The 56276-nt window shown below is 36.8% G+C and carries 56 protein-coding genes; 39 read left to right on the forward strand and 17 right to left on the reverse strand.

Annotated features, from left to right (window positions below; genetic code table 11):
- Positions 1 to 204: hypothetical protein (locus HF876_RS18765; protein ID WP_205964096.1), on the reverse strand; the 204-nt coding region annotated here is incomplete at its 3' end.
- Between the two features lie 71 nt (positions 205 to 275).
- Here HF876_RS18765 and rlmD point away from each other — a divergent pair.
- On the forward strand, positions 276 to 1637 hold the full coding sequence (rlmD, locus tag HF876_RS12480) for a 23S rRNA (uracil(1939)-C(5))-methyltransferase RlmD (protein ID WP_169360388.1): 1362 nt from the start codon (positions 276 to 278) through the stop codon (positions 1635 to 1637).
- A 91-nt stretch (positions 1638 to 1728) separates the two neighbouring features.
- Here the strand turns inward: rlmD and HF876_RS12485 are convergent, their stop codons facing one another.
- Together HF876_RS12485 and HF876_RS12490 are read right to left on the reverse strand one after the other, a co-directional pair.
- Positions 1729 to 2697, reverse strand: coding sequence for an NAD(P)-dependent alcohol dehydrogenase (locus tag HF876_RS12485; RefSeq protein WP_169360389.1), 969 nt, complete (start codon positions 2695 to 2697; stop codon positions 1729 to 1731).
- A gap of 220 nt (positions 2698 to 2917) precedes the next feature.
- Positions 2918 to 3505 (reverse strand): Crp/Fnr family transcriptional regulator, encoded by a 588-nt coding sequence (locus HF876_RS12490; RefSeq protein ID WP_169360390.1) that lies wholly within the window; start codon positions 3503 to 3505, stop codon positions 2918 to 2920.
- 290 nt (positions 3506 to 3795) lie between these two features.
- On the opposite strand from HF876_RS12490, the gene HF876_RS12495 reads away from it, so the two are divergent.
- Entirely contained in the window at positions 3796 to 4533 is a 738-nt protein-coding gene (locus HF876_RS12495; protein ID WP_169360391.1) for an SDR family oxidoreductase, read from the forward strand.
- On the opposite strand, the gene HF876_RS12500 is transcribed toward HF876_RS12495, so the two are convergent.
- On the reverse strand, positions 4471 to 5121 hold the full coding sequence (locus HF876_RS12500; RefSeq protein ID WP_169360392.1) for a DUF4386 domain-containing protein: 651 nt from the start codon (positions 5119 to 5121) through the stop codon (positions 4471 to 4473). The genes HF876_RS12495 and HF876_RS12500 overlap by 63 nt on opposite strands.
- An 82-nt stretch (positions 5122 to 5203) precedes the next feature.
- On the opposite strand from HF876_RS12500, the gene HF876_RS12505 reads away from it, so the two are divergent.
- The 12 genes from HF876_RS12505 to HF876_RS12560 all read left to right on the forward strand — a co-directional run bounded on the left by HF876_RS12505 (position 5204) and on the right by HF876_RS12560 (position 20861).
- Positions 5204 to 6073: a helix-turn-helix transcriptional regulator gene (locus HF876_RS12505; RefSeq protein ID WP_169360393.1), complete on the forward strand. Its 870-nt coding sequence runs from the start codon at positions 5204 to 5206 to the stop codon at positions 6071 to 6073.
- 437 nt (positions 6074 to 6510) lie between these two features.
- A complete protein-coding gene (locus HF876_RS12510; RefSeq protein WP_169360394.1) occupies positions 6511 to 7347 on the forward strand; it encodes a hypothetical protein in 837 nt (278 codons plus the stop codon).
- 16 nt (positions 7348 to 7363) lie between these two features.
- The gene (locus HF876_RS12515) at positions 7364 to 7585 is read left to right on the forward strand and encodes a GNAT family N-acetyltransferase (RefSeq protein ID WP_169360395.1); all 222 of its coding nucleotides are present in this window, start codon (positions 7364 to 7366) and stop codon (positions 7583 to 7585) included.
- A 298-nt stretch (positions 7586 to 7883) separates the two neighbouring features.
- A complete protein-coding gene (locus HF876_RS12520) occupies positions 7884 to 8987 on the forward strand; it encodes a TolB family protein (RefSeq protein ID WP_169360396.1) in 1104 nt (367 codons plus the stop codon).
- 274 nt (positions 8988 to 9261) lie between these two features.
- Positions 9262 to 10113 (forward strand): DegV family protein, encoded by an 852-nt coding sequence (locus HF876_RS12525; RefSeq protein WP_169360397.1) that lies wholly within the window; start codon positions 9262 to 9264, stop codon positions 10111 to 10113.
- A 397-nt stretch (positions 10114 to 10510) separates the two neighbouring features.
- Positions 10511 to 12439, forward strand: a complete 1929-nt coding sequence (locus HF876_RS12530; RefSeq protein WP_169360398.1) for a sigma-70 family RNA polymerase sigma factor — start codon at positions 10511 to 10513, stop codon at positions 12437 to 12439.
- Between the two features lie 321 nt (positions 12440 to 12760).
- Positions 12761 to 13750: a TAXI family TRAP transporter solute-binding subunit gene (locus HF876_RS12535; RefSeq protein ID WP_169360399.1), complete on the forward strand. Its 990-nt coding sequence runs from the start codon at positions 12761 to 12763 to the stop codon at positions 13748 to 13750.
- Positions 13740 to 14207, forward strand: a complete 468-nt coding sequence (locus HF876_RS12540; RefSeq protein WP_169360400.1) for a DUF1850 domain-containing protein — start codon at positions 13740 to 13742, stop codon at positions 14205 to 14207. Before HF876_RS12535 ends, HF876_RS12540 begins: the two co-directional genes overlap by 11 nt.
- A complete protein-coding gene (locus HF876_RS12545) occupies positions 14204 to 16219 on the forward strand; it encodes a TRAP transporter permease (RefSeq protein ID WP_169360401.1) in 2016 nt (671 codons plus the stop codon). Before HF876_RS12540 ends, HF876_RS12545 begins: the two co-directional genes overlap by 4 nt.
- Positions 16220 to 16448: 229 nt before the next feature.
- Positions 16449 to 16826 (forward strand): SET domain-containing protein, encoded by a 378-nt coding sequence (locus tag HF876_RS12550; protein WP_169360402.1) that lies wholly within the window; start codon positions 16449 to 16451, stop codon positions 16824 to 16826.
- A 121-nt stretch (positions 16827 to 16947) separates the two neighbouring features.
- Complete coding sequence (locus HF876_RS12555) at positions 16948 to 18300, forward strand: SMI1/KNR4 family protein (RefSeq protein ID WP_169360403.1); 1353 nt, start codon at positions 16948 to 16950, stop codon at positions 18298 to 18300.
- Between the two features lie 182 nt (positions 18301 to 18482).
- The gene (locus HF876_RS12560) at positions 18483 to 20861 is read left to right on the forward strand and encodes a polyprenyl synthetase family protein (protein WP_169360404.1); all 2379 of its coding nucleotides are present in this window, start codon (positions 18483 to 18485) and stop codon (positions 20859 to 20861) included.
- 102 nt (positions 20862 to 20963) lie between these two features.
- Here the strand turns inward: HF876_RS12560 and HF876_RS12565 are convergent, their stop codons facing one another.
- Positions 20964 to 21521, reverse strand: a complete 558-nt coding sequence (locus HF876_RS12565; protein WP_169360405.1) for an STM3941 family protein — start codon at positions 21519 to 21521, stop codon at positions 20964 to 20966.
- A 156-nt stretch (positions 21522 to 21677) separates the two neighbouring features.
- Here HF876_RS12565 and HF876_RS12570 point away from each other — a divergent pair, with 156 nt between their 5' ends.
- The 6 genes from HF876_RS12570 (at position 21678) to HF876_RS12595 (ending at position 26058) form a co-directional block, all read left to right on the forward strand.
- A complete protein-coding gene (locus tag HF876_RS12570; RefSeq protein ID WP_169360406.1) occupies positions 21678 to 22367 on the forward strand; it encodes a hypothetical protein in 690 nt (229 codons plus the stop codon).
- Positions 22368 to 22468: 101 nt separating this feature from the next.
- Entirely contained in the window at positions 22469 to 23254 is a 786-nt protein-coding gene (locus HF876_RS12575) for an SDR family oxidoreductase (protein WP_169360407.1), read from the forward strand.
- 146 nt (positions 23255 to 23400) lie between these two features.
- A complete protein-coding gene (locus HF876_RS12580) occupies positions 23401 to 23931 on the forward strand; it encodes an SF0329 family protein (protein WP_169360408.1) in 531 nt (176 codons plus the stop codon).
- 151 nt (positions 23932 to 24082) lie between these two features.
- Complete coding sequence (locus HF876_RS12585) at positions 24083 to 24622, forward strand: nucleoside/nucleotide kinase family protein (RefSeq protein ID WP_169360409.1); 540 nt, start codon at positions 24083 to 24085, stop codon at positions 24620 to 24622.
- 191 nt (positions 24623 to 24813) lie between these two features.
- Entirely contained in the window at positions 24814 to 25494 is a 681-nt protein-coding gene (locus HF876_RS12590; protein WP_240949755.1) for a YwaF family protein, read from the forward strand.
- 96 nt (positions 25495 to 25590) lie between these two features.
- Positions 25591 to 26058, forward strand: coding sequence for a hypothetical protein (locus tag HF876_RS12595; RefSeq protein WP_169360410.1), 468 nt, complete (start codon positions 25591 to 25593; stop codon positions 26056 to 26058).
- Between the two features lie 86 nt (positions 26059 to 26144).
- On the opposite strand, the gene HF876_RS12600 is transcribed toward HF876_RS12595, so the two are convergent.
- A complete protein-coding gene (locus tag HF876_RS12600) occupies positions 26145 to 27107 on the reverse strand; it encodes an alpha/beta fold hydrolase (protein WP_240949756.1) in 963 nt (320 codons plus the stop codon).
- 206 nt (positions 27108 to 27313) lie between these two features.
- On the opposite strand from HF876_RS12600, the gene HF876_RS12605 reads away from it, so the two are divergent.
- Genes HF876_RS12605 through rbsB form a run of 6 tightly spaced genes read left to right on the forward strand, consistent with a single transcriptional unit; the run spans position 27314 to position 32945 of the window.
- A complete protein-coding gene (locus HF876_RS12605) occupies positions 27314 to 28297 on the forward strand; it encodes a LacI family DNA-binding transcriptional regulator (protein WP_169360412.1) in 984 nt (327 codons plus the stop codon).
- Positions 28294 to 29178: a ribokinase gene (gene rbsK, locus HF876_RS12610; RefSeq protein WP_169360413.1), complete on the forward strand. Its 885-nt coding sequence runs from the start codon at positions 28294 to 28296 to the stop codon at positions 29176 to 29178. Before HF876_RS12605 ends, rbsK begins: the two co-directional genes overlap by 4 nt.
- Positions 29175 to 29564 (forward strand): D-ribose pyranase, encoded by a 390-nt coding sequence (rbsD, locus tag HF876_RS12615; protein WP_169360414.1) that lies wholly within the window; start codon positions 29175 to 29177, stop codon positions 29562 to 29564. The genes rbsK and rbsD overlap by 4 nt, the downstream gene beginning before the upstream one ends.
- A 14-nt stretch (positions 29565 to 29578) precedes the next feature.
- A complete protein-coding gene (locus HF876_RS12620) occupies positions 29579 to 31075 on the forward strand; it encodes a sugar ABC transporter ATP-binding protein (RefSeq protein ID WP_169360415.1) in 1497 nt (498 codons plus the stop codon).
- Positions 31062 to 32003 carry a ribose ABC transporter permease gene (gene rbsC / locus HF876_RS12625; RefSeq protein WP_169360416.1) on the forward strand — a complete coding sequence of 314 codons (942 nt, stop codon included), beginning with the start codon at positions 31062 to 31064 and terminating at the stop codon, positions 32001 to 32003. Before HF876_RS12620 ends, rbsC begins: the two co-directional genes overlap by 14 nt.
- 15 nt (positions 32004 to 32018) lie before the next feature.
- Positions 32019 to 32945 (forward strand): ribose ABC transporter substrate-binding protein RbsB, encoded by a 927-nt coding sequence (gene rbsB, locus HF876_RS12630; protein ID WP_169360417.1) that lies wholly within the window; start codon positions 32019 to 32021, stop codon positions 32943 to 32945.
- Between the two features lie 100 nt (positions 32946 to 33045).
- Here rbsB and HF876_RS12635 read toward each other — a convergent pair whose 3' ends face one another.
- From HF876_RS12635 to HF876_RS12645, 3 genes are all read right to left on the reverse strand, one after another.
- Positions 33046 to 33306, reverse strand: coding sequence for a hypothetical protein (locus tag HF876_RS12635; RefSeq protein WP_169360418.1), 261 nt, complete (start codon positions 33304 to 33306; stop codon positions 33046 to 33048).
- 142 nt (positions 33307 to 33448) lie between these two features.
- Positions 33449 to 33643 carry a hypothetical protein gene (locus tag HF876_RS12640; protein WP_169360419.1) on the reverse strand — a complete coding sequence of 65 codons (195 nt, stop codon included), beginning with the start codon at positions 33641 to 33643 and terminating at the stop codon, positions 33449 to 33451.
- Between the two features lie 85 nt (positions 33644 to 33728).
- Entirely contained in the window at positions 33729 to 34172 is a 444-nt protein-coding gene (locus HF876_RS12645; RefSeq protein ID WP_169360420.1) for an NUDIX domain-containing protein, read from the reverse strand.
- 326 nt (positions 34173 to 34498) lie between these two features.
- On the opposite strand from HF876_RS12645, the gene HF876_RS12650 reads away from it, so the two are divergent.
- Both HF876_RS12650 and HF876_RS12655 read left to right on the forward strand, forming a co-directional pair.
- The gene (locus HF876_RS12650) at positions 34499 to 37303 is read left to right on the forward strand and encodes a CHASE3 domain-containing protein (RefSeq protein WP_169360421.1); all 2805 of its coding nucleotides are present in this window, start codon (positions 34499 to 34501) and stop codon (positions 37301 to 37303) included.
- A 12-nt stretch (positions 37304 to 37315) separates the two neighbouring features.
- Positions 37316 to 38173 carry a CheR family methyltransferase gene (locus tag HF876_RS12655; protein WP_169360422.1) on the forward strand — a complete coding sequence of 286 codons (858 nt, stop codon included), beginning with the start codon at positions 37316 to 37318 and terminating at the stop codon, positions 38171 to 38173.
- Between the two features lie 149 nt (positions 38174 to 38322).
- On the opposite strand, the gene HF876_RS12660 is transcribed toward HF876_RS12655, so the two are convergent.
- Positions 38323 to 39459 (reverse strand): SpoIIE family protein phosphatase, encoded by a 1137-nt coding sequence (locus tag HF876_RS12660; protein ID WP_169360423.1) that lies wholly within the window; start codon positions 39457 to 39459, stop codon positions 38323 to 38325.
- A gap of 652 nt (positions 39460 to 40111) precedes the next feature.
- Here HF876_RS12660 and HF876_RS12665 point away from each other — a divergent pair.
- On the forward strand, positions 40112 to 40588 hold the full coding sequence (locus HF876_RS12665) for an NUDIX hydrolase (RefSeq protein ID WP_169360424.1): 477 nt from the start codon (positions 40112 to 40114) through the stop codon (positions 40586 to 40588).
- Positions 40589 to 40662: 74 nt separating this feature from the next.
- Complete coding sequence (locus HF876_RS12670; RefSeq protein ID WP_144541288.1) at positions 40663 to 40815, forward strand: DUF1540 domain-containing protein; 153 nt, start codon at positions 40663 to 40665, stop codon at positions 40813 to 40815.
- A 102-nt stretch (positions 40816 to 40917) separates the two neighbouring features.
- Here the strand turns inward: HF876_RS12670 and HF876_RS12675 are convergent, their stop codons facing one another.
- Entirely contained in the window at positions 40918 to 42372 is a 1455-nt protein-coding gene (locus tag HF876_RS12675) for a phospholipase D family protein (RefSeq protein ID WP_169360425.1), read from the reverse strand.
- Positions 42373 to 42574: 202 nt separating this feature from the next.
- Here HF876_RS12675 and HF876_RS12680 point away from each other — a divergent pair, with 202 nt between their 5' ends.
- The 5 genes from HF876_RS12680 to HF876_RS12700 are packed head-to-tail and all read left to right on the forward strand — an operon-like array spanning position 42575 to position 47184.
- The gene (locus HF876_RS12680) at positions 42575 to 43552 is read left to right on the forward strand and encodes an ABC transporter substrate-binding protein (protein ID WP_169360439.1); all 978 of its coding nucleotides are present in this window, start codon (positions 42575 to 42577) and stop codon (positions 43550 to 43552) included.
- A gap of 18 nt (positions 43553 to 43570) precedes the next feature.
- Complete coding sequence (locus HF876_RS12685; protein WP_169360426.1) at positions 43571 to 44578, forward strand: FecCD family ABC transporter permease; 1008 nt, start codon at positions 43571 to 43573, stop codon at positions 44576 to 44578.
- Entirely contained in the window at positions 44571 to 45602 is a 1032-nt protein-coding gene (locus HF876_RS12690) for a FecCD family ABC transporter permease (RefSeq protein WP_481900291.1), read from the forward strand. The genes HF876_RS12685 and HF876_RS12690 overlap by 8 nt, the downstream gene beginning before the upstream one ends.
- A 10-nt stretch (positions 45603 to 45612) precedes the next feature.
- On the forward strand, positions 45613 to 46410 hold the full coding sequence (locus tag HF876_RS12695) for an ABC transporter ATP-binding protein (protein WP_169360427.1): 798 nt from the start codon (positions 45613 to 45615) through the stop codon (positions 46408 to 46410).
- 3 nt (positions 46411 to 46413) lie between these two features.
- Complete coding sequence (locus tag HF876_RS12700) at positions 46414 to 47184, forward strand: alpha/beta hydrolase (RefSeq protein ID WP_169360428.1); 771 nt, start codon at positions 46414 to 46416, stop codon at positions 47182 to 47184.
- A 455-nt stretch (positions 47185 to 47639) separates the two neighbouring features.
- On the opposite strand, the gene HF876_RS12705 is transcribed toward HF876_RS12700, so the two are convergent.
- Entirely contained in the window at positions 47640 to 47957 is a 318-nt protein-coding gene (locus tag HF876_RS12705; RefSeq protein WP_169360429.1) for a hypothetical protein, read from the reverse strand.
- Between the two features lie 55 nt (positions 47958 to 48012).
- Positions 48013 to 48465 (reverse strand): hypothetical protein, encoded by a 453-nt coding sequence (locus tag HF876_RS12710; RefSeq protein ID WP_169360430.1) that lies wholly within the window; start codon positions 48463 to 48465, stop codon positions 48013 to 48015.
- Between the two features lie 403 nt (positions 48466 to 48868).
- On the opposite strand from HF876_RS12710, the gene HF876_RS12715 reads away from it, so the two are divergent.
- Positions 48869 to 50062, forward strand: coding sequence for a CaiB/BaiF CoA transferase family protein (locus tag HF876_RS12715; protein ID WP_169360431.1), 1194 nt, complete (start codon positions 48869 to 48871; stop codon positions 50060 to 50062).
- 50 nt (positions 50063 to 50112) lie between these two features.
- The gene (locus HF876_RS12720) at positions 50113 to 51702 is read left to right on the forward strand and encodes a long-chain-fatty-acid--CoA ligase (protein ID WP_169360432.1); all 1590 of its coding nucleotides are present in this window, start codon (positions 50113 to 50115) and stop codon (positions 51700 to 51702) included.
- 259 nt (positions 51703 to 51961) lie between these two features.
- On the opposite strand, the gene HF876_RS12725 is transcribed toward HF876_RS12720, so the two are convergent.
- The 3 genes from HF876_RS12725 to HF876_RS12735 form a co-directional block, all read right to left on the reverse strand.
- Positions 51962 to 52258 (reverse strand): phospholipase, encoded by a 297-nt coding sequence (locus HF876_RS12725; protein ID WP_169360433.1) that lies wholly within the window; start codon positions 52256 to 52258, stop codon positions 51962 to 51964.
- Between the two features lie 144 nt (positions 52259 to 52402).
- Positions 52403 to 52786, reverse strand: a complete 384-nt coding sequence (locus HF876_RS12730; protein ID WP_169360434.1) for a hypothetical protein — start codon at positions 52784 to 52786, stop codon at positions 52403 to 52405.
- 171 nt (positions 52787 to 52957) lie between these two features.
- Positions 52958 to 53470, reverse strand: a complete 513-nt coding sequence (locus HF876_RS12735) for a helix-turn-helix domain-containing protein (protein ID WP_169360435.1) — start codon at positions 53468 to 53470, stop codon at positions 52958 to 52960.
- A 164-nt stretch (positions 53471 to 53634) separates the two neighbouring features.
- Between HF876_RS12735 and HF876_RS12740 the strand changes: the two genes are divergently transcribed.
- Together HF876_RS12740 and HF876_RS12745 are read left to right on the forward strand one after the other, a co-directional pair.
- Positions 53635 to 54972 carry an MFS transporter gene (locus tag HF876_RS12740; protein WP_169360436.1) on the forward strand — a complete coding sequence of 446 codons (1338 nt, stop codon included), beginning with the start codon at positions 53635 to 53637 and terminating at the stop codon, positions 54970 to 54972.
- A 74-nt stretch (positions 54973 to 55046) separates the two neighbouring features.
- On the forward strand, positions 55047 to 56030 hold the full coding sequence (locus HF876_RS12745) for an ornithine cyclodeaminase family protein (RefSeq protein WP_169360437.1): 984 nt from the start codon (positions 55047 to 55049) through the stop codon (positions 56028 to 56030).
- A 38-nt stretch (positions 56031 to 56068) separates the two neighbouring features.
- On the opposite strand, the gene HF876_RS18770 is transcribed toward HF876_RS12745, so the two are convergent.
- Positions 56069 to 56276, reverse strand: a 208-nt coding sequence (locus tag HF876_RS18770; RefSeq protein ID WP_205964097.1) for a hypothetical protein, incomplete at its 5' end; no start/stop codon positions are given.

Below are 56276 nucleotides of genomic sequence, written 5' to 3' on the forward strand. Positions count from 1 at the left end.
TTTTCCCATTTGTCTGTCGGGGCAGTGACAGGCGATTCCGCTTTTCTTGATGTCTAGCTTCATCGCCTTGCCCCTCGAGGTCAAATGGATAAAAGCTCCGGTGGCTGAGGAGCTGCCTCCTCGCTTTTCCCCATTTGCCTGTCGGGGCAGTGCAGGCGATTCCGCTTTTCTTGTTTCTAAAATTAGTTGGAAATTTATATACATAAGCTACCTAATACTATTGGACGCCGTTATTTGATATAATAATATCCATTACACAAGAACGGAGATTTAACGTGAACACACCAGTAAATAAGAATGATCAGTTAACAGTTTATATAGAGGATTTGACACATGATGGGTCAGGAGTAGCAAAGGTCGATGGCTACCCACTGTTTATCCACGGGGGTCTTCCTGATGAAAAAGCCGAGGTACGTGTTGTAAAAACATTAAAAAACTATGGCTTTGCTAAATTACTTCATATTGTAGAGCCTTCTCCTTTCCGTGTGGAAGCACCATGTCCAGTATTTTATGAGTGTGGTGGCTGTCAGCTTCAGCACATTAATTATGAAGGTCAGTTGAAATGGAAGGAAAATATGGTTCGAAATGTCATGCAAAGACTAGGTAAGATTGATGCACCAGTACTACCGGTAAAAGGAATGAACAATCCTTGGGAATATCGCAATAAATCCCAAATTCCATTTGGCTTAGTCGATGGAAAGGTGATTGCAGGGTTCTACCAGGCAAAATCTCACCGTATTGCAGACACACCGACTTGTCTAATTCAATCCGATGAAGCAGACCGATTGATGAGAGCATTCAAAGAGAAGGCATTAGAGCTAGACTTGATTCCTTACAATGAGGATACGAAGAAAGGTCAGCTTCGCCACTTAGTAGTACGTAAAGGACGAGCTACCGGCGAGGTAATGGTTGTCCTAGTGACGAAGCATCCTAAGCTTTCCAAAAAGGAAGCGATTATTGAGCTAATTAGAGAGGTAGAGCCAAAGGTGACCTCCATTATGCAAAATATAAACTCCAAAAATACAAATGTGATCTTTGGGGATCAAACTAACCTATTGTGGGGGAAACCAACGATTGAGGATCTAATCGGAGATGTACGCTTCGAAATTTCCGCTAGGTCCTTCTATCAGGTGAATCCAGAGCAGACAGAAGTGTTATACCAGCAGGCGCTTGATTATGCACAGCTTGCAGGTGACGAGACAGTTATCGATGCCTATTGTGGAATTGGTACGATTTCTTTGTTCCTTGCACAAAAAGCGAAGCAAGTACTTGGTGTGGAGATTGTTCCCCAAGCAATTGAGGATGCAAAAAGAAACGCCGAGCTAAACGACTTTACGAACACGTACTTTGAAGCAGGCCCAGCAGAGGAAGTCATCCCACGCTGGTACAAGGAAGGGAAAACAGCAGATGTATTAGTTGTGGACCCTCCAAGAAAAGGCTGCGACGAGGCACTACTAACAACGATTATTGAACAACGCCCAAAACGTGTGGTATACGTTTCCTGTAATCCAGCAACCTTAGCGCGTGATCTTCGCATCTTAGAGGACGGCGGCTATAAGACACAGGAGATTCAGCCAGTGGACATGTTCCCGCAGACGACACACTGTGAAGTTGTTACTTGGTTGGAGTTAGTGTAATAGTGAATTAAAAAGCAGACGGGTTAGAGGTGTTGGTATCGCACTTCTAAGTTCCGTCTGCTTTTTATTTATGGATGAAGCAAGGCACTTATTATAAAGTGATCACCACTTTACCTTGAGCGTGACCTTCCTGGAAATATTTGAATGCCTCCGTTATTTCACTTAACTTAAACCGTTTATCAATTATAGGTTTTACTTTTCCACTTTGAAGTAACTCTTTTACATCATTTAAGTCATTTTGATTTGCTCTCTGTAATAGGCTACTCATTTTCCTGCTTCCAGTCATTGAAATAAAAGGCCCAAGAATTAACGTTTGATAAAGCTGAGACTCAGAACCTCCTACGTGAACAAATTTCCCATTTGGTTTTAGAACCTTTTTATAAGCTGAAAGGGAATTAGACCCATTGACGCCGAGAACTAAATCATAGGATTCCTTATGTTGTGCGAAATCCTCTTTTGTATAATCGATGATATGATCTGCTCCTATAGAACGCAATATTTCAACGTTTCGTGAACTGCATACGCCAGTTACTTCAGCACCGAATGATTTAGCGATTTGTACCGCAAAAGTACCGACACCTCCAGATGCGCCATAAATTAATACTTTATGCCCCGATTTAATTTCACCTTTATCACGTAGTCCTTGTAAGGCAGTTACAGCTGCCATAGGAGTCGCAGCTGCTTCTTCAAAGGAAATATTGTTGGGTTTATGCGCTAAAGCATGTTCTGGTGCAGTTACATATTCAGCAAAACCACCCCAGCCACAAGTAGAGAGGTCACCAAATACTTCATCACCTACGTTAAATCGCTTTACGTTTTCCCCAACAGCTTCAACTGTACCAGCTATGTCACCTCCTGGAATAGAGTATTTTGGTTTCGTTAGTCCGAACGCAAATCGGGCTAAGAAGGGTTTGCCCTTCAAAAGAACTAAGTTGCCAAAATTTAAAGATGCTGAATGAACCTTTACCAATACTTGGTTCTCAGTAGGGAAAGGTTTTTTAATCTCTTTTAATACAAGCACATCGGGCGAACCATATTGATCACAAACTATCGCCTTCATAAAAATCTCCTCCAAATGTTAATATCTTTGATTAATTTTAATAATAACAAGAGGATAAAAACCGTTCATTGACTTAAGTTAATTTCTAGATACTTTATAAATTTTTTATTTGTAAACACAAAAGGTAAGGGTGATATATAGTTCAATGATATTTGGTAAGTCAGTCTTCGGTGCTTAGTTGCTACTTTGAAGGAGGATAATTGGTGGGATGGAATTTTTTTTATAATGTATTTTTTTTAATACGTTTTTTTATTCTACTTAACGATTCAGGAGTAATTCCAAGATAACTAGCTAATTGATGTTGTGGTACACGTTCAATTAACTCGGGGCGTTTCCTTAAAATGGATTCGTATCGTTCCTCTGGAGAAGAACCAATAAATTCACCGAATTGATCTTGTATTTCACCAACGTTTATTTCCATCATTTTACGGATCATTATTTCAAGTTGTGGGTATTTGTTTAACATCGTATTTTCAGAATCAATATCACCAACAACTAATCTGCAATCTTCAACACAAACTAATGAATACTTTGATAAGTCACCTTGAGTCTTTTCGTTGATAATTGGAATAGCTTGTTCTTCAATAAAAAAATTTGATGTTACTTCTTTACCTGATTCATCTATAAAAAACTGCCTAACACACCCTATTAATACGAAATAACATTTAATAGCAGAAAGTTCTCCTTGTCTAAGAAGATATTGTCCTTTTTTATATTCATCAATTCGTAAACTTTCTGAGATTGCCCGCTGTTCATCTTCGCTGATTAAAGTAAAGTCAGACATATATTTTAATAGTATATCCATCATGTATTCCTCCTTTCTAATGAAGGTAATTTAAATGTATATAATCATTTCAATACCTTTATCCATTTCACCTTTTTTAGATAGAAACAATCGAAATAGCATCTCTTTTACTATTTTTAGTAAAGAAAGAATTTATAATAAAGCATATAAAAATTAGTCTAATAACATTCCAAAATAAATATTTAGGCATACTAAAAAGGGCTAAGTTCTATGATTGTAGGACCTTAGAATAAAGTAACCAACTTTTGAATATTACAATAGGAAGATAATCCATCTGAATGGGAGTGTTGTACTTGAGAATCCTTGTAACTGGTTCAACCGGAAAATTAGGGGCGGCTTTGTTAAAGCAATTAAAAGATTTAGACTATCAAGTAAAAATAACTTCGAGAAGAAAACCAGAAGGAGAAGCCTTCCCATGGGTTTATAGCGATTTATTATCAGGTGAAGGTTTAGAAGAAGCGGTAAAAGATGTGGACGTCATTATTCACGCAGCAACTAGTCCGATAAAAAATTCTAAAAGCATTGAGGTTGCTGGGTTAGAAAAATTATTAAGCAAGCTGAATCATATACACCTGTTTATTTATCCATCAATTGTAGGAATTGAGGAAATCCCCTTCCAATATTATAGACTTAAATACGAAGCAGAAGAATTATTAAAAAATAGTTCTGTACCCTATACAATTGCTCGTGCAACGCAGTTTCATAGCTTTGTTGAGGATTTACTCTTATCAACACCTCTCTTTAAAAGATATATAATCCCTGGAAAGGTTAAATTTCAAAGCATCGATGTTAATGAATTTGCTAGACATTTAATCGATTTAGTTAATAAAGGTCCACAAGGGAAATTAGATGATTTCTGTGGACCAGATATAATGACATTAAGAGAAATGGCGGAGTTAAAAATTAAGGTGAACAATGAAACGAATGATGTTTTAAGCATTCCTCTCCCAGGGAAATTATACAATTCATTAATTGAAGGGAAAAATACAAATCCTCTGCAAAAGAAAGGGCAGGGCGATAAGTCCCTTTAGAGTAGAGAATGGGCCAATGATATCAAACATATTGAGCAATCCAGCAAGGAATACCATAACAGCCGTCAACATTCCAAATAGCGCTAGCGGTTTTGGCACGATTTCCGTTTTATATAATAAATAACTGTACAAGAGTGTATTCAAGCCGAGCATTAAATTCGGCCCTAATATAGAAGTCCAAGCATGAAATGATTGAAGAATGCTCCCTATTTGATGATATGCTCCTTCATTAACGAATTGTCCAGCTCCATAATCAGAACTAAGACTTAGCAAACCTAATATACTCACCACGCCAATCGCTATAAAAACAGCCTCCATAAATCGAAAACAAAGATATGCTAATGCCGAATGTTCATTCCATAGTCGTACATACGGAAATAACATAACAGCGGTTCCAACTGCAGCTATAATGAGCAAAATGTCATTCATAACACCAACCAAAACGGCTGTTTTCGAACCATTCACCACAGCCATATACCAATCTCCTGATAGTAACGGCTGATATAATAGTACAGCAATAACAGCACTGACTGCGGCCACGATATAAAATAAACCAATTAATATTCCATTCATTCTATCCTTTTTCATTACATTTACCTCCTTAAAAATGATTAATCTTATCAGCAATTTTTTTGTCGGAATACCCTAAAAATGAAGGGGAGGAACCCTTATGGATCATTATAAAATTATTGAAAACTCTTTAACTTTCATTGAAGAACATATTGAGGAACCGTTGTCAGTGGAGTCTGTATCTACATACTTCAACATGTCGAAATTTTATTTTCATAGACTTTTTTCCGCAATTATGGGTTGTTCCTTGAACCAATACATATTGTCAAGACGATTAAATTACGCGGTTAAATTAATACAAGAAGACCGATTATCATTGACGGAAATTGCCTATCAGTTAAACTTCGGATCACAATCTTCGTTCACTCGTGCTTTTAAACGTCAATTTCAACTAGCTCCTAGCTCACTAAAAGAAAAGGATACCGTCATATCTCCAGAACCTATACCTTTAGTCGTTAAACGCCCTTTAAAAAACATTAATGGTGATGTAGTAACCGATTTTACATTAACGGAATTTGATGCTATCAGATTGACGGGAATCGCATTTGAAGTTGATTTGGCATGTGAAGATTACAAAGCAAAGATTCACGCTCATTCGAAAATGCTCTTAGAAACAATAGGTGAGACCATATCTGGACCTTGTTTTATGGTCTATTCAAACTGCCATCCAAATTCAACCCGTTTCAATGCTCTATTTGGCATTCCTTATGATATACAAATAGATAAACCGTTCTATTTCAACGTAGAAGTGCCACAAATATTTTGTGCTAAGTTCCAATACTCTGGTGACCTTCTTGAGGTAGGGGATGTGTTTAAAACCGACTTCGCAAGATTTTTAAAAATTTCAAAGCAAGAAAGAGAACAATCAGATATTGAACTAATTCAAGTTTTTAGAGGCGTTCATCATCTTGATTCGGACTATCATATATTTACTCCTATTAAAAAGCTGCCGATTGATTCAAATTATTAATTTGGATTGATGATAATCACAATTTATATGATTCTGTTTGAATTGGCCAAATCCATTGATCTAAATTTATCACTGCAGTACTGTTTCCACTATCCATATCTTGCTGTAAAAACAATTATTTTACTTCATGAACGACTCCAGATATTGTGAAGAAACGATTAGATAGCTATTGTTAGGGGATAATGTTAGCATCCTTTGTTGAACTTTTCTGAGTAAAAAACATAGAACTACTCCACACATGTGAGAAATTATATTGATATACTATACTAGCTAGGTAGTTAATAAAATCGTCTTTGACCATCCGATATGGCATTGCTTATGAGTGGCCCAAACCAATAAGAAAACAGACAATGTAAAATTTGTTCTAGATAAAATATAGAGAAAAATTCAAGCCTGTTAAAATTATCTTTAAACAAGGTTTATTAAAAGGAGAAAACATGCAAACGATTAAAAAATACTTTGGCGAATTTAATATGACATGGCCAAAAGTTATCATTTTAGCTGTTATTACAGCATTATATACTGCATTGATCAATCAGGTTTCATTTTTACAAGACACCTCCTTTCAGGACATAGCCGTTTATCCTGACTGGTGGTTTCTATTTGCTATATTTATCATTGTTAACTGCAAAAAGTGGTGGGAAGCCTCACTTAAATGTTTCGTGTTCTTCCTTGTCAGCCAGCCCCTCATTTATTTGATTGAGGTTCCGTTTTATGCATACGGTTGGGACATATTCCGTTATTATGATTATTGGTTTAAAATTACCGTCCTGACCTTACCTGGTGCTGCAATAGCATTCCAACTTAAAAAGAAGAACTGGATCAGCGTTTTAGTTTTGTCTGTGGCTACTGGGTATCTTTCTTGGGCAAGCGTGCACTATTTCAGAGCTGCACAGGCCAATTTCCCGAATCATCTGTTAAGCGCCGTATTCTGCCTTGCTCTGGCAGTTTTTTTTGTTTTTATTTTGCTGGATAAGAAGAAGCATTGCATCACTGCCCTTGCTATTATAGCTGCCGTTTTTATTGCAGTTTTTGCCTTCACCAAAATAGATGACACTATGGAAATGTACCTTGACGAGGGAAAATGGACCTTCTCGGCTGAGGATAAATCAGTTGTGACTGTGGAGATTGTAGAAGGGAACCATGTGACGATGTCAGCAATACACGATGGCACTACTTTTATCCGCTTTGAAAACACTGCCGGTGTCGAAAGAAACTATCTTGTTACTGTAAGCGGTGTCAGCATATGGATTGATGCGATTGACGAAGATTGAGCTTTTACTTCATTGAATGGGGAAACTAATCCTAAAATTAGCCTTCGAAGTACTTGGTTTAGAGCGAGTGTATGTTGGATACGAGGTTAAGAATAGTGCTTCTGGAAAAGTATTTAGTCGTTTAGGCATGACATGTGAAGGAATCCTTTGTAAAGGTGAAATGAAAAAAGGAGAACTAGTAGATAGTGTATATCATTCGATAATATTAAAAGACGAGTATCTAAACATCGAAAAATGAGAATAGGACAGGTAGTACATGGTAAAGAATAATTTTAGTATTACTATTTGTTAATACGAAAAGAACATCCAAAAGATGACCCCGACAGTTGAAGGGTCGTCTTTTTTGGTTTAGAGAAAAGTTGGGCGGAGAATGTAAAATTGACACTTCTTATTAATTACCATATAATATCAAAAATGTTGCTAAAATGGCAGTTTACAGCAAGTTTGTTTATTGTGTAAAGTTACATTATTTTAATGAGTCATTTGTAGATAGTGAATGGTTGTTGCATAGAATAATAGTTAAGGGGATGATTCAAATGAAAAAATTAATACTTTGCACTATCACGCTCTTACTAGTCTTATTAACTCTTTATGCTTGCAGTGACGAACGGGAGGAAAACAAAACAGACATAGAAAAGCCAGGGGAAGGTATTATCGTTAGTGAAAACGAAAGCAACGAAAACGAAGTTGATCCAATTTCCATTGGAAAAATTGAAAATTATGAGGGAATGGAAATTACCGACTGGATCGATGAGCATACTGTTGTTCTTGCAAAAGAAAACCAGGAATTTGAAAAAATGAGTTTGTTAGAAAATGCAGAGTTCTATCCTAGAAGTATATACGTGTACAATTTGGATACTAAAGAATTTAAAACAATTAAAGCTCAAAAAGATATGTTTCTCGGTGGGGCAACTTTGTCTCCGGATAAAAATCACCTCTTATATTATGAAAACTCTATTGGAGATATCGCCTATTATATGATGAGTTTAGGGGAAGGGGAGAAAACGCTTGTTACCGAGGATATTATTGGTAGTGTCTATACCGCTGAGTGGACTGACGAGAACCACGTAATCGGTGCTTCCTATGCGGGTGGTGCAGTTATGGCTGATACGGAGGGGAATGTAACTCCGATTGCCGAGCTTCAGGAGGAGCAGTTGTTTAATGTTCATAAAATGCAAGAAAAAATCTACTATATAACAACAGAAAACCCTTCCTTTCAAGTATATAAGATGGATTGGAACACCAAAGAAAAAAAGAAACTTCCATTGGAAAATGCAGAAAGAATCACACTATCTCCGGATGGAAAGCAATTACTTGTTACGCAGACAACAGGGAATACGAAAAGGTTAATAATAGCAGATACCGATGGAAATATACAAAGTATAATTGCAGAAGGTTCTGATGTGACAGGTGCTTCCTGGTCTCCGAATCAGCAAATGATTGTATATCAGTCAAGCTCTATCATAAACGGTGAAGAAAAAAGTGGATTACACCTATATGAAGTAACATCTGATGAATCCATACAAATTGTTCAAGACATTGGAAATGTGAAAACCAAATGGAGTCCTTCAGGCAAAAAAATTTCCGTTGTTGAATTGGATGAAAAAATTTATAACAGCAGTATCATTTCTATTGATTAGTGCAGTTTTTACTTTAATAGAATAAAAGCTTATGATACAAAAAAGCAGATCGTCTAGAAGTGCTAAAATGCATATCTAGACGATCTGCTTTTATCTTTATGAACAAAAGGGTACAGGTTAGTATCATAGATGAATTTTAGACAAAATAGATTGAAATATTGTCTAAAATCTTCTGATTATTTAACTGTATAATTTACCCTTTTAGTGTATATTTAGGTTAAGTGGAAATTAATAAGTACGCTGTAAGGACTACTTTAGTTGAAAGGAATGTATTATGAGAAAAATTATCTTATCGACAGAAAGTGGAGCGGATCTACCGGAGGACCTGGTGGAAAAATATCAAATTCAAGTGGTACCGATGCATGTCGTCATGGATGGGAAAGATTATTTGGATGGGGAGCTGCCTGTAGAGGATGTCTTCGATTATCATAGTCGCACAAAAAAAATTCCATCTACAACAGCAACGAATGTACATGAGTATCAAGAGTTGTTTACAAAAATTAGAACAAACTTTCCTGAGAGTATCATTATTCATATTGGATATACGTCAAAAGCATCAGCGTCCTTTCAAAGTGCACTAATTGCAGCAGAGGATTTTGAAAACCTTTACCTGGTCGATACGTTAAATGTCACAGGTGGTCTAGGCGCAGTTGTGTTGTATGCGGCCGCCTTACTGGAGGAAGAACCTAACATAGATCATGTTAGCCTCATAGAAAAAATAGAAACCGTGGTTCCAAAAACAAAGCTGGCTTTCATCCCAGGTAGTTTAGACTTTCTAAGATCAGGTGGACGGGTAAGTAACATGGCTTACATTGGAGGGTCTTTGCTAAAAATTAAGCCATGCATTGAATTAAAAGAAGGAAAGCTTGTTTCAACTAGAAAATACCGTGGGAATATGAGTAAAGTGGCGGAAAAGCTCATAGAAGATTATTTGAACCAATACGATATTGATCGACAGCAGCTATACCTGATTTACTCTATCGGACTCGATGAAAGTATTAAGAGTCGAATAGATAAAATAGCCAAGGAAGCAGACTTTAAAAATATAACATGGATGCAGGCCGGCGCCATGATTTCTACCCATGCTGGACCTGGAGGATTTGGAATTGCAGGGATTGAAAATTAGAAAGCATAGAATAGATTTTTTCGAATTCCTTTAGTATTTCACGATTTACACTTAGCTATATTTGGTTTTTACCATTATCATGAACGAATCCTTTTTAAAGGGGTTCGTTTTTTTTTAGCTTTGTTAAAGTTATTGGTTGGTCTTGACTATCATTACTTTTTTATAGGGACTGTAAATATAAACAAAGGAACTTTTTAATGGCTATTAAGAACGTAAATAGATGATGAAATTGAGTTGGGTTGTTGCACCATAAACCAACCCTCCTTTAACATGGCTTTTTTTTATTAATATCTCATAGTCCTTAAGATAATATAGAATGAAATATTTATGAAAAATTATTTAAGTGAAACCTTTAGCTTAAAATATTACTCTAAATATACAGAGGGAGGAAGAAAAGATGGACCAACTTATAAAGGAAGCAATAAATGGTGATTCTGAAGCCTTTGCACAATTGTTAAAACTAGAAAGACCTCGTCTACTAGCGAAGGCGTATACATATACAGGAAATAGAGAAGATGCGGAGGATTTGGTACAAGAAACGTTTATTAAAGCATTTCATTCGCTTCACCAGCTTAATCAACCGAATTACTTCTCCACATGGCTCTTTAAAATTCTTATTCATGAGAGTTATGCCTATTTAAGTAAGCGTAAGCGAACTTTAGCAATTGAAGTGAAGAAGATGGAACAAGAAAAGGTTACAAATTCAGAGTACTCTTCCTTTGAAGCTTTGTATGAAGCATTAGCTACTTTGAAATATGAGTACCGAACGGCTATTGTTTTATATTATTTCTATCATTTTTCCATCGCAGAGATTAGTAGTATGCTCGTTAAACCGGTTAATACTATAAAGATTCATTTATATCGTGGGAGGCATTTATTAAAACAAAAGCTACAACAGTCAAGCCATCTGCCATACAAAAAAGAGGGGTTGGAAAAATTGTTAAAAGAAGAGCTATCAAAATTAGCGATTACCTTTGTAGATATTCCGCAACATTTAGATTTACAAATAGAAGATTATCAAGAGGATAGAGCTTATTACTTATGGACTGGGGAGGAGATGGAAGAAGGCGTGGGTGTAACGTTGGATGTAAACGGCAAATTATTAGCCTTGGCGATTAATCCAACAAAGAGAGCTGCTAGAGTGACTATACAGGAACAACAGCTAATGGCAGAACAATTTTTAATAGCACAGTATAAAGAAGCGTTAAATTATTTATCGCTTTTGGAAGTAACAGAAAAGGAAGACCGAACAGCATTTGTATTCGCACAATATGTTCATGGTTATCCTTTGCAAAAGCACCAAAGCTTCATTGAGGTAAGCCATAACGGAGAAATTATCACATTCTATTATAAGGGATATACAACGACACCCCCTGACTACCCATCTAATATAATCAAAAAGAGTAATATTATAAATCGGTATGTTAAATTAGGAGATTGGCAATTAAAGCTTTGTTATCTTTCTGAGGACATGTATGACATTGAGAAAGCAGGTATATACCAAATATATGAAAATAATTCTTTGCTACATACATTCAATGCCAGTACTGGTGACGTGGATTTTCCAGAAGAGAAGGATCAAGACGACAACCAAATAGTTCCTTTCCCAAATATGCAACCAGGTAAAAAACAAACTACCATAAGAAGAATTATTGGTATTCCTGATACAATGAACCTTCAACGGAAATTGGAAAAAGGTAATGATATATGGGAAGTCTGGCAAGATGAAGCTAGTGAGAAATTTCAAGATACATCCTTAGATTCGTATTTACATAATATGACAGAAAATACTGTGAAGTTCAAATATGATAAAGAAACAAAGGAGCTTAAGGAATTTGTTTGGTTTAAGGAGCGTACAGGTGCCTTACAACTTGACTATGAACAATGTAAGCAAATTGCTTGTCAATTTATCGTTACTTATTTTGAATCATTTATTCCTTACTTATCTTACAAACTGAAAGAACCTTCGTTTAATGAAGCAAACCGAGCAATCTTCGAATTCCCTATTCATAATGGAAACGGAATGAGAATCGAAGCAGAGCAGATTTCCATAATAGTAAATAGAACAACGGGATTAATAGAAGCATGTACAACCCCTCTGGTAACAATAGAAGAGTTAAAAGACTTTATTAAAAAGCCTGTTATAACAACTAACTTGCTACATAAATCTTTTGACCAGATAGATGCTTGTCTTAAATGGACAGTCCATTATGATTCGGACCAGCCATATGAGACCCTTCAATATAAACTACGTAGTAAAGAAAAGAAGCAAGTAATTGCGGGTATTGAGGCGACTACAGGAAGACTAATTTGCTATAAAAGGTAGCTGTAAATACATTATAAAAATGAAAAGGGCTTAGAAGTAGAATTATACTTCTAGCCCTTTGCTGCTTTTCTAATATTTTTTAGTCAAAATTGTAGGCAGTCAGCTCAGAAAGCAGTTGTTTAGGATTAGAATATTACTCTAAATAAGCAACAATAGGATATCTTTATTTTCTCACTTCAATTCCGCCAATTTTCGTGGAGCTTTACAATATCAGGTGCATAGAACTTAAGGTTTAATAATTGTATATTTAGATTTGTCAGTAAAAAGCTTTATTTCGCAATTTTTGTAATATATAATTATCTTATAAGGGGGAGTTAATAAATGATTTCTAAGAAAAAACTATCGTTTTTTTCAAGTTTGTTATTTGCTGGGGTTCTTTTAGCAGGGTGTGGGGATGACACAGAAAATGGTGGTAGTGCAGGGGAAAGTTCATCAGAGGATGGATTGTCTACTAACATCGTAACAATCGCAACTGGCGGAGCATCAGGTCCGTATAATATTATTGGTACAACATTGGCTGACATCTATACACAGGAGTATGATGTCAATTCTCGTACTCAAACGACAGGGTCTTCTGTAGAAAACTTAAATTTAATGGCACAAGGGAAAATAGAAATGGCCTATGTTATGAGTGATGCTTTATCACAGGCAATCAATGGTGAAGTTAGCTTTAAAGAGCCAATTGAAGGCGTTTCCACAATGGCTACACTGTATCCCAACGTCGTACAAATTATAGCTAAAGCAGATGCTGGGATTGCAACAATTGAAGACTTAAAAGGGAAGCGTGTAGCAGTAGGGGATCAAAACTCTGGTGTAGAGGTAAATGCACGTACTCTCTTAAATGGTCATGGCATTACGTATGATGATATTAAAGTAGATTACCTAGGCTATGCCGAAGCGGCAGATGGTTTAAATGCAGGTACAATTGACGCTGCGTTTTTAACAAGTGGTATTCCAAACGCCTCTGTTATGGAATTAGCTGAAACGACTGATATTGTTTTAGTGACAGTTAGTCCAGAAAAAGTAGAAGAAATTGCAAAAGAACATCCATATTTCATCTCTTATGAAATCGCTGCCAATGTATATAGCAATACAGAGCCTGTATTTACAGCTGCCGTACCGAATGCATTAGTTGTAAAAAGTGATTTAAGTGAAGATGATGTATATAAATTAACAAAAACTTTTTTTGAAAGTTTACCTAAGCTAGTAAACTCTCACCAAGCTGCTGGAGATATATCACTTGAAGGTGCACAAGAAGGTATAATCGGTGATCTTCACCCAGGAGCAAAACGTTATTACGATGAGCAATAAAAAATTGTTCGGGAGTATAGGGATTTTACTTATACTCCTGGCAATTTTTTTCATTCGTTTTCCTGTTTTAGTGTTTGAATTTTCCGACCGAATTGTATATGCCAAGACTACACAATTCGATTTAGGGTGGATTCATTCTGTAGAAAAAGAAGAATGGATAGAGCACTACGAAATAAATCAAGAACAATTACTATTAGAGAGCACGAAGTTTAAAACCTTTGGTGCAGGAGTTCCCTCTATTGCTGAAGACGTAGAGTTAGTGGACGGCTATGTAAAGATGAAAATCAATCAACCTTACAAAGAGTTAAATCTCACTATTTCAGAACATGTGGATAGTACGATTTATCTTGATGACAAGGAAATTAAAATCTATGACTATGGTGAGACGTATGACACAGTCTTAATTTCAGTTAAGAAAATCTTCATATGGCAGTACTTAGGAGGGGAATTTTTATGAGTGTAACTAGCACAAAGCAACCTATCGTAGAAGAAATATCAAATGAAGAAATACAGAAGGTGCTTGAAAAATATGATAGTGATGCGAAAGTCAGGAAATTTAATAACAAGAGCATCGTATTTATAATCAGCTTTATGGGTGTTATGTTTTCTTTACTACATATATATGCGACTTTTAATCCAATACCAACATTAATTATGCGAAGTATCCATTTAATGTTTGCATTAGGATTAGTATTTTTAATTTATCCGACATTCAAGAATCAAGATCGCACTAAAATTCCTATTTATGATTGGGTTTTCTTTGCACTGAGCCTATCGTCATTTATTTATCTGTTCGTAGAGTACGACAATATTATGACAACACGCGGCGGAATACCAAATACAATGGATATTGCGATGTCAATTTTAACCGTCTTACTAGTGCTAGAAGGTGCTAGACGAGTGACAGGTTTAATATTACCGATATTAGCACTCATATTTTTAGCCTATCCCTTCTTTAGTCACGCGGAGTTTTTACCGCGTATTATGATGACACGTGAGTTTGACTTTGGGGATATTTTTGGTCAGATTTATACAAAAACAGAGGGGCTATTTTCTACCGCAATTGGTGCATCTGTACAATATATCTTCTTGTTTATTTTATTTGGCGCGTTCCTCGGAAAGTCAGGGATGGGACAGTTTTTCAATGATTTGTCGCTAGCACTTGCGGGTCATCGACAAGGTGGTCCAGCAAAAGTGGCAGTTATTTCAAGTGCATTCATGGGAAGTATTAACGGTTCTGCCGTAGCAAATGTAGTAGGAACTGGTGCATTTACAATTCCCCTGATGAAAAAGATCGGTTACGAGAAAAACTTTGCGGGTGCAGTTGAGGCTAGCTCGTCCATCGGTGGACAGATTTTACCTCCAGTAATGGGCGCGAGTGCGTTTATCATGGCTGAAACAACAGGTATATCGTACGGTACAATCGCATTAGCTGCAGCTATTCCTGCACTATTATTCTTTTTAGGCTCTTTAGCACAGGTTCACTTTCGAGCTGGGCGTTCAAACTTAAAGGGTATTCCAAAGCCGGACCTTCCACGTATGAAAGAGGTATTAAAAGAAGGCGGTCATTTAATGATTCCGCTCGTAGCCTTAGTGTGGATGCTTGGTTCAGGCGTTCCTGTAGCAAATACAGCATTTTACACAATTTTAATAACGATTGCGGTATCTTGGTTAAGAAAAAGTACGCGTATGGGCATAAAGGATATTATTACTGCTCTTGAAGAAGGTACACGACAGGCGCTTTCCACAATTGTAGCATGTGGTGTTGTAGGGATTATCATAGCTGTAGTGAACTTAACAAGCTTTGGTTCAACATTAACAGCGGCGATTACTCAATTAGGTGCAGGTTCATTATTCATAACGTTATTCTTAACAATGATTGCATCAATTATTTTAGGGATGGGATTACCATCTATTCCAGCATATATTATTACGGCAACAATGGCAGCTCCAGCTTTGGCTGAATTTGGCTTACCAATATTAGTAGCGCATTTATTTGTTTTCTACTATGGTATTTTCGCAAACATTACACCACCTGTTGCATTAGCTTCATTTGCAGCTGCTGGATTGTCTGGCGGGAACGCAATGCGCACTAGCTTTATTTCTGTACGGCTAGCGATTGCAGGCTTTATCGTACCGTTCCTCTTTGCTTATCAGCCAGCACTATTAATGGTTGATACATCAAATCTTGCAGCAAATGCAGTAGACTTCCCGATGGCCTCTATCGGCACAATTATGCTAGTATCCTTTACAGCTATTGTTGGCATATTAGGTCTAAGTGCTGCTATGGAAGGATATTTTACTACGAATTTAAATGTTATAGAACGTCTCATTTTAGGTGCAGCCTCATTAGGCATGATTATTCCAGAGACATATTCAACGGTAATTGGGACAATTATTGTAGCGGGAATATTCATTATAAATTACTTTAGAAATAAGAAAGAGGCTAACACTGTCATAGTAAATTAAAGATAGGCTAGGTTAAAGGTAAAAGTTGATTTTAAATAAACATCAAAATGAGCTAGGATATTTTCTCCTGGCTCATTTTACTTTGATATTGTATAAAAAGAAATGATGAAATTGATTCATGGATTGGCTTACAATTAATCCCGATTATTTAATTGACTAATATAAGAGCCAGATACGGTTTTTAATGTTATCCTTAATAAGTAAATTTTAACGTGAATAGGAGAACTACATGATTGAAGTAAAAAAGTCTGAAGTAAGTGATGGCGAATTTAACAGAGGATTATTTGCAACTAAAGATATTAAAAAAGGTGAGCTTTTACATGAAGCCCCGGTCATTTCTTATCCAAACGAGCAACATAAGTATATAGAAAAAACTACACTAGGTGATTATGCCTTTGAATACGGTATTGGAAGATCTGCTATCCTGCTTGGCTATGGAATGCTTTTTAATCATTCATACGAGCCAAATGCTACCTACGAGATTAATTTTAAAAACGAGACATTCGATTTTTATGCGTATACAGACATAAAAGCTGGAGAAGAGATTTTCATTAATTATAATGGTGACGAGGATGACCAAGAAGAGCTTTGGTTTAATAAAGAATAATTACAAGAATATATTATTTAAACGGCTCACTTAGCTTTTGCTAGGTGAGTTTTTTCATTTTTAGGATAAATGCAGTTTAATGGTAAAATAAGGATTAATAGGATAATGGGAGGGATAGGCAGTGGGAGAACAATTTTTTTCAAGAGTAGAAAGCTATATACCGAATTTGGAAAAATACTTAAATAAAGGGGCAACCGAAGAAGAGATTCATCGGTTGGAGCTAGAAACAGGTTACATATTTCCAGAAGCTTTTAAGTCGATCTATTCCGTTCATAACGGAGAAAAAAAGCTTGGATTCATGTTTGGCTTAACCTGGCATTCCATCGGAGAGATGTTATCGGAATGGAAAGGGTACAAAACCTATTACGAGGAGTCCGTTATAGATGTCATTTCCTTTGAAAAAGGTGCAATCCAAGAAGCAGCCTTTCATCCTGGATGGATACCTATTGCCTACGATTACGGGGGGAATTATCTGGCTATGGACTTTGCACCAGGGGTGAATGGAACAGTCGGGCAGATTATCAATTTTGGTCGAGATGAGAGGCAAATGTATGTGATTAGTGACAGCTTCGAGGAATTACTAGAGCTCCTCATTCAACAATTTGAGGTTGGGAACTGTTCTTTAATAGAGGAAGAAGACGGTCCCTATGTCATATGGGGAGATTATGGTCACTTTTTTGATGATTTAAAGAAACGGCCATATAAAAGATCTATGGGAGGGGAAGAGGATACTCTTGAACTAGACGAAAGCTGGACAACTTTTCTTACTGCAAAGCTTGGCATCCCATCTATCAAAGAACGCGATTTAGGTAATATCACTACACTAAGGTTATTTCCTTCGAATATCACTGATCTCAGACCGCTTGCATATTTTCCAAACGTTAGAGAGTTGATTGCCAGTACTCTAGAGATTATATACTTTACACCGATTGCTCAATTACAAAATTTAAAAAGTCTCTATCTAGCGAAAACTCCTCTAAGTGATTTAGGGTTCCTGAGAAAGCTTCAGGAGCTAAAGCAACTATCTATTGGTAATACAAAGGTTACGGATATTTCTGTTTTAGCAGAGTTACCTTTACTACAAGAGCTTTCTTTAGAAAATTTGACGATAGACGATTTGTCTCCATTGACCTTTTGTAAAAAGCTAAGTCACCTCAATCTGTCTGGGATAAAAACGAAAAGCATAGAGGAGATAAATGGGGTTAGGAATTTACGCTCTCTTGATATAACTAAAGTAGAATTGAACAATTTAGACTTTCTAAAGGGGATGACAAAGATTGAGGATTTAAGGATTGAAGTAATGGACGATTACTCTGCCTTAAAGGGACTTCCGAATCTGCAATCCCTAACCTGTTCGTATGATGCTTTCCTAGCAACAAAGGATTTATTCGAGAAAAGAATTAATTATACAATCATGGGAGAGATGAACGAGGAACAAGAGGATATTTACTCTCATTATGCTCTTGGAAGGTAAGCTTATGATTAGTCAGAAGGTCGCTACTCTAGGAGGTAGCTGCCTTCTTATTTTTATCCATTTAAAATTAGGCATTTGGGGTTAACCTTAAGAATAAATTGTAAGTAACTAGATGAAAACTGAGAATGAAATATAGGTTATAATTACTAGGAAATCATAAAAAAAGTAAATGAAGGTGACAGATGAATATTCAATTAAACTCAATAATAAATGCCGATGAATGCTATAGGCAAGCCAATCAGAAAGCCGCCCAATATTTTGATGAGCTTCACATACAGGTTAAGGAAAAAACCTATCTCCCCCTTTTAACGGAAGATATAAGGATTTGGAAATCTAATCATGTTAATAATCCTATCCTTTCCCTTTTTACAAAAACAAAAGGAAATGCTGATACGAAGGATTTTAACCATTACATACAGTATTTAAATTACAGAGGTAAGCTAGACAGTTACTTAAATCGAAGCATTTCATACATTTTTCTCCGTGATTTAGGAAAATCCCTTGATTCTCATGAAACTCAAGACAGGATTTCGGATGTAGTAAGTAGCTTAAAGGATAAGCTGACGAATTCAAGCGGGGAAGACAAGGAAGCACAAGCGTTTAATGTCGTCGAATTATACCGTATGGCTAAAAAGGAAAATGTAGAGTTAACGTATATTTGGTTAATAAACAAGCTAAAGCAAGTATCCAAACATATCCCCAAAGGAATGGATGCAGAACACGCACAGCGAAAACTTGTTAAAATTATAGCAGGGGTTATCATGCAAGAAATTGAAGAGATGGACAGCGATGTATCTCCTGAAGAGCGTTCTAAGAGGCTCGATAAGGCAATCAGACTGGGTTATTCCTATGGATTGACCTATCCATTTATTGATGATTTGCTAGATGCCAAAATACTTTCGAACGAAGAGGAAAAACAATATGCCAATTTAATAAGAACAACACTCACTACGGGTATTGTGCCTGTACTTGGAGAGTGGCTTGGCGAAAATGCAGAGTTGATAACTTATATACACCAAGAGCTTGGAGAGGCTTTTCAGTATATTGAGCAAAATCAGCGACCTGAGACAAGGAAAAAATTCTTTGAGCAAGCGTATGTGTTTTTTCATTCGCAGGAAGTGGATCGTGATAAGAATTTAATGGATTCGAGCTATACTAATCAGGAGCTTTATATACCGGTTATATTAAAAGCCTCCTCATCAAGGCTAATTGTTCGTTCAGTGCTTAGTACTTCTGACAATCAAGAGATGGATGACCGTACATTTTTTTATGGAATTTATAATCAGCTTTCAGATGATTTCGCTGATATGTTCGAAGATATGAAGGACGGAGCAGTGACTCCTTATACGTATTATTTAAAGTATCATAAAGAACGTTCAGACCTGATCAATCCTTTTGAATTGTATTGGGCTGTGATCAGTAATTTAATTCATAATGTCTATCATTCCGACGAACAAACACGAGAAGTAATATTAGATCGTGCTATTAATGGACTTAAACGGTTAAAGAAGCGGGTAGGCAAAAGTAAATACAAAGAAATTATGGATCTCTTTCGTTTCGGGACACCAGGTTTTAATAAGCTCCTACAAAAGATGGTTCGAAAAGCAGATGATGTCGACTTCTTTGATAAATTACTAAGAGATCATATGATTACAGTATTAAAGAGTGAAAGTAAAGAAAGAGAGGATTTCTCTAATACGATAAAAATTGTTCGTAATGAAATTAACGAGACATTGTCTATTACTTCTTCTAACAATACCGATTTCGAAGACTCTATAACTGAAGCGACCAATTACAGCTTAGAAGGAGATGGTAAAAGGCTAAGACCGATCGTAGCATGGTTTATGGGAGTGAAGATTTACAAGTTAGATGAAGCATCTATTGCTCCACTACTAAAATCATTGGAATATCTTCATACTGCCTCTCTTATATTTGACGATTTACCAGCTCAGGATAATGCTCCAATTAGGCGTGGACGCTCTACTCTTCATGAAGTTTATAACGTAGCTGTTGCGGAGCTGACAGGTCTTTTCCTCACTCAAAAAGCTATTGAGGAGCAAACTAACTTAAAACAATTTGATGCAAATACTGTGCTACAGATGATTCAATATTCTTCCCACACAATAGCTGAAATGTGTAAAGGTCAGGCGATGGACTTGGACTCTAAAAATAGAACACTTACGAGGGAGCAGTTAAATACCTTAAGCTTTTATAAGACAGGAATAGGATTTGAAGCAGCCTTGATAATGCCTGCAATTTTAGCCAAAGCAAATGAACAGGAGATTGCTGCTCTAAAGAAATTTGCTCGTTATGCTGGCATCGCCTTTCAGATTAAGGATGACCTGCTCGATGTGGAAGGGGATGCAGAGATACTCGGTAAAGGGCTAGGTAGAGATGCAGAAAACAATAGCACGACGTTCGTTTCTATTATGGGTCAGGAGGGTGCCACTATAGAAATGTGGGATAACTACTGTCTAGCTATGGATGCTCTTCAAAATGTTTCTATAGATACAACCTTTTTAAAACACTTTTTAAACTATCTTATCAATCGCGAACATTAGAATTGCTGTACAATGTCTAAATATTTATAAAGCAAAATGAAAGGCATCCCTAGAAAATCAAAGGATGCCTTTTAATTATATTCATGAAAAACATATGCTTTACTAAATGCTAATTTCCTCAGTAACTATGGAAGATTTTCTTAAATATTCATCGAAATAAATGCTCATCTCATGTAGGATTTCTTCCCTAGAAATTCCTTTTGCTGCTTGTGTATTGATGTTAATATGACCAGCGCCTAGTTTTATATTAGCCTTGATCGCCGTCCTCTTCATGGCGGGTAGAGATTTTATAAACTCATCACCATCGAATAAAAAGACAGTTATAAATACTTGTCCTTGTATTGTGTATGTACCTAATTCCTGGACACGCTCCCATCCGATAAAATCCTTACTAGCAATTGCCGAGGAATAATCATAAAACCCCTTTTCATTCACAACAAGTATTTTCTTTCCAACAATGAAATCTTTAATTATATACAAAAGACAGAAACCGAAAAATAGTATTCCTAATATACCAATAGCGATAAAAATAATGTTCCTTGAATCTTGGTTCCCAATTCCCGTCAGGAAGACTAGTAAACTAGCTGCAACCATGACTAATGCAAGAAAAACAAACTTTAATTGTTTTCCTTTACTTTGATAAACTACAAGCTCCTTCATCGTGATATCCCCTTTGCGAAAAATATTTATTCCTTAATTTTACATAAATTGTATCACTTTGTCTCTTTGTAACATTAACTATGAGATTAGAAGTATAAATTGATAATCTATCGAATAAAGTCTATATAAGAAGTTTAAAAATAAGGGGCAGTGCATATGAAAATTTTCGTAATTTATCTACTTAGCGCTATTTATTTTTTCCTGACTTTTTCAATGGATCATATGCGATCGATAGGTTTATATTTAATTATTTCAGTTGCCTTGTTTTTCTGGGGGACTTGGGAATGGAAGAGGAGAAATGAAGAGATTAATGAAGTGAATAGAAGAATCACAGAAGAGATTCTAGACGAAATTCCACATACTCAGAAACTAGTGTCACCAAATAATCTCAATGCTTTACTCATAAATGAGGTCACGGAAATTCTCTATATAGCTAGTAGAGACGAGCTAGGAAGTGATTTTGAAATAAAAGATATATCTTTTAATAAAGTATTAGAGGCAGCCTTAATAGAAGACGGAAAAACGATTTCCGTATTCCCTAAAGAGGGGATACTTAGTAGTCCTATTAAGTTAGAGGATAAGGAGGAAAATGAAGAACTAGAAGAAGAGTATGAGGAAGAAGACGAGGAAGAGGAGCTAGAATTCAATCTTTGCTTTAAAATCGTCACGGATGATTTATCGCAGCCGATTCACTACTTTACCTACTTGGAAGATTATAAAGAGGAGTACAAGGAATATGAGGAATACGAAGAGGCTAAGGGAGTTTGTAATGAATGGCATCAAAAGCTAAGCATTATTATTAGACGTTATCAGTATGACCGAGTGATGGTGAATAAATGGAGTTAAGAGGAATTGGTTCAGGTCGGTAGCTGATATGTATATATGTTTTAGTTAGTCTGTAAAGGGAAGAAAAGAAATAGACTACTATTTTGTTAGGAGGAATACAATTGAGTAAAACAATTTTTATCACTGGAGCCGGAAGTGGCCTTGGAAGAGGTACTGCTATAGGACTAGCTAAAAAAGGGCATCGCTTGATTGCAACCACCGAAACAACTTCCCAAAAAACGGATTTACTTAGAGAAGCTAGAGATCTAGGCTTAGATATGGAAATTTTTAAATTAGATATAACTAATGCGAGAGACCGGGCTCAAATGGAAGACTACGACTTTGATATATTTGTAGCAAATGCCGCTATTAATGAAGGTGGACCACTTGCAGAGGTGCCAATGGATCGTTTTCGTGCATTGTTCGAGGTAAATGTGTTTGCTACCTTAGAAACGGCACAAATTGCAGCACGTAAGCTAGTGAAAAAAGGGAGCGGTAAAATTGTTTTCCTTAGCTCAGTAGCAGGTCTATCGGCTACTCCATATGTAGGACCATATACGGCAACTAAGCATACAGTGGAAGCAATTGCGAAAACAATGCAGCAGGAGCTTAAAGAATTCGGTGTACAGGTAGCCACAATCAATCCTGGCCCGTACGATACAGGCTTTAACGATCGAAGTGCAGAGGAAAAATATAAATGGTTTAACGAAGAACAACATTTCACGAAGAAGGAAGACATGAAAGAGCAGGAAGAATCCTTGAAGGATCAATATGACCCAGGGGACATGATTGATAAAATGATTGAGATCATCCCGGCAGATAACCACAAATACCGTACTACATGGCCAAAAGAAATCGAAGAGAAAATGAAAAAAGATGAACAAGAACGCTGGGAACTAGAAGTCTAGTTCCAAAGGAGAGCATCGCTATTAAGCGATGCTCTTTTTTGATAGCTTAATTAAAATTAATTTCATAAGGGAGTACCGTATTTGAAATGTTACACTTAAATTGATGATTGCTGTAAAGAGAAGTCTATAAGATAAAGGGGTATAAAATGTATAGTCCGAAATGGAGTAAAGTAAAAAAACATTTGAAAAGTTTTACTTGTGATTCATTAAAAGATCTAATTGATTTTCACATTATTAATTATCGCAAAGCACATGACCAGTTGGGAAGAGCTGTTATTACAGTCGACAAAAAGGAAATATTAAGTATGTGCACAATTACTGCTGAAAGAACAATGCATATTAAAGAATGGGATATTAGAGAGAAACAAAATATCCAATATGATATTGATAATCGAAAGTTAAATTGGGAAGTTGGATTGCAGGCTCATAATATAATTAAAAAAGAAGGCATCTTAGCACAATATGATTTTTTTGATGCATTGGAAGAGTACTTTAATACACCAATTGAAGTGTCTTTAAAGTCAGCTGATATGATTATAAAAATTCTTGCGGTGATAGATAGACGAGTAGGAAAAAGAACATTGCAGAAACTCAAGGAACCTATCAAAAATGAGCATGAAAGTATTCAATTCTTTTTCAGATTGAGGTGTGATGTCGAAGGTATAAATTTCGATTAACAGTCTCGGTTTATTTGAAACTAGCAAAGAAATTTTTAGAAATAGAATCAAAGGAAAGTGAGTATAGAGATGTGCTTTTTAATTGATTTTTTTCTAAGTATGGTCAATCAACCTCTAGCTTTAATGAAATATGAAATTTTAAGGAGAAAAAATGAATAAAAGAAAAAGACCATTTGTCATATCAATTGCAGCAGTCTCAGGCGGAGGGAAAACTACGGTAGTTAAACAACTAACAAAAGAATTGCATAATTCTAAGGCACTCTTTTTTGATGATTATAATTTAGAAGGACCACATAATTTTGGAGAATGGATAATAAGAGGGGCTAATTATGATGAGTGGGATATAGCCCCTTTGAAAAAGGACTTAATAAATTTAATTGAAGAACCATTAGATTATATTGTGTTAGATTATCCTTTCGCCAAAATGCATACGGCAGGGAGCGTCTATATTGATATGACTGTATTTATAGATACCTCTTTGGATGTTGCAATGGCACGTAGAGTGTTGAGGGATTTTCAGGGGAAATCTGTAGAGGAAATTATAAAAGATATGGAAAATTACATTGCTGGTGGGAGAGCGGGATATCTAGAAATGCTAAAAACGATAATGCCTAATTCTGATTTAGTAGTGGACGGCACATTAAGTGTTGCAGAAATCGTAGCTACCATAAAACAGCACATCAAAAATTAGGAATCGGTCGGTTGTTGCCAATAATCGGTCGGTTTTTCCGCAAAATCGGTCGGTTCCGGCAAATAATCGGTCGGTTCACACGAATAATCGGTCGGTGCCCATAAAATATCAATCCTCACCAAATAGATAAAAGGAAAATCATCCAGCTAACCCGAATAGTATTATAGTAATAAAAACGGGTGGTGAGTTAGTTGGAAGAGCGATTTATCATGTTTTCGGTAGAGCATTGGAGTGCGATAGCTGCATTTATTCTTTTCATACTTATTCTTTTTTTCACAAGGGATCGATGGCTAAAATCGGAGAAAGGACTTCTTCGTGTGGAACGTCTATTTGGATTGTCGTTATTAGGGATGGATATTGTATATCATATTTGGCTCATTCAAACAGACCGATGGGAGCTAAGGAATTCACTGCCTCTTGAACTATGCAGTATTAGCCTTCTACTGACAATCGTTCTACTATGGACGGGTAACCGTTTCGTTTACCAGTTTGTTTTTTATGCAGGCATAGGTGGTGCAATACAAGCCATGATTACTCCTGTATTGGATATGAATTACCCGCACTTTAGATATTTTCATTTTTTTTATACACATGCGGGGATTATACTGACAGCGCTCTACTTTACTTGGGTGAAAGGATATCGACCGACATTTAAGGGAATTCTTGCAACGATGCTTGCTTTAAATATTTTGCTGCCATTTGTTTTTTGGATTAACTCGCTGGTGGACGGAAACTATATGTTTCTACAAAGGAAGCCAACTGGAGGAAGTTTGTTGGATTTCCTTGGGCCATATCCGTTCTATATTCTATCATTAGAGTTTGTTGCATTTATAATATTCATATTTTTATGGTTTCTTTTTAAGAAAAAGTAAATTAAACTTATATCTTGGAAGTTGGAATTTTTAAAATAGGTAGAACCTTTTACTTGTTTTTCCGTCTAATCACTTACCAGGAAAGGATGATTGTATATGAAACAACTACTATCAAATAAAATGTCTATGCTTCTCCTTACAACTTTAGGAGCACTTTTACTGTTAGGTGCTTGTAGCGACGAGCCGAAGGAAGAAGAGGCAAAGGAAGAGAAAAAAGAAATGCTAGCCTACGTAAGAGACTTCGATCTACCAAATAAAAGTCTAATCATTGATGAAGTAGAGTGGATTGAGGAATCCGATACGGATCGTATCAAGGAACTAGGACTAGATACGGAAAAGGATTTAGCTACAGGATTTATGATTTACGATGAATCACAAAAGGCAGAAAGCTTAAAGCTAGCTGAAGATGCTGAGTTCTATTTGGTTAATCAAGACGATACAGCCAAACCAAAGCAAGTAGAGGAAAAGGAATTCGTTTCTTATTTAGCAGTTGTTAAAGGGCCATATGATATAACCTTAGAAGATGGAGTTGTAGTGAAGGTCTCTGAAAAATATACTCCGTAATAAAGAAAACACTTGGTAGCTTGAAATAGCAACCAAGTGTTTTTTGTTTTGTGGGTAAGGGAAGACGCAAGCCTTTCTTATTAAATCTAATCCATTATCTCTATAAATTCCCTCACCTCATCACTCATGGTTTCCGATTGAGTCCAATGTAAATAATGATGACCCTCTAAAGGGACAAGCTTACTTAACGTGCTATTTTTTAATTGAGTTTCATAAAAAGTAATATTCGATTTACCATCCTCATTTGTCTTTTCGGCGTCACTCGTAAATATCATGACAGGCAAATCTGGAGGAAAGGTAAGTTTCTTGGTTAACTCCATATTTTCTTGGATAAGGTTGGTTTCATTAATGACATTTCGGTTATATCCACTCCAGGATGAAATAAGCTTAGTCATTTTTAAGTTCTCTTTAGAATATGTATTTTCCCCTGCTATAGGTAAAAAACTATCAGGGGTAATGTACATAGCCAATCGCGCCAACCCACTAGGAGCAATAATGCTTAAAGCCTTTGGCATGGAGGGAGCGTCTTCTTCAAAGTACTCAAGAGCCTGGGGCAAGGTTGGATCAATACCGATAATTGCTTTTATCTCTTCAGGGTACTTGTTCGCATAATACATGCTATAAACACCTGAAATAGAATGTGGCATGAGAATATATGGTTCTTGAATATCTAACTGTAATATAGCAGTCCTTATTTCCTCTGTGATGTTTTCCACGCTACGTTTTTTATCAGTTTTCTCACTCCAGCCGTATCCAAATGGCTCTACAACAATAACTCTATTGTCTACTGATAGTTCTTTCACTAGTGGCTCGAAGTCAAGGGCAGGGGCAGCAGTTCCGAGTCCTGTTAATAAAACAATGGTGTTATCTCCTGCTCCTTTTTCATATACATGCATTTCTTTTCCATCTACCTCAACGTGCTGGCCGATTGCCTCATATTTGTTTTTTTCATATAAAGACATTAGCTGATGACCAACAAACCATAGAACAAATAGAGCAACCGCTCCTAAAACAATACGCTTCGTAATCTTCCATATCTTATAAATCATAGGTTTCATCCTTTATTTTTATTTTTATATTCAATGAATATTACGAATAAATGGTCTTTAAGTTCCTTGAAGGCTAGAAAACCCACTGTTATACAACAAAAAGGTGCGGTAGGGAAAGTATAGTACAATTTTTTATTGACAGTTTGAAAACTCCTTGTTATATTGTGTGTAACCGGTTACACATTTAAAAGAGAAGGGGAAAACAGATGGCAAACATTAGAGACGTAGCAAAAGAAGCTGGTGTTTCCGTTGCTTCTGTATCCCGTTATTTAAATAGAAAAGGGTATATCAGTGAAGATACAAAGCTCAAGATTAAAAGAGCAATCGATAAATTAGAATATATACCAAACCAAGTAGCAAGATCTCTAACGACAAAACAAACAAACTTTATAGGGTTAATCGTTCCTGATATTATGAATCCATTCTTTCCAGAGCTTGCTCGAGCAGTGGAGGATATCGCATTATCCTATGGATACACAGTAGTTTTGTGTAATTCAGATGAAAAATCTGAAAAAGAAATACATTATATAGATACTTTAAAGCAAAAATATGTAGCAGGGTTTATCGTAACGACGAACCAGCTACGTGCAAGCCACTATGAAGATTTAAAAGTACCACTTGTGGCGTTAGATCGCATGATACATGAATCTATTCCGACCGTTTCTTCTAATAATATTGACGGAGCGTGTATGGGTACCAACTACTTGTTAGAAAAAGGCTGTCAAAATATCGTATTTATGCGAGGTCCTAAAGGTCTCGGTCCTGCTGATGATCGACTCACTGGATTTCTTAAGGCTGTAGAAGGAAAAAAGGTGCAAACTCATATTATCGAAAGTCCCTTTCACTTTGAAGAATCCGAGAAGATTGCAAGGACATTCTTAACAAATATCAAAGGTGTAGATGGCATATTTGCAAGCACGGATGTTTCTGCTGCCGGTGCTTTGAAGGCTGCACATTCATTAGGCATTAGCGTTCCTGATCAGCTACAAATTATGGGGTTTGATGGAATTTCACTTGGAGGAATGTTGACTCCAGGACTGACAACGGTAGCCCAAGACATTTACAAAATGGGTGCTTTGGCAACCCGTATACTTATTAAAATTATTGAAGAAATTGAAATAGAAGAAAGAGTAATTCAAGTACCTGTAGAGCTAGTGGAACGAGGAACGACAAGGAGTGGACAACGATGATTACAGTTATAGGCAGCATGAATATGGACATTGTAGTACAAACAGACAACTTTCCCGTCCAAGGGGAAACGGTTTTAGGACAACTCTTTACGACTATCCCCGGAGGCAAAGGAGCAAACCAGGCTGTTGCTGCAGCACGCTTAGGAAGCAATGTACATATGCTTGCTAGCGTTGGAACAGATAGCTTTGGAAGAGAATTATTAGAGGACCTGAAAGCAAATGGAGTAAATACCGATTCAGTTATGCAAACAGAGGAGGCTGCAACTGGAATCGCTAATATTTTATTATCCGAAGGCGATAACAGAATTATCGTCGTCCCTGGAGCAAACTATTTGTTAACTGAGGCAAACATCAAAAGGATGAAAGAAACAATTCAGCAAAGCAAGTTTGTGATCATGCAGCTAGAAATTCCAATTCCTGTGGTGAAATACACGCTAGAGCTTTGCCGAGAGTTAAACGTTCCTGTATTGCTTAACCCTGCGCCAGCTAGTGGTTTTCAGCTAGAATTTATGGACTATGTTGCCTATTTAACACCAAATGAAACGGAGTGTGAGCTAATATTTGGTCAAAATATGGAAGCAACTTTAGAGAAATATCCAAACAAGCTAATTGTGACGTTAGGTAGTGAAGGTGCTAGATATTTTGATGGAACGAAACATATACTCGTACCCGGATTTAAAACAACTGCAGTAGATACGACGGGTGCAGGTGATACATTTAACGGAGCACTCGCTCATGCACTTGGACAAAGTTTAAGTTTAGAAGAAGCGGTTCGTTACGCAAATGCATCTGCCTCTTTGTCTGTAGAAAAATTTGGTGCTCAAGGCGGTATGCCAAGCCATACGGAAGTAGTAAAAAGATTAGAGGGTGTTAGCAATTGAAAAAACATGGCATATTAAATCGTGATTTAGCTGGAATTTTTGCAAAGCTAGGACATACCGATCAAATTACAATAAGCGATTGTGGGTTACCAATCCCTGATGGCGTTACGTGCATCGATTTATCTTATATCCTTGGGAAACCATCATTCGATGAAATTTTAGCAGTTGTGTTAGACGATTTAGTAGTGGAAAAGGCGTATGTTGCAGCTGAGATGAAGACCGCTAATGCAAAAATGCACTATGTAGTGAATAAATCCATTGAACAAATTTCTGAAGTCTCACATGAGGAATTTAAAGCAATGACTAGACAATCTAAAGTTATTATAAGGACTGGTGAGGCTAGTCCTTATGCAAATATAATCTTACAAGCTGGTGTCATATTTTAAAGGTGGTGGAAGCAATGATTCAGATGACTGGTATTACAAAGGCCTTTAATGGAAATACGGTGTTAAATAATGTGGAATTCGAAATAGCACCAGGAGAAATTCATGCGCTAATGGGAGAGAACGGTGCAGGTAAGTCTACCTTGATGAAGATTCTTACAGGTATCTATACAAAAGATTCTGGTGAAATCACTATTAAAGGAAAACCTGTTGAATTTAAAAACCCAAAGGAAGCAGAGCAGGCTGGGATAGCTGTAATCCACCAAGAGCTTAATATTCTTCCAGATCTATCAGTGGCTGAAAACTTATTTCTTGGGAACGAAAAAACCCTTGGTAGATCGGGTATTTTAAAAACAAAAGAAATGAACAAGGCTGCTAGAGAGGTGCTACTAAGTCTGGGCTTAGATATAGACGTAAAGACGACTGCAAGAAATCTTTCAGTTGGTAAGCAGCAAATAGTTGAAATTGCAAAGGCCATTTCTTCTAATGCAGAGGTCATCATCATGGACGAGCCGACCGCAGCATTAACCGATAGAGAAATAGAGACACTTTTTGAGACTATTAGAGCATTGCAGGCGAAAGGTGTATCCTTCGTCTATATTTCCCATCGAATGGAAGAAATCTTTGCTATATGTGACCGCATCACTATTCTACGTGACGGAAGCTATGTAGGTGTTAGAAATATAAAAGAAACAAACTTTGATGAAATTGTACAAATGATGGTTGGGAGAGAGCTAGGCGGACGTTTTCCAGATAGAGAATCTAAAATTGGGGATGTAAAGCTAGTAGCAAAAAACTTAACTAGAAAAGGTTACTTCGAGGATATTTCGTTTGAGTTACGAAAAGGAGAAATACTTGGTATCGCTGGCCTAATGGGTGCAGGAAGAACAGAGGTAGTTCAATCCCTATTTGGTTATAAAAAGCTCGATAGTGGAGAGCTAATACTTGATGGTAAACAAGTGAAAATAAATACTCCGCAAGATGCGATAAAGCTCGGTTTCGGCTTCGTAACAGAGGATAGAAAATCTGAAGGATTGATTTTAGATTTCTCCGTAAAAGAAAATTTAGGTATTACAAATTTTAGTAAAATATCTAAAAATGGTGTTGTGAATACGCAAAAAGAAAAAAGCCTCTATGATTCCATGGTAAAAAGACTAGGTGTACGTACTTCTGGTCCAGATCAAACCGTTAAATCATTAAGTGGAGGGAATCAACAGAAGATAGTCATTGCCAAATGGCTAGGTATTGAGCCAGACATCTTAATATTGGATGAACCGACACGCGGTGTAGACGTAGGCGCGAAAAAAGAAATTTACTCCATTGTTAACACACTTGCAGAAAATGGAGTATCTATCATTATGGTATCCTCCGAGCTTCCTGAAATCATTGGAATGGTCGATCGAGTGCTCGTGATGCATGAAGGAAAGTTAACCGGTGAAGTTACCAAAGAAGAAATGACACAAGAAAAAATAATGCATTACGCTACCGGAGGGGACAAAGTTGCTAAAATCTAGTTCACAATCAGTACTACAAAAATTAGGACCGTTGCTAGGACTTATCTTACTAGTGGTCATCATCACTATATTAAGCCCAAATTTTTTAACCGTAAATAACTTAATGAATGTACTTAGACAGGTTTCTATTAATGCGCTTATCGCGTTTGGGATGACCTTCGTTATTTTAACTGGAGGGATTGATCTATCAGTTGGATCAATTTTAGCTCTGACAGGAGCAGTTACAGCAGGATTACTTGCTAGTGGAATGGATCCAATTTTAGCTATGCTAATAGGTCTTATTTTGGGAGCTGTTCTAGGAGCAATTAACGGAATTATTATCTCTAAAGGAAATGTTGCTCCATTTATCGCTACTTTAGCAACAATGACTATATACCGAGGATTGACATTAGTTTACACAGAAGGTAGACCAATATCAGGTTTAGGCGATTCTGTATCTTTTCAAATGATTGGGAAAGGATATTTCTTAGGAATACCTGTACCAGTCGTAACAATGGCTGTTGCATTTGGAGTTCTATACTTTATCTTAAAAAAGACGACATTTGGTCGTCGAGTTTATGCGGTAGGAGGTAACGAGGAGGCTTCTCGTCTTTCTGGTATTAAGGTTGGCCGTATTAAAATATATGTTTACGCATTAACAGGTGCACTAGCAGCACTTGCTTCTCTTATTTTAACGTCTCGTTTGAATTCAGCTCAGCCTACTGCAGGTAACATGTTTGAACTAGATGCCATTGCAGCGGTAGTACTTGGTGGTACAAGCTTAACAGGTGGTCGTGGTTGGATTGTTGGTACTTTAATCGGGGCACTTATAATCGGTGTCTTGAATAATGGTCTAAATTTAATTGGGGTATCCTCCTTCTTCCAGCAAGTGGTGAAGGGTGCAGTTATATTATTAGCAGTATTAATCGATCGTAAAAAAACAGCATAAAGGAGAAATAACTTCATGAAAAAACTTTATTTTGCTTTACTGTTAATCGTATCAATGTTTCTAGCAGCATGTTCATTGGATTCACCTGGCTCTGAGAAATCTGATTCTGAAAAAGGATCCACTGGTTCAGAGGGTGATTACAAAATTGGTTTATCTGTTTCAACTTTAAACAATCCATTTTTCGTAACATTAAGTGATGGAGCAGAAGCGAAGGCTAAGGAATTGGGTGCAGCCGTAACGGTAGTAGATGCACAGGATAATGCTTCTAAACAAGCAAGTGATGTAGAGGATTTAATCCAACAAGGAGTAGACTTGATTATTATTAATCCAGTTGACTCTCAAGCGGTAGTTTCATCTGTGGAATCTGCAAATGCAGCTAATATTCCGGTAGTAACAGTTGACCGTAGCTCAGAGGGTGGAGAAATTGTAGCTCATATCGCATCAGATAACGTTGCAGGTGGAGAGCTTGCAGGTGAATACTTACTTGAATTAGTTGGAGAAGGTTCAGCTGTAGTTGAATTAGAAGGTGTTGCAGGATCTTCTGCTGCTCGTGACCGCGGAGAAGGATTTAACAATGTTGCCGATGGTAAATTAGACGTAGTAGCAAAGCAAACTGCTAACTTTAACCGTGCAGAAGGCTTAACGGTAATGGAAAACATTCTTCAAGCTAATCCAGACATCAAAGGTGTATTTGCTCACAATGATGAAATGGCACTAGGAGCTTTAGAAGCAATCGAATCTGCAGGAAAAGACATTATTGTCATCGGTTTTGATGCTACTGATGATGCTGTAAAATCTGTAGAAAATGGTAAGCTTGCTGGTACAATTGCACAAAAGCCAGAACAAATTGGTGAAAAGGCAATGGAAGCAGCTATCAAAGCATTAAAAGGAGAAGAAGTAGAAGCTTCTATCCCGGTTGATTTAGAGTTAATCAAAAAATAATATGTAAAAGACTGCATACCCACTCAAAGAAACTTGAGGCGTGTATGCAGTTTTTTTATGTATATGATAAAGGGAGATGTTGATTTAAAAGCCTCCCTCATTAGTTAAAAATGAAGATGTAAATTATAATCAGCAAGGAAATCGCTATGAAAGATTTAATCCATAATATTTTTTTACTTATACCAGCTTTCCCTTCAAGATAATTTAAGTAAATCATTGTTAAAGGAAAACCTACCAATGCAAATGAAGCATTCCCACCGACGGTTTCAACATATTTCAATAATCCTACTAAAATAACGAGAAGTCCTAGTGTACCAATAGCCATATTAAAATATAAAGTGCCTCTATCCTTTTCCTCCATTTAATTTCCCCCAGTTTTATATCTCTATTTACTATTCTAACTTTAAAAATTATTCCTTCTCAACTTAATTACAAGTCTAGTTTATTAAAGTCCTTACTCCTAATTGAAGTAAAGATACCCTGTTAGTTGAAAAGGAAATATTTTATATACTTCCCATTACGGAATAAATAAATAATAATGCCAAAGCAGTTCCCATTACATATTTGGAAACCTGTTTAAGTCTATCACTTTCATATGTCTTGGTTAACAAGTAAAAAAATCCGACTACCCAGATACCATCTAAGAAAAATTTAGAAATTATATTTCTAAACATATTAAAATAGAAAAATGCGTCCATTAATATTCCTCCCATACCTAAAATATTTTATTGCATTTAACTGAACTACTTCTTGAAGGAAAGTACCCGGTAGTTTAATAAGGAATCACTCATAAGTCTTTTCTCTTTTGATATGTTTAATAAAATTATCACCTGAAACAATAATATCCAAAATTCCTTCTGGATAGAATGGTCTTTCGCTTAATTGAGAAATTGTACGCCAAACAAGCTTGATTCTTGGAACTTCTTTATGCAAAAGATAATTCATTGTATTATTACTTGAACACCAATGGATTAAGGTGCAATCATGCCTTCTCTTCCCATCATACAGAATAATACTTTCACAAATACAAGCAAGTTGGCCAATGTTCAAAGCTAAATCAAATTCTTCAATTAGCTCCCTTTTTATAGCTTCACCTGCTGTTTCGCCGAATTCTATACTTCCACCTGGAAGACGGTAAAAACTTTCAACAAAATCACATTGCACAAGAATTTCGGTCTTATCTTCATTAACGATAATCCCTTCAGCCCTTAACAAAGGCAGATTCACATAACCAGCTCCTTAATTGTTGTATATTCACCTTCTACCTCTCTATTCAAAAACCCTTCTTCAACTAAATTGCATCTTTAGTTGAAGTGTAACATTTCAAAACAAACAATCTTATGGAAAATAAACTAGCCTTTAACGTATTCTTTTATATATAGTGCGTTGTGCTGAATAAAATTACCTAGTATCCAAGCCTATTTCCATTTCAAATCTCACATACATAAATATAGTTAATTAGTAAATAAATAATAAGGGGAAAAACTGTTATTTTATATCCATTTCATATACTATTAATAGAGTGAAAAACTATAAAAAGGTAGGAATTAAACATGGGGGATAAATTAAAGTTCGGCCTACGTTCTAAAATTACTGTCGGCTACATTATTATTATTGTATGTTTATTTGCTTCCGTTATCATATTAAACAGTCAAATTCGTTCACTCCAACAAGAGAGAAATAATTTAATAAAATATAATACTGAAGTTGAAACATTGACAAATAATGTAGAAAAATATGTTATGGATATGCAAGCTGGTCAGCGAGGCTTCATCATCACAGGTAATGAAAGTTATTTGGAGCCATACTATAAGGCTGAAGAGCAATGGCAGTTAGAGTTTGAACAGCTCTATAACTTATTAAAGGACAAGCCAAATCAGCAAGAAAAGCTAGCAGAGGTTAAAGGGACCATTGAAGTATGGATGGCAGAAGCAGGCGAACGCGCCATCGTATTTAAAAGAAATAACGATGACGAATCAATTCAGCAGTTCTATGCAAATGATCGCGGTAGAGAATATATGCAATCTATTCGAAACCAGTTCAATGAGTTTAGAGAGATTGAAAGAGACTCGGCACAAAATGATGCTCAGAAATTAGATGATCGAAATAATATGCTGACTATAGCGTTATTCGGTATTTTATTATTTGTATCAGCTATTGCGATAACGATGGCTAGTCAGATTTCTAAATCAATCGTCAAAACGGTTAAAGATGTTACGGACACTATTAAAAAGATAGCATCCGAGAACGGAGACCGTAAAGAGAGAATAGTTGTTACTACAAATGACGAGATTAGAGACTTAGCAGATGCAACAAATGAATTATTAGATAATCTAGAAGATAGAGAATGGCTACAAACAAGTCTTGCAGAAACAGTAACGAAATATCAAGGAGTAGGATCCATTGATAAGCTTGCTCGTGTATTTATGTCCGAGATATCTAAACTGACCAATTCTTCTTATGGAGCATTTTACGTGAGAGAGTCTAACGAGCAAGAAACACGTTTTGTGAAGAAAGCTGCTTTTGCTGATTCTAATCCAGAAAAAGAGATTGGAAGAGAAAGCTTCCGTTTAGGACAAGGACTAGTTGGACAATGTGCCCTTGAGAGCAAGGCATTTGTTTTCAATGAAATTCCAAACGATTATCGTTTCATTTCTACTGGACTTGGTGAAGTACCACCAAAAAGTATATTTATAGTTCCAATTTTGTTTGAGCGTGAAGTAATAGCAGTGCTAGAACTAGCCACTATGTCTCAGTATGACAAACTTCAGCAACAGCTAGTAACACAGATAGTCGAAACGTTTGGTTTATCTGTTAACAGTGTAATGGGCCGTATGGAAATTGTACGACTTCTAAACGAATCTAGAGCAATGACAGAAGAATTACAAGCACAATCAGAAGAACTACAAACTCAATCTGAGGAGCTTCAAACACAATCGGAAGAGCTTCAAATGCAAACAGAAGAACTAACTCAAATAAATGAACAGTTAGAAGAACGAACAAAGGATGCAGAGGCTAAAACAGAGGAACTAGAAAAGATTCGTCAAGAATTGGAAGATAAAGCAGAACAGTTAACGCTTCATTCCAATTATAAATCAGAGTTTCTAGCAAATATGTCACATGAATTACGAACACCATTGAACAGTATTTTAATACTGTCAGAAATGCTTTCAGAAAACGGAAAAGAGAACTTAACTGAAGACGAGGTAGAGTTTGCGAGAGTTATTCATTCGTCTGGTGAAGATCTTCTATCCTTGATCAATGATATTTTAGATCTTTCCAAAGTAGAAGCAGGGAAGATTGACGTATTATTTGAGGAAGTTAATTTAAGCGAGCTTCCGACTCAAATGGATCATATATTCTCACCGGTTGCACAAAAGAAAAACCTAGAGTTCCATGTTACGAAGGAACAAGATGTACCGGATATTTTCTTCACAGATGAAAAACGATTCCAACAAATTATTAAAAATTTATTATCAAATGCATTTAAGTTTACTGAAAAAGGGTCCGTAGATTTATCAATCAAGCAATTGGAAGCTAAAAAACAAACTAAACAAATGCAAGAAATCAGTAAAGAATGGATTGAGATTTCCATCACTGATACTGGAATAGGTATTCCTAAAGATAAGCATGACCTAATCTTTGAATCATTCCAGCAAGCTGACGGGGCAACAGTCCGCAAATATGGAGGAACTGGTTTAGGATTATCTATTTGTAGAGAGTTTGCTAATCTCCTTGGAGGTTGGATTACTCTTCAAAGCGAGGAAGGGTTAGGTAGTACCTTTACTCTAGTTGTACCAAGTCTTCCTAATGGTCCTATTATGGAGCAGATACACTTAGGTCTAGAAGAAGTAGCTCTTACAGACCATTCTGTGGAAGAAGTCCAAGAAGTAGTGGAGGAACATCCAACACTGGAAGAGCAAGAACAGAAGATAAAAGCCCAAGAAGAAAAGCTGGAGTCTCTACCTGAGGACGCAAATGTATTCTCAAATAAAAACGTATTAATAGTAGACGATGATTACAGAAACATTTATGCACTGAAAACAGCTTTAGAAAGAAGAGGTATTAATATTCTTGTTGCGAAAGACGGCTTAGAATGCTTAGATATAGTTCAAAGTAACTCAGAAATAGATGTGGTACTCATGGATATCATGATGCCTAATATGGATGGATATGAGACAATGTCTAGAATTAGAAATGAACTATCTCTAACGGAATTACCGATTATCGCATTGACTGCAAAAGCGATGAAAAATGATAGAGATAAATGTCTAGAAGCAGGAGCTTCTGATTACATTAGTAAACCATTAAATCTAGATCAATTATTCTCAGTTCTTCGAGTTTGGTTAGCATCTTAAGGGAGTAATGATATGGACAATTATTATGAAAATGGTGAGCTCGAGGGAGTTAATATTCAGTATGAGGAAATGGAAGTAGATTTCCTTCTAGAAGCTATATATCGGTTATCAGGATTTGATTTTAGACAGTACAATAAATCTTCTATTTCACGTCGAATACACAATCGAATGAAAATAAATGGCATTTCTACAATAACGGGCTTGCTAGAAAAAGTTATCCATGAAGAGGGTTACTTAGATCAGTTGTTGAATGACTTTTCGATTAATGTAACAGAAATGTTCCGTAATCCAAGCTTTTTTAAGGCGTTTAGAGAAGAAGTAGTTCCAATTCTAAGAGAATACCCTGAAATCCGCGTATGGCATGCAGGTTGTGCAACTGGGGAAGAGGTATACTCGATGGCTATCTTATTAGAAGAAGAAGGTCTGAAGGATAAAGCAGTTATTTATGCCACTGATATGAACGAGCAAGTGTTAGAAAAGGCTAGCAAGGGGATTTTCCCAATTCAAAAGATGCAAGCATATACGAAAAACTATATGCTTGCCGGTGGGAGCAAAGCCTTTTCTGAATACTATAAGGCAGACTATCAACATGCTTACTTTCATCCATCACTTTTAGAAAATATTATCTTTGCCCAGCATAATCTAGTAACTGATCAGTCATTCAATGAATTTCATGTAATCATTTGCCGGAATGTACTCATTTACTTTAACTCTGAATTACAGGAGCAAGTGCAGGAATTGTTTTATCAAAGCTTAAGTCCCGCAGGAGTTTTAGGCTTAGGTGATAAAGAAACCTTGAAGTTTTCGCGTGTAATGGAAAACTATCAAGAATTAGTTGGTAGCGAAAGAATCTATCAACGATTTAAATAAAAAGAGGAAAAAGTGAAATCAAGATATTTGATTTCACTTTTTTTGAAGTTAAAAGATCTTATCACATAGCTAATTTTTGTCGATATTAAAAAAGTAACATTAAAAAAGCTTCGAAGATTTATTTTTTTTAATCTTCGAAGCTTCTCATTTTATTTACACTGAATCATTAAGACACACATGTCATCCGGTTGATCCTGTTGTTTTTCCTTCGGTAATAGATTATCAATTAAAGCATGAGAATGATCCCATTTTTTAGATGTTAATATTTCAATTTGCTTTTCAGACTCTATCTCATCTGGTCCCATTCCTTCTAGAACTCCATCTGTGTATAAAACAATTTGAATATCCTTTTCATAGGTAATGACTTCTTTCTTCACTTCAATTTCATCAAAGAATCCAACTGCACAGCAGCTTTTACTTATAGGTACAACCTTTTCATCATCAATTAAAGCAAATCCAGGTGGATGCCCCGCATTGACGTATTCTATCGTTTTTTGATCCGTATCTACAACCATATAAACAGCTGTAAAATAATATGGTATGCCCACCTTTTCATTATGTATCAAAACCATATAGCGATTTAGCTCTTTAATTACAAGCTCTGGCTCTACTAATTGTTTAATGGCCTCTCTTAAAACAGAGGATATGAACATACATACTAGGGAAGCAGATATACCATGCCCCATCATATCTAGTAATATAACAGCATATCGATTGTCACTTATTTTATGCCAATAATACATATCTCCGGCTAAATTAAAGGAAGGGAGGTAGGACACTTCGATTTGAATATCATCTCTTTTTAGAGGAGGGCTTAAAAGGCTTCTTTGCACATGAGTGGCCAAATCCAATTCATACTGGATTTTGTTTTCATGCTGCTTATGCCAATCTAACTCTGCTTTTAAACGAAGGGCTACTCTAATTCTAGCTAATAGCTCTACTTTGTTGATCGGCTTCGTTATATAATCACTGCCACCGACATCCAATGCCTCTGCTAATTTCTTCTTATCCTCTAAGGCTGTTACAAAAATTATTTGGATATCCTTATATCTTTCTTGCTGTTTAATTCGTCTACAAGCTTCAAGTCCATCTATTTCAGGCATCATAATATCTAGTAAAATTAAATCTACCGAATTACAGGTTGGATTCTGCTCATTGATCTGTAAATAGTCAAATAGCTCCTGGGCTGATTTAAGAGATACTGTATCTTTATAACCAGCACTATCTAACATTTTTTCTATTACAAATAGATTGACCGTGTTGTCATCTACTAGTAAAATCGTCATCGCTTTTTCCCCCTGTAGCTAATAAAGCCAATCTAAGTTTATATACGAAATCTTCTTCCCTTTTTATTATACAAAAGATTATACACATGGGGTATTTAAATGACTTTAAATGACAAATATTAACACGGGGTATACATTCTCTAGGCCAGAAAGGAGAAACATACTTATGCCAAATACGTTTCAATTTCCTTGGTTGTCTGAGTCATGGAACGGATGCTAAATGGAATGATTGTTATCTTGATCATTCCTACAGGGTCTATGCTGGGTCTCCCATCGTTGATTAAAGGCCTTCAACTAATAAATAGATAAAGGAGAAATCAATTGCTGCATCTAGTTTGAGCACCAGCTGCTCTTTAGGAACCAACTGCTATGGTCAACATCTCCAACTGTTCGCGTTGTTGGATTTGACTCTTAATATATTCATAAACAGGAGCACTGTTGATTGGAGGGGAGAGCGGCGACTCCAGCGGAAATAGCGCGAGCTGAAGACCCTGCACTGAGCGTAGCGAGGGAAGCGGCTGAAGCCGTGCCCGCGGAAAGCGTCCGCTCGCAGTGGAAATCAACATACTCAAGCTATTTACTAGTTGATATAAAAAAGTTAGAATTAATAAATATTTGTAAAGTGTGGGGAAATGAAAAGTGGAGGTGCAAAATGGATTTATCATTTAAAACAGACGAGGGTAGGTTTAATTATCGTGTTGCAGGATTAATTATAAACGATGGGAAAATATTAATTATGAAGGATGAAAGGTCTCCTTATTATTACGTTCCTGGAGGAAGGGTTAGCCTACATGAAAAGAGTGAGGATGCTATTCACAGAGAAATTAAAGAAGAACTCTCGACTGAAATTTCCGTTGATCGACTGTTATGGGTGAATGAAAATTTTTTTGAAGAGGAAGTTTCCAAAGAAAAATTTCATGAGATATGCTTCTTTTATCTCCTATCTTTAAAAAACAATGATCTGTTATGCAAAGGAATTCAATTCACCGAGAATGAAAATGGGAAAGTTCATACATATTATTGGAAAACCTTTGATGAGATTCAAGCGTTAAATTTATTTCCATTATTTTTGAAGGAACAAATTTACGGACTGCCAAAACAGATCAATCATTTAATCGAGATAAAATAGTACATATAAATCTCGCTTTTTAGTATGACTTTTCTCAAAAAAGTTCATGCTAGTAACGAGGAGGTGTGATACTAATGGCTAAAGATGTACTTTGTGAAGTGAACAACTGTAAATTTTGGAGACAAGGGAACAAATGTAATGCAAAAGCTATTTATGTAGTTAGTCGTAAAGGGAACCAAGCTTCCAACAGTGATGAAACAGATTGTAAAACGTTTGAACCGAAGTAACTTATCTAATGTCTATTAATACTCACCTAATCACACGTTCATAAACGTGAAAAAAAAGTACAGCTAGTGTAAGCAACACTAGCTGTACTTTTACAATGAGTATTAATATGTTGTAATTTTGGTATAGGTTTGGAAAGCATAAATCCAACGCTGCCACCAAGTAAAATCGCTTTGATATTCATCTACCTCTACAGTATACATAGCATCCTCATTGTTCCATAATCTATGAAAATATTGCTCCATCTCTAAGGCTAATTCACTCTCATTGGGGGCAATGATTCTTACGTTACTTTCTAGGTTATAATTTTCTAAAGCACGTTCTGTATAATTTGCTGCACCGCTTGAAATCACTGTATGCTCTGGTGTTTGAATCCATATAGTCTTTGTGTGATACTGGCCGATTACGGTATTATACCAACGTATATTAATCTTCTCATTCGTATCCTCCACTAATTCTTGTACGACTGGGCGATTTGGCAGTCCAGACTTTTCTCGACCAAAGGAGTTTTCGTTCGGATCTAATATAAGATTTACTTCTACCCCTCGATTTGCAGCCTCCACTAATGTGTTGACTATACTCCGTTCGGCTACAAAGAACATACCTAGCCAAATAGTATCTCCTTTTTTAGTATCATTTATATCGTTTAGCAATGCATCCAATATTTTTTTCTCTGTTAAGTATTGGGTTTGATACTCACCTTCTGCGTTCTCCGTTTTTATTCTAGGAAGCTTAGGACCTCCAGAAAAAAGAGAAACTGCCTCTTCTGCTTCTAAAATATCATTAATGATTGGTCCATCTAACTTCAAAGCAATATTGCCGTGAAAGCCACTGGCATCGTGGGGATTAGAGGTTGTTATTATAGCGGCCTTCTCTGTTACCAAAGCCTTCCGATGGTTTGCCTTTACATTCAATAGAGTCATATAGGAAGCTATAGTCATTTTAGGCGCGTCACTTGCCATAGCATTAGCAATCCAACCTTTGCCACCAATATCGAACCATTGAAAGAAAATACGATAAATACCAGAATAAACAGGTGTAGAATCCCTTAGCTCATCTAAATCTGTATATACAATTTCAACACCCGCATCACGCATTTTTTTAAACCATTCACTTTCGTAAGATCCATACCCTCGATTAAGTGGATCGGTAATAAAAACGATTGGCATGTCAGGGTTAGCCTTCTTCTTTTTTGCGACAGTGGAGGAAAGTGTCTCTGCTATATTAGGGAAGTCCTCATCTTCATCATAATAGCCATCCATCAAAAAGAAATCTAACACCACAAATTCCTCAGCTTCTTCAATCGTTCGATATACCTCATCAAAAATATGATTTTCATGAATGGTATTTGTACCTTTTTGATCTTGTGCAAAGGTCAAATCCGTTAAAAGTTGAATGTTATTCGTCTTATGTAACTCACCTGCAAAGGAAACTCCTTGGGGAAGCGGTTTAAACGTATGCCAAGCAATAACGATTATGTAAATAAGAGCAAACACGCCTATTAAGGAGACTATAATGCGCTTTTTTTTGCTCCATGGCTTTTTAGTTTTTTTAGCCATGAGAAAACTCCTCCTATAAAACTTCTATTTTAAATATAATATTCCCATATTAGTGGTCAGCAAAACTACTAATCCATCAAATATGTACAATTATTTAATTATTATATGTTTTTAAAATCACTATTGTAATAAAGTAAAGTTTACGTTATCATGATAATGATAATCGTTATCAATTAAAATGTAGGAGATGAAACTATTGAGTATGAAAAAGTATTGGATGTTAGGCGCGACAGCAGTGCTAGCTCTAAGTTTAGCTGCTTGTGGAGATAAGGAAAAAGGCTCTACAGAAAAAGCTGAAGTTGAAGCGGAATCAACAGAAGCTTCAGCTGATGGGTTAGATACAGAACAAACACTTACATATTTAGGGGAAGACTATGTAGTACCCTCCAAAGTAAATAATATTGTAGCAGCGAGCTTGGAGTCCATGGAAGATGCGGCTATTTTAGGTATTAAACCAGTAGGAGTGCTTGCAATTGCAGATGCCATCCCTACCTATTTAGCGGATGAACTAGAAGGAGCAGCACTGGTTGGAGATAAGTTTGCCCCCAATAATGAGGCAATCCTAAATTTAAATCCCGATGTTATTTTAGGTTCTTCCAAGCATGGAGAAGAAGTTGTTACAGCATTAAATAAAATTCAAACGATGATTCCTTATTCGCATGTATCTACGAACTGGAAAGAAAATCTTACTCTCTTAGGACAACTAGGGGATAAAGAAGCAGAGGCAGAAAAAATTATCGCAGACTATGAGGAAAAAGCTGGACAAGCTAAAGCTGAATTAGGTGAAGCATTGAAGGATAAGGAAGCACTTGTATTACGTATACGCAAAGGAAGTATTAATGCTTATCCTGAATCTATTTACTTTAACCCAGTTCTTTATAATGATTTAGGACTGAAGGTTCCAGATGTAGTTGCAAAAGCAGAGGCGCAATCAGAATTATCTCTTGAGGCTTTAGCTGAATCGAACCCAGATTACATTTTTCTTCAATTCGAAACTAGTGAAAATACAGATAATGCAGCAGCTTTAGATGAGCTTTTAGCCAATCCGATTTTCGGTAGCATAGAAGCAGCGAAAAATGAACAGGTGTTTGTAAACGTAGTAGACCCTTTAGCGCAAGGTGGTACTGCTTGGTCTAAAGTGAAATTCTTAGATGCAGCGATAGAGAATTTATCGAAGTAAAGTTAGGTGCGATGAATTATGAAAAACAAAAATACGTTAGCTGTCATCATTTTAATAGTTTCTCCACTGTTCATCGTACTAGCAATAGCTTTATCTATTTTGTATGGTGCTAAAGATATTAGTCTATTAACAGTTTGGCAGGCGATTACGCAATTCGATGGAAATAATGTGGACCATAACATTATTATGACATCGCGATTACCACGCGTAATCGCTGCTTTATTGGTTGGAGCTTTTCTAGCTGTTGCTGGGGCAATTATGCAAGGGATTACACAAAATTATTTGGCATCTCCTTCTATAATGGGAGTAAACGATGGATCGGCATTTGTTATTACAATAGCAATGGTCTTTTTCCCAGGGCTTCCTAACTATCAAATGATTATTCTTTCCATGATTGGCTCTGCTATAGGTGCAGGTCTTGTCTTTGGTTTTGGCTCCTTGATAAAGGGAGGGTTATCACCTGTTCGATTGGCCATTATTGGAACAGTCATTGGAACATTTTTAAGCAGTATAGCTTCCGCTATTGCGATGTACTTTCAAGTGTCTCAAAGCGTTAGTGTTTGGTATAACGCAAAATTACATATAGTAAATCCTGATATGCTATGGCTGTCCATTCCTTTTGGTCTAATCGGGTTAATGCTAGCATTAGGGATTTCGAAGTCAATTACCATTGCCTCGTTAGGTGATGACATTGCAGTAGGTTTAGGACAACGAACAAAAATGGTCAAAATCATTAGTATTCTTGCGGTAGTTTGCTTGACTGGTACGGCAGTTGCCTTAGTAGGAAAGATAGGGTTTGTTGGATTAATAATTCCTCATATTACTCGATTTCTTGTAGGGGTTGACTACAGAGTTCTAATTCCATGCTCTGCAGCAATCGGAGCGTTGTTTTTAGCTTTTTGTGATGTAATTAGTCGCTTTATCAACTTTCCATTTGAGACTCCCGTTGGTGTAGTAACGGCTATTATTGGTGTTCCTTTCTTCCTTTATCTAATTCGGACGAGAGGGGGAGGACAGCGTGCATAAAGGTCCGTTTATACGTTTCATCACGATGCTGTCTATCTTTGTTGGGTTGACTCTAATCGCTTTCTATTTTCACATTACTAATGGCGTCTTTGATATGACAATCCAGGAGGTTCTCAAAACTTTTTTACGAATTGATCCAAATGACAAACACGATTTGGTTATATTTGAATTTAGATTACCAAGGATTGTCATTGCAGCCTTAGTAGGAATCGGTCTTGGGATTGCAGGAACTGTTATACAAGGAGTGACAAGGAACGGCTTAGCGGATCCAGGCATATTAGGTATAAATGCTGGAGCAGGGGCTTCTATTGTGATTTTTATGTTCTTCTTTCAAATGTCTGCTTCCAATTTTGTGGAAGATGGCTGGTATACGATTTTTCTAATGCCACTCTTTGGCTTTGTAGGAGGTGCGCTTGCAGCTTCAATTATTTTCATCTTTTCTTGGAAAAATGGAATTTTGGATATGCAAAGATTGATCCTCACGGGTATTGCAATAGGTAGTGGCTTCGGAGCCTTATCCTTATATGTATCACTTAAGATGAATGCAAGTGACTATGAGATGGCCGCAGTTTGGATTTCCGGGAGTATTTATAATGCTAACTGGGCTTTCGTTTTATCCATCCTCCCTTGGGTGCTTATCCTTAGTTCTGTGATCTATAGGAAGAGTCACTTGTTAGATTATCTCCAGTTAGAGGATGCTAATGTGAAGAGTCTTGGGATTTCAGTAGAAAAAGAGAAATCCATCCTATTACTATGTAGTATAGGACTTGTCAGTGCCTGTGTATCGGTGTCCGGTGGGATTGGATTCATAGGGTTGATGGCACCACATATTGCTAAAAGGTTAGTTGGCATCAAGCATAGATTCGTCGTGCCCATGAGTGCTGCAATCGGAATGTTCCTATTGGTACTCTCAGATTACATTGCTAAGACTGTTTTTGAGCCTTCCGAGCTGCCGGTAGGAATCGTTGTTTCTATAATTGGAATTCCCTACTTTTTATATTTATTAATCAAAACGAAGGCATAGGAGGATACCTATGATAGAGAGTATATTACGCGTTGAAGAGCTTAGCTCTGGCTATGACAAAGAAACAGTGTTTACAAATTTAAATACGTCCATTCAAAAGGGGAAAATAACGACCATTATTGGTCCCAATGGATGTGGAAAATCAACTCTATTAAAAACAATCGGACGTATTCTTCAGCAAAAGAACGGAAAAGTTTATTTACATGGGGAAGATATGATGTCGATGCCTACAAAGGCTATTGCGAAAAGGCTTGCTCTGCTTTCTCAAAGCCCTGTAGCTCCTGCTCAATTGAAGGTAGATGAGTTAATCTCTTATGGAAGGTTTCCACATCGAAAAAACATTGGAACACTATCAAAAAAAGATATGGAAGTAATTGAATGGGCAATGACTGTCACCAAAACAATCGAATATCGCAATAGGGAAATTAACCAGCTATCAGGTGGTCAGCGTCAAAAGGTATGGCTTGCGATGGCACTCGCACAGGAAACAGAAATTCTCCTGCTCGATGAACCAACCACATACCTAGATATGGCCCATCAGCTAGAGATGTTGAAAATTGTGGAGCAGCTAAATAAGAAGCATCAATGTACAGTAGTAATGGTATTGCATGATATTAACCATGCTGCTCGCTTTTCGGATAAGCTTATCGCAATGCGAGGCGGAGAGATTATTACAACGGGTACTCCTAAGGAAATATTAACAACGGAAGTTATGAAAAAGGTGTTCCAAATAGATGCTAAGATTATGTTCGATGAAGAAACAGAGGCACCTGTTTGCTATGGATATGAAACTTTAGAGGAGGTTTAATAGATGGATAAGGTACTGTTAGAAAATACAGAGCATTTTCAAATCGATTCCGAGCACACAAACTATTTGTATGATATAAAAGTTTCAATCCCAAATGTGGAGCCTCCTAAGGAGGGTTTTCCTGTCTACTATGTGCTAGATGGAAACTGGTATTTCCAGCTTGCAAGAGATGTAGTGAAGCTGCAATCGAAAAATCCCCTTAAAACACGTATTTCTCCTTCCATTGTGGTTGGAATTGGACATGCTGGTAAGGAAGAGGATGCTCGCAAAAGAAGATTTTTTGATTTTACTCCCAAGGCAGAAGCATATATCTATCCAAAGCGTTTAAAGGGGAAGGACTTAGGAGAGCATGGCGGATCAGAGAAGTTCCTAGCATTTTTAAAGGATGAGCTAATGCCGAATGTACACAAGCATTATCCAGTTAACCAACAGAATCAGGCACTTTTTGGTCACTCCTTAAGTGGCCTTTTTGTTCTGTGGACATTATTTAAACAACCAGCCTTATTTTCCTGCTACCTACCGATAAGTCCTTCTGTATGGTGGAATGAATACGAGCTATATAAGGAAGCAGAAAATTTTGTACGTTTGCAAACCAATCTTCAACATAAAAAACTGTTTATATCAGTTGGTAGCAAAGAAGGCTTTATGTGTGAGGATGCAAAACATCTATATAGGGTGTTACATGAAAGTATAGACACGGAAATATTTATAGCACAGGATGAAAATCATGCATCAGTGGTGCCTACGGTTTTGAGTAGGGCATTTCGCTATTAACACTAAAGACTAAAAGAGAAGTGGTGTACCATAGCTACTTCCCTCATTAGTGAAGAAAATTCTTTTTTATAGTGACTGTAAACATTAAAAAAGTAACATTCAAATGACTATTAAGAACATAAATAGATGATGAATTGGGATTGGGTACAGTTTTTCGGCTTTGTTTACGCGAGTAAATTTATAAGCACTTATCGTTGCATTAAAGCTGTTCCCATTTATTGATTGGAGTGCCAGACGGCGACTCCTACGGGATGAGTGAGACAGATAAGACATCACAACCACGCGCGTAAGCGATGGGTGATGGCTTATCGCTCACCCCGAGGAAAGCGTCCGGCTGGTGCGAAAAATCAATTCTACTTTCTGATTTATAGAGTTCTTTGCATCATAAATCAACCCTACTCTTTAACATAGCCTAAAAACAAAAAAAGCTTGGAAAAGTATCTCCTAGCTCATGGTTATTCTTTGACTATATTTATATCAAATTTCATATGATCTACATCCCAAACATCTTCATCCGTATTAGAAAAGACAGTTACTTCGACATTTTGACCAATATTATACCTCTTCACATCAACAACAGGTATTTCGTATACATTTCCTCCTTGTATGCCCTTATTAATGTTGTTGTGTTCTTTAATAACTAATATCTCCTCTTGAGCGTCTAACTCCTCGACTGTTCCGGAGAAAGTAAAACTTTCTTGGTAATCATCAGCACAACCAGCCAAAAACAAACAAATCAATGATATAAAACTTATTGTAATTTTAATTTTCAACACAAACGCTCCCTCGTTAGATTCATCATATGTAAAGATTCAGAGAGACTATTGACTAAGTTTCCTTCATTCGTTCTAAAATTTGATAATCTTTAGTTTTTTGGATTGATATAGAATTTTGATTTGCAAAATCGAGTAAATCTAAGAATACGTTGTTAGGCTCGAAGTTAAAAACACGAATATTGAGGCCCTTATTGATTTGTATAATAGCACCTTTAGTAGACCAACCAAAACGGACAAATTTAATATTTGTTATCTGGTAGGGGTGTATGACTCGTTTATAAAAAGGCATTTTGATGAATAGGAATTGATACGTCAGATAACCATCCTTTATTTCCAGTTTATATTGAATAAAAAATGAAAACAGTGAAAATAAAAGAATAATAATATGAAAATATAACAATCCTTTGGAAAAATTATTCCCTATAATATTTGAAAGTAATAAACCCACCGTCATTACAAATAAAAAAAACATAATTCCTCGCTGGACTTTTGCATTGTATGCCAACTTTTCCCCTCCTTGTTGTTTAACTTGTAATTCGTGTGACTAAACCGGCTCTTGGATGATTTTATAAGTTTTAATTAATTTATGATTTCTTATTTTAAAAAAACTAGCACATTTAGAAGGGTATTTGTGGAATACAGTAGAATTGATTTCACTCTGGCGGATGCTTTTTATAACAGCATCATGTTGATTGTAGGAGCAGTTTTATAATAAACTGCTATTTATTCATTTGACTTATTCAAGTTAATTTTAACATAAATATCCATTTTATTTAAAAATAATTTAATTATTTGTAAGTTGGTTATCTATGTTGAAATTAGTTAGACTATTGAAAATATTTAAATTAATACTTACAATTAAACTTGTAAGTGCTTTCACCAAATTAGTTTAATAGAGAGGTGAGACAATGGGGATATTGAATGGGTTAAAGATTTTAGATTTCTCTACTCTTCTGCCGGGACCTTTTGCCACGATGATGTTAGCCGACATGGGAGCAGATGTCATTAAAATCGAGGCTCCAAATCGAGAGGATTTTTTAAAGCATATTGAGCCAAAGGATGGTGAGGTTTCTGCAACATTTGCTCATCTAAACCGCTCTAAGCGATCGCTAGCTTTAGATATAAAACTAGCAGAATCGAAGGATATTATCTATAGGCTAATAGAGGAATATGACATTGTCATTGAGCAGTTTCGCCCCGGTGTTATGGATAAGCTCGGGATTGGCTATGAAAAGTTAAAGGAAATAAACCCTAAGATCATTTTCTGTTCCATTACAGGATATGGCCAAACTGGTCCTCTTCGAAATAGAGCAGGACACGATATCAACTATTTATCTATAGCTGGAGTAGCTAGCTACTCTGCTCGAAAAAATCAGGCACCTGTTCCTGGAGGTATTCAAGTGGCAGATCTAGCTGGAGGATCCATGCCAGCTGTCATTGGAATCCTTGCAGCTGTTTATCATCGACATAGTACTGGAGAAGGACAGCATATTGATGTAAGCCTCACAGATGTTGCTTTTTCCTTGAACGCTATGTATGGACCGAATTTTCTAGTTGGCGGGGAAAATCCGAAGGAAGAGGAAATGCTGCTAAATGGCGGAACCTTTTATGATTACTATGAGACAAAAGATGGTCGTTATTTTTCAGTTGGAAGTTTAGAGCCGAAGTTTCAGCAAAAACTTTGTGAGCTATTAGGAGATAGAAATCTTATAAAGCTTAGCAACAGCAATAGTAAGGAAGACCAGCAGGCATTCAAAGAAATCGTGACAAAGGAATTTAAGGCAAAAAACTTTGACGAATGGATTAGTATTCTTGGGGATGATTTTGATGGCTGTGTAGAGCCAGTGTTAAGCTTTGGCGAAGCAGTTCAGCACCCTCAAATACTGGCTAGAAATATGGTGACCACTGTGCCGAAAAGTGAAGGAGGAGAGCAACAGCAAATTGCTTTCCCTATAAAATTTTCAGCAAGTAGGCCAGAGTACCGCTTTGCAGGTGTTTCAACAGGTAAGCATACTCAGGAAATATTGAAGAGTTTAGGAATGGACTTGCCAGAGATTCAGTCCCTTGCCGAAAAGGGTGTTTTTGGAGAAATCAAAGCATAAGAATGAATCTACTCAAATAAAATAAAAGCAAAGAAAAGGAGCTGGTAATTATGTTCTCACCGTTAACGCCGTTAGATTGGAAACGAAGAGCAGTTAAGTATTATCCGGAAAAAGTAGCTGTAATTGATGGAGAAAAGGAATTTACATATAAGCAATTTTCACAGCGTGCTGACCAGCTATCCTATTCTTTATACAAGGCAGGTATTCGAAAAGGGGATCATGTAGCAGTTATGCTTCCTAACACTCATTATATGCTGGAGTGCTTTTATGGGATCTGTCAGCTGGGAGCGGTAATGGTACCATTAAATTACCGTCTTAATGCGGAGGATATTGAGTATATTATCAAGCATAGCGACTCTAAGATGTTGATAGTAGATGCAGAGTTTACAGGCCCGATTGAGAAGATAGCGGAAGATCTACCTTTTGACCAAATCGTAGTAGTGGCTGTTGCCGGACATAGTCATACATTGAAAGCAAAGGATTATGAGGACTTTATCACAGCAGGGACAGAGGTAATAGAATTCCCAGAGATAGATGAAAATCAGCTGCTTACCTTAAACTATACAAGTGGAACGACCTCTAAGCCAAAAGGGGTTATGCTGACACATCGAGGAAATTATTTGAACGCAGCAAACTTTATGTATCATTTAAATGTAAATCACGATGATGTGTATCTTCATACTTTACCTATGTTTCATGCAAATGGCTGGGGAGGAGTCTGGGCACTCACAGCAGTAGGGGCTACCCATATTTGTTTGCGAAAAGTAGATCCTCCGTTAATACTAGATTTATTTGAAAAGCATAAAATATCTTTATTATGCGGTGCTCCAACCGTTGTTAATATGCTTGTTAATGAACCGAAGGCAAAAGATGTGAAAATCACAACTAATCCGCGTATGGCTACTGCAGGGGCTCCGCCTGCCGCGGCGTTAATCGCAAAAGCGCAATCAATCCTTGGACTTAATATGATGCATGTATACGGTCTAACGGAAACATCCCCATTCATTCTATATTGCGAATGGAAAAAAGAATTTAATGATCTAACTGTAGATGAACAATCTACTATTAAGGCGAGACAAGGAATCGAGTTAGCGTTTAATGGAGAAACAAAGGTCGTTAATCAGGAGGATGGCAAGGAGGTTGAATGGAACGGTAAGGAGCTAGGAGAAATTATTACACGTGGCAACGTAGTAATGGAAGGATATTATAAGGACCCTGAAAAAACTGCCGAAGCGATTAAAGATGGTTGGTTTTATACAGGGGATTTAGCAGTTACCTATCCAGATGGATATATTGAGATACAAGATCGTATTAAGGATATGATCATTTCAGGAGGAGAGAATATTTCTTCTACTGAAATAGAAGGTGTGCTTTATAAGCATCCAGATATATTAGAAGTAGCTGTCATTGCGGTACCTGATGAAAAGTGGGGTGAGGTACCAAAGGCAGTTGTCGTACTTCAGCCGGAAAGTAGCATTACAGAACAAGAGCTAATTGATTATTGTCGCTCTAAAATGGCTCACTTTAAAGCTCCAAAAGCAGTTGATTTTGTAGAGGCACTTCCTAAAACCGCTACTGGTAAGCTACAAAAATTCCGTCTACGAGAAATGTATTGGAACGGACCGAAGAAAGTAAATTAAAAATAAGATCCCATCGCTTGATAGCTTTGGGGTCTTATTAAAAGATAGTCTAAGCTTACGAATAGTAAAAGTAACCCAGCAATTCATACAATCCAAGAAAGAGCAGAATCTTTACTTTTGGCTAATCTATTGCTAAGTTTTTGAAGAAAGGGATGTAGCCAGTGACTAAAAATGCTATAAAAGATTATCAATAATCGATAGGGTAGAATCATCATTGTATAGTTCAAGAATAGATACTTCACTCTGGGAGTGTTAGGAATTAATAGGGTTCATGTCGAGGGGATCCACATTTAAGATTGGTTCGAATTCGCATATAATTTTGTATTAAACCTGCATGTCTACCGGACTCGGTATAACGATTCACTAAAGGGCGAAGTCTTTGGAGGAATTCACGATCGCAATCGCACTGACCTCTACCACTATCATAACAAAGGTCATGCATCATACAGGCAGCATCTACTTCATTAACTGGAGCTCCCGGACCGCTGCATCCAGGTCCGCACCAATTATAGCCTGGAAGACAAAAACCACGTTTGTTATTTCTTCTTTGTTGCAAACTAACACCCCCTTATCCTTCATGTTTATAGGGTATTCCTGTGTTGATTTACGAACAAATACAAGCACCTAGCTGTCCAATTTTTATTTTTTTAAATCACTAAAAAAAGCAGTCTAAAAAAAGGACTGCTAAGTGAATTAAAGTTTAAGATAAGTAGAGAAGTCTTTTGAATATGGAATATTGAATAATTGTATCGGCAGTTTCATTAGTAACGTTTTGAAACAGACTACTATTACCACCCTTTAAGCTAAAGAAAATACCATCATATAAGTCTTCTAAAGTCATCGAGTATAAAGAGTTTTTATTCCTTTTGTCAGTCAACATAAGCATTTCTCCGTGAAGCAGGAGGTTAGTTGCCCATTCGTCTTGATAGATTCCTAAAGGCTTGTTACTCCAGTTAGACTGGTCATCATCCTGATGTATGGACCATTTCTCATCCTCTAACAATGCGCTCATAATATTTTCAATAGTCTCTTCTGTAATTGAAATTGTTACTTGTAATTCTTTGATGTGTGTTTGTTGATTCATTTCTCCATCCCCTTACATTATTTTCCCATCCATTTAAATTTACTATGAATTCACAAAAAAAAGAATAATCCAAATAGTGGTAAACAATGTTCGGGATTTTATTTTTTATTTTGTTCAGATGAGTCGATATCTCTATCCTTAGGACTTCTCCTGGTTGTCTTCTATTAACCATTATCGGGAAGATACTACTAGGAAGCGAACAGGCTTGTCCGTTAAGTTATACCAGTAATGTAATAGATTTGCGTCAAACATCGTCGATTGCTGTTCCTTCAGTTCCATCTCTTTACCATCGACTACTACGGTTAAGGTTCCTTCTACTACAAATAGAAACTCATGACCGCTATGGGAAAAAGCATTTCCTTTGTTTTCTCCAGATTGAAGTGTAACGAGTATAGGTGTATAGGCAGCATCCTGGATGCCATTGGATAAATTTTTGTAATAAAACTGTTGTCTAATTTCAGCCAATTCATCATGTGAAGTTACATCCGGAAAGAAAACGGTCGGGTTGACTTTCAGTGCATCTGCTATTTTTTTGAGAGATTCTAACGTTACACTAGACTTTCCTCTTTCGACTTGTGAGAGGAAGCTAATTGATACATTAGTCATCTCTGCAAGTTCCTTTAGAGTGAGCTTACGTTCTTTTCTTAAATTTTTTAGAATAGATCCTATTAAATTTGAAGACAATATGTATCTCTCCTTTTTCTTATCTATTAGTTATCATACCTACTAATGAGGCATCGCTCAACGATTCCTATCAAATACCCGTTGACAGAAAATTAAAAACTATCTAAAATAAAGTCTAGAGAGAAATTAAAGTGGTACTTCAATTTTGAAAGGGGAGAGGGAAGATGGACCAAAAACAGATGAGGAAGGTCTGGATTGCTAGCTTAGTAGGGAGCTCTATTGAATGGTTTGATTACTTTTTATATGGAACAGTTGCTGCACTTGTTTTTAATCAAATATTCTTTGTGACAGAGGAGCCAACAGTAGGGTTACTGCTTTCATATGCATCCTTCGCATTAGCATTTTTTATCCGACCATTCGGTGGAATCATATTTAGTCATATCGGTGACAGGATTGGGAGAAAGAAAACATTAGTTATAACATTAAGTCTAATGGGGGTTGCTACTTTTGGTATGGGGCTACTGCCTACTTATCAAGCGATTGGAGTATGGGCTCCTATTCTATTAATTACGCTGCGCTTAATCCAAGGACTGGGTATCGGCGGAGAGTGGGGAGGAGCTCTATTACTGGCAGTTGAATATGCACCAAAGGAAAAACGAGGTTTGTACGGAGCGATCCCACAAATGGGTGTAACAATTGGGATGGTAATGGGGACAGTTGCTTTATCTATTATGACTCTATTACCTGAAGGTTCTTTTATGACATGGGGCTGGCGTGTTCCATTTATCATGAGTGCCTTGCTTGTTATTTTTGGCTTGTGGATTCGTAAAGGAATTGAAGAAACACCTTCCTTTAAAAGGGTACAAGAGTCAGGTGAGATTCCAAAGCTCCCTATCGCGGATACGTTAAAGTATCATTGGAAAGAAGTTATCATTGCAGTGGGGGCTAAGGTAGTTGAAACCGCACCTTTCTATATTTTTGGTACTTTTGTTGTTTCTTACGCTACTGCTGAGCTAGGCTTCTCACGTACTGCTGTATTAAATACAGTGATGGTAGCAACAATAGTGACGACTATTCTTATACCTATAATGGGAAGTCTGTCAGATAAAATTGGACGTAAAAAGGTTTACGTGGCTGGAACGGTTGGGATGATTTTGTTCGCCTTCCCTTACTTTTGGATGCTTCAGCAACAGTCGCTTGCGTTACTTGTAATTGCAACCATTATTGGGCTGGGAATCATTTGGGCACCGATTACGGCCGTGCTAGGAACGATGTTTTCAGAGATTTTTGACGCTAAGGTTCGCTATACAGGAATCACGCTAGGCTACCAAATTGGAGCGGCCTTAGCAGGTGGAACAGCACCATTAATAGCTACGAGTCTAATGCTTCAATTTGATGGATCCTATGTTCCAGTTGCATTCTATATTATCTTCACAGCGGTCATTTCTTTATTGGCAATCTGGGCTGTTAAAGATAGAAGCCAACAAAACCTGGATGAGGTGACTGCAGTTAAAAAAGATGAGTCATTAGCAAAGGCAGAAAAAGAACTTAGTAAAGTATAATGATGTAAACATAAAGTTCGTCTTACGCTACTTAAGGCAAGACGAGCTTTTATTTTTAGGGAGGGTTTTAAATAATGCTAGTAGTTAATGAACAGGAGATTATGTGTACATATAAGATGAAAGATGCAATAGAGGATGTCAAAGGGATATTAAAAGCAAAGGCAGCAGGGAAATTAGCGAGTCCACATAGAACAGTAATTGAATTTCCAAAGCATGAAGCATCTGCATTGTATATGCCAAGTGCTGATTTAATAGGGGAGGTTACAGCTGTAAAGGTAGTGACCATTTTCCCGAACAATCCGTCACAAGGAAAGCCAACTACACAAGGCGTCGTTTTACTATCGGATGCAAAAAACGGAGAGCATTTGGCCATGTTAAATGCCTCCTATTTAACCAGGCTAAGAACTGGAGCACTTAGTGGTGTTGCTACGGATTATCTAGCAAAAAAGGATTCGAAGGTGTTGACCATAATCGGAACAGGAGCAATGGCATTTGAGCAGGTGCTTGCAGTGCTAGCTGTACGAGATATCGAACGAATTTTGCTAGTTAATAGAACTTCTTCAAAAGCAGAGCAATTTGGACAAAAACTAGTAGAGTTTGGGATTACTATTCCTTATGAGGTGTTTAAGGACGTTTCAGCCGCAGTGCGAGAGTCAGATATTATCTGCTGTGCAACGAGATCTAACGAGCCTGTTTTTAATGGGAAGGACTTAAAGGCGGGGACTCATATTAATGGAGTTGGCTCTTATTTACCCCACATGCTTGAAATGGATGTAGCGACGATAACCAAGTCTTCTAAAATTGTAGTAGACGATTTGGCTGGAGTTAAAGGTGAGGCAGGGGAACTCATGCATGCTTCTGAAATTGGCGAATGGTCCTTCGATAAAATCCATGGAGAAATTGGAGAACTTGTTACTGGAACAGTGGAAGGTCGACAGCATGAAGAGGAAATCACTTTATTCAAATCTGTCGGAGCAGCGTACTATGATTTAGCAGTTGCAAAGGGTGTTTTTGTAAAGGCAAGGGAACAGAGAATTGGTACAGAAATAGATGTATAAAAAAGGGGCCGAGTAGCAAACTAGCTGTTCGGCCTTTTTTAATTGTGTAGGAAACTATAAAAATTCTGAAATTGGTAGACATATGTACTTTCGCTTTTCCCCATTAGCCTGTCGGGGCAGGGATAGGCGCCTATGCTTTTCTGATTGTCTAGCTCCGGCGCCTTGCCCCTCGGGGTCAAATGGAAAAAAGCTGCGGTGGCTGAGGACCTGCCTCCTCGCTTTTTCCCATTTGCCTGTCGGGGCAGG

It is taken from the genome of Psychrobacillus sp. BL-248-WT-3, from assembly GCF_012843435.1.
Classification (GTDB): Bacteria; Bacillota; Bacilli; order Bacillales_A; family Planococcaceae; genus Psychrobacillus.

What these genes read in the sequence shown, in the direction of transcription:
- HF876_RS12680 (WP_169360439.1), top strand. Translation starts at nt 42,575, where the DNA reads ATGAAAAAGTATTGGATGTTAGGCGCGACAGCAGTGCTAGCTCTAAGT.
- HF876_RS12685 (WP_169360426.1), top strand. Translation starts at nt 43,571, where the DNA reads ATGAAAAACAAAAATACGTTAGCTGTCATCATTTTAATAGTTTCTCCA.
- HF876_RS12635 (WP_169360418.1), bottom strand. Translation starts at nt 33,306, where the DNA reads ATGGAGGAAAAGGATAGAGGCACTTTATATTTTAATATGGCTATTGGT.
- HF876_RS12650 (WP_169360421.1), top strand. Translation starts at nt 34,499, where the DNA reads ATGGGGGATAAATTAAAGTTCGGCCTACGTTCTAAAATTACTGTCGGC.
- HF876_RS12675 (WP_169360425.1), bottom strand. Translation starts at nt 42,372, where the DNA reads ATGGCTAAAAAAACTAAAAAGCCATGGAGCAAAAAAAAGCGCATTATA.
- HF876_RS12720 (WP_169360432.1), top strand. Translation starts at nt 50,113, where the DNA reads ATGTTCTCACCGTTAACGCCGTTAGATTGGAAACGAAGAGCAGTTAAG.
- HF876_RS12655 (WP_169360422.1), top strand. Translation starts at nt 37,316, where the DNA reads ATGGACAATTATTATGAAAATGGTGAGCTCGAGGGAGTTAATATTCAG.
- HF876_RS12565 (WP_169360405.1), bottom strand. Translation starts at nt 21,521, where the DNA reads ATGAAGGAGCTTGTAGTTTATCAAAGTAAAGGAAAACAATTAAAGTTT.
- HF876_RS12695 (WP_169360427.1), top strand. Translation starts at nt 45,613, where the DNA reads ATGATAGAGAGTATATTACGCGTTGAAGAGCTTAGCTCTGGCTATGAC.
- HF876_RS12665 (WP_169360424.1), top strand. Translation starts at nt 40,112, where the DNA reads ATGGATTTATCATTTAAAACAGACGAGGGTAGGTTTAATTATCGTGTT.
- HF876_RS12550 (WP_169360402.1), top strand. Translation starts at nt 16,449, where the DNA reads ATGATTGAAGTAAAAAAGTCTGAAGTAAGTGATGGCGAATTTAACAGA.
- HF876_RS12525 (WP_169360397.1), top strand. Translation starts at nt 9,262, where the DNA reads ATGAGAAAAATTATCTTATCGACAGAAAGTGGAGCGGATCTACCGGAG.
- HF876_RS12670 (WP_144541288.1), top strand. Translation starts at nt 40,663, where the DNA reads ATGGCTAAAGATGTACTTTGTGAAGTGAACAACTGTAAATTTTGGAGA.
- HF876_RS12585 (WP_169360409.1), top strand. Translation starts at nt 24,083, where the DNA reads ATGAATAAAAGAAAAAGACCATTTGTCATATCAATTGCAGCAGTCTCA.
- HF876_RS12500 (WP_169360392.1), bottom strand. Translation starts at nt 5,121, where the DNA reads ATGAAAAAGGATAGAATGAATGGAATATTAATTGGTTTATTTTATATC.
- rbsK (WP_169360413.1), top strand. Translation starts at nt 28,294, where the DNA reads ATGATTACAGTTATAGGCAGCATGAATATGGACATTGTAGTACAAACA.
- HF876_RS12540 (WP_169360400.1), top strand. Translation starts at nt 13,740, where the DNA reads ATGAGCAATAAAAAATTGTTCGGGAGTATAGGGATTTTACTTATACTC.
- rbsB (WP_169360417.1), top strand. Translation starts at nt 32,019, where the DNA reads ATGAAAAAACTTTATTTTGCTTTACTGTTAATCGTATCAATGTTTCTA.
- HF876_RS12740 (WP_169360436.1), top strand. Translation starts at nt 53,635, where the DNA reads ATGGACCAAAAACAGATGAGGAAGGTCTGGATTGCTAGCTTAGTAGGG.
- HF876_RS12560 (WP_169360404.1), top strand. Translation starts at nt 18,483, where the DNA reads ATGAATATTCAATTAAACTCAATAATAAATGCCGATGAATGCTATAGG.
- HF876_RS12515 (WP_169360395.1), top strand. Translation starts at nt 7,364, where the DNA reads ATGGGGAAACTAATCCTAAAATTAGCCTTCGAAGTACTTGGTTTAGAG.
- HF876_RS12620 (WP_169360415.1), top strand. Translation starts at nt 29,579, where the DNA reads ATGATTCAGATGACTGGTATTACAAAGGCCTTTAATGGAAATACGGTG.
- HF876_RS12660 (WP_169360423.1), bottom strand. Translation starts at nt 39,459, where the DNA reads ATGACGATTTTACTAGTAGATGACAACACGGTCAATCTATTTGTAATA.
- HF876_RS12490 (WP_169360390.1), bottom strand. Translation starts at nt 3,505, where the DNA reads ATGATGGATATACTATTAAAATATATGTCTGACTTTACTTTAATCAGC.
- HF876_RS12545 (WP_169360401.1), top strand. Translation starts at nt 14,204, where the DNA reads ATGAGTGTAACTAGCACAAAGCAACCTATCGTAGAAGAAATATCAAAT.
- HF876_RS12605 (WP_169360412.1), top strand. Translation starts at nt 27,314, where the DNA reads ATGGCAAACATTAGAGACGTAGCAAAAGAAGCTGGTGTTTCCGTTGCT.
- HF876_RS12600 (WP_240949756.1), bottom strand. Translation starts at nt 27,107, where the DNA reads ATGATTTATAAGATATGGAAGATTACGAAGCGTATTGTTTTAGGAGCG.
- HF876_RS12520 (WP_169360396.1), top strand. Translation starts at nt 7,884, where the DNA reads ATGAAAAAATTAATACTTTGCACTATCACGCTCTTACTAGTCTTATTA.
- HF876_RS12485 (WP_169360389.1), bottom strand. Translation starts at nt 2,697, where the DNA reads ATGAAGGCGATAGTTTGTGATCAATATGGTTCGCCCGATGTGCTTGTA.
- HF876_RS12530 (WP_169360398.1), top strand. Translation starts at nt 10,511, where the DNA reads ATGGACCAACTTATAAAGGAAGCAATAAATGGTGATTCTGAAGCCTTT.
- HF876_RS12510 (WP_169360394.1), top strand. Translation starts at nt 6,511, where the DNA reads ATGCAAACGATTAAAAAATACTTTGGCGAATTTAATATGACATGGCCA.
- HF876_RS12595 (WP_169360410.1), top strand. Translation starts at nt 25,591, where the DNA reads ATGAAACAACTACTATCAAATAAAATGTCTATGCTTCTCCTTACAACT.
- HF876_RS12730 (WP_169360434.1), bottom strand. Translation starts at nt 52,786, where the DNA reads ATGAATCAACAAACACACATCAAAGAATTACAAGTAACAATTTCAATT.
- HF876_RS12535 (WP_169360399.1), top strand. Translation starts at nt 12,761, where the DNA reads ATGATTTCTAAGAAAAAACTATCGTTTTTTTCAAGTTTGTTATTTGCT.
- HF876_RS12745 (WP_169360437.1), top strand. Translation starts at nt 55,047, where the DNA reads ATGCTAGTAGTTAATGAACAGGAGATTATGTGTACATATAAGATGAAA.
- HF876_RS12580 (WP_169360408.1), top strand. Translation starts at nt 23,401, where the DNA reads ATGTATAGTCCGAAATGGAGTAAAGTAAAAAAACATTTGAAAAGTTTT.
- HF876_RS12700 (WP_169360428.1), top strand. Translation starts at nt 46,414, where the DNA reads ATGGATAAGGTACTGTTAGAAAATACAGAGCATTTTCAAATCGATTCC.
- HF876_RS12715 (WP_169360431.1), top strand. Translation starts at nt 48,869, where the DNA reads ATGGGGATATTGAATGGGTTAAAGATTTTAGATTTCTCTACTCTTCTG.
- HF876_RS12505 (WP_169360393.1), top strand. Translation starts at nt 5,204, where the DNA reads ATGGATCATTATAAAATTATTGAAAACTCTTTAACTTTCATTGAAGAA.
- HF876_RS12640 (WP_169360419.1), bottom strand. Translation starts at nt 33,643, where the DNA reads ATGGACGCATTTTTCTATTTTAATATGTTTAGAAATATAATTTCTAAA.
- HF876_RS12570 (WP_169360406.1), top strand. Translation starts at nt 21,678, where the DNA reads ATGAAAATTTTCGTAATTTATCTACTTAGCGCTATTTATTTTTTCCTG.